We start from the raw sequence: 57671 nt of genomic DNA on the forward strand, positions 1-57671 counted from the left end.
GCCGATGGTATTGCCGTAACAGGTGGGAGAGTAGGTCGGTGCCTTTTTTTACACGGAAGCCCTTGCTGGAAACAGTCAAGGGCTTCTTTCGTTTAAGTACTTCCGTATTTCCATGTACAGGCTATTGCATATCCTCCGCCTAGTGGTTATCGCAGCACAGGACCGTCGGTGAGCCTGCTCCATCGGAAGCTGTTCCGCAACCGCCGCTAGCCTGCAACATTATTATTGGACAATCGTTTGCATTCCATAATCTCTTTTTTACTTCGATTTACTATTGTATTATTGTTAAGTTAATTTAATGCATTATAAATCATACGCATGAAGATATCTTTTTGGAGCACAAAAGCACAAGTCAGTTTACTGATGGGATTGGCTTCTCCTTTTATTTTTCAACCCACTCGAGTTGACGCTAAAGTAAGTACGATCAAATATTATAGTACAATAGGTCGCGATCAAGGCAACCGTATTATCACGATTCAGAAAATTAATCCGACAACAGTCGAGATAGTATACGATAATGGTCAACGTCTGACTTTAGATTTCTACGGTAATCATATTTTTAGGATGTTCCAGGATGTTCATGGCGGTATTATCCGTGATCCCGAAGCAAAACCCGAAGCAAAAATATTGGTAGAGCAACCTCGGAAAACGGTCACTGGGCTTGAGGTAAAGGATGAAGGTAATAAGGTCAGCATCTCCACTAACGATATTCTTTTTTCAATGGATAAACAGACTTCTCAGTTTAGTATCCTCAATCGGAAAAGCAATAAAATTGTCGTTGAAAGCTTAAAGCCAATTGTTTTCGAAGAGAAACAAGTAAGCGTTGAATTGAAGGAAAATGCGGATGAATACTTTTTTGGTGGCGGCGTTCAAAACGGGCGTTTTTCACATAAGGGAAAAGTGATTGCAATCGAAAATCAGAACAGCTGGACCGATGGTGGTGTTGCCTCTCCAAGCCCTTATTACTGGTCAACCAAAGGGTATGGTTTTATGTGGCATACCTTTAAGAAGGGAAGTTATACCTTTGGAGCCAAAACCCCTGGGACAGTAAAATTGGCGCATGATACAGATTATCTAGATGTCTTTTTTATGATTAATGACGGGATAGTACCTTTGCTCAACGATTTCTATCAATTGACGGGCAACCCAATTCTTCTACCGAAATTTGGTTTGTATGAGGGGCATCTTAATGCCTATAACCGCGATTTTTGGAAAGAAGATGAAAAGGGAATTCTATTTGAAGACGGCAAACGCTATAAAGAAAGTCAAAAGGACAATGGCGGAATCAAAGAATCGCTGAACGGTGAGAAAAACAATTATCAGTTTTCGGCCCGCGCTGTAATAGACCGGTATAAAGCACATGATATGCCTTTGGGCTGGATTCTTCCAAATGATGGCTATGGTGCTGGCTATGGCCAAACGGAATCTTTAGATGGAAATATCCAAAATTTGAAAGAGTTTGGTGATTATGCACGTAAGAATGGAGTAGAAATCGGTTTATGGACACAGTCTGATCTCCATCCGAAAGATAGTATAAGTGCATTACTGCAACGTGATATTGTAAAAGAGGTTCGGGATGCGGGTGTACGAGTCCTAAAAACGGATGTGGCCTGGGTTGGTCCAGGATACTCCTTTGGTCTCAATGGGGTCGCCGATGTGGGACATACTATACCTTACTATGGTAACAACGCTCGTCCATTTATTATTTCATTGGATGGTTGGGCAGGCACACAGCGCTATGCCGGTATCTGGTCGGGCGACCAGACTGGAGGCGTATGGGAGTATATTCGATTCCATATACCAACATATATTGGCTCGGGACTTTCAGGTCAGCCCAATATTACCTCCGATATGGACGGGATCTTTGGTGGTAAAAATTTTAAGGTCAATATTCGTGATTTTCAATGGAAGACCTGGACACCAATGGAACTCAATATGGATGGCTGGGGATCGAACGAGAAATACCCACATGCTTTGGGGGAGCCAGCTACTTCTATCAATCGTCTGTATCTGAAATTGAAATCTCAGTTGGTTCCCTATAGCTATAGTGTTGCGAAACAAGCAGTAGATGGACTGCCCATCATTCGTGCTATGTTTTTAGAGCAAGCAAATAGTTATACGCTTGGAAAAGCAACGCAATACCAGTACCTCTATGGTCCAAATTTCCTTGTAGCACCGATTTACCAAGAAACACATGTGGATGAGAAGGGAAATGATATGCGCAATGGTATCTACCTGCCGGATGGTGAATGGATTGATTATTTTACGGGTGAAAAATACAAGGGAGGGCGTATTATCAATAACTTTAATGTGCCTATTTGGAAGCTGCCCGTTTTCGTGAAAAATGGAGCCATTATTCCGGTGACCAATCCAAATAATAATGTGCTGGAAATCAAAAAAGATCAACGTATTTATGAAGTATATCCTTATGGGAACTCCAGTTTCCTGGAATATGATGATGATGGAGAGACAGAGGCTTATCGTTATGGTAAGGGCGCAAATACATCCATAACTTCACAGTTAAACAACAATAAAGTTGTTTTTGCGATTGCTCCAACGCAAGGCGAATTTGACGGCTTTGAGAAAATGAAGTCTACGGAAATTCGTTTCAACGTTAGCAAAGCACCGAAGAAATTGACGGTAAAGGTCAATGGGAAAAATAGCAAACTTAAAGAAGTGAATAGCATAGATGCGTTTAATACTTCTGAAAATGTATATTTCTACGACGCACAACCAAACCTGAATCAGTTTGCAACCAAGGGATCTGAATTTGAAAAAGTACCTTTGGTGAAAAATCCGATGTTGCTGGTACGACTAGCCAAACAGGATGTCTCATCGACCGCAATAGAAGTACAATTGGAGGGTTTCGAATTTGCTCCTGTTGACAACTATCTGGCTCAGACTGGTGCTTTGACTTCGCCCAAAGCTATTATCACAGATCAACATACACAAGCATATACCTTAACGCCAACCTGGGAAAAGGTTGCAAATGCTGATTATTATGAAATTGAATTCAATAATCTGATCTATTCGACCATCAAAGACAGTCAATTGCTATTCGAAGGATTGGCCGCGGAAACGGATTACCAGTTTAAAATTAGAGCTGTCAATAAATCTGGTGTTTCAGATTGGAGTACATTTGCCGCAAAGACAAAGGCAAACCCGTTGGAATTTGCCATTGAAGGAATCAAAGCAGAGACTTCTGTGGATAACCAAGGCGGAAATGGTATCAATAAATTGTTCAATTATGATGAGGGGGATATGTGGCATACAAAATGGGGACAGACTGCGGTTCCGTTTGATATGACCTTAGATCTAAAATCCGTTAATCAATTGGATAAGTTTGAGTATCTTCCAAGAACCGATGGCGGAAATGGCATCATTTTAAAAGGAAAAGTATTCTATAGCAACGATAAGGACACCTGGACGGAAGCTGGTAGTTTTGACTGGAAACGTGATGGCGAAATGAAACGTTTTGATTTTGGAACCCATCCGGTGGCTCGATTTATCAAAATTTCAGTTTCTGAAGCTGTTGGAGGTTTCGGTTCAGGAAGAGAATTATATGTGTTTAAAGTACCAGGATCGTCAAGCTACTTACCGGGCGATATTAATAATGACCGATTGATCGATCATAATGACTTGACTTCCTATATTAACTATACGGGATTGCGACTGGGAGATGGAGATTTCGAAGGTTATGTCAGCAATGGCGATGTCAATAAAAATAATCTGATTGACGCTTATGATATTTCCAATGTTGCTGTTGTCATAGAAGGTGGTGCAAAACCAAATAAAGAAGAAAAGGTCAGTGGTAAATTAAAATTGATTCCCTCAAAAACGACCTTAAAATCGGGAGATATTGTGGAGATCAGTGTTAGTGGAGAGAATCTTAAAGCTGTCAATGCACTTAGTTTTGCTCTTCCTTACAATCAGGGTGATTTTGAATATGTCGGTATTGAGTCCGTACATTTAAAAGAGATGAACAATTATAGCAACGATCGTCTTCACACCAATGGAAGTAAGGCTCTGTATGCTACTTTTGTTAATCTGGGCAACAAGGAGACTTTGAATGGATCTGAAGTTTTATTTAAGATCAAATTGAAATCAAAACGTAATGTCAACTTCAATCTGAAAGCAATAGATGGTATTTTGGTTGATAAAAAGCTGAATTCCGTTACTTTCTAAAATATAAATAGCCTTAACAAAAAGAGGAGCCACATAGGCTCCCTTTTTTTGTTAATTGATGTCTAAATAGTGCATCTAATTAGTCCAATATCATACTGAGATCCATCAGCAGGATTTCAGTATCTGCAGAGGTCACTTTCAGGTTAATTTCAGCGACATCCCATATTCCAAAGCCATCTCTGCTTTCTAATTCTTGTCCTTCGACAGTAACACTACCTTTTATTACAAAAACATATACACCATTTCCTGCCTTTTTGATTTGGTATTTTGTTTGGACGTCCTTGTCAAAATGCCCCATGGAAAACCAGGCATCCTGATGGATCCATACACCCTCGTCTTCTGGATTTGGAGAAAGAATTTGTTGGAATTTATTCTGTCTTTGTGTTATATCCAATGTAATTTGATCGTATCGGGGGCTCACATTCCGTTGATTAGGGTACACCCAAATTTGAAGAAACTTGACTACCTGATCGGTGTTTTTATTATATTCACTGTGTATGATACCCGTTCCGGCGCTCATGACCTGAATATCTCCCTTCCGGATAATAGCTTTGTTACCCATGCTGTCTTCATGTTGCAAATCACCTTCCAAAGGGATACTGATGATTTCCATATTGTCGTGAGGGTGTTTGCCAAAACCTCTTCCTTCAGCCACCATATCATCATTTAGTACACGTAACACGCCAAAGTGCATACGTTCGGGGTTGTGATAATTGGCGAAGCTAAACGTATGATTGCTATCTAACCAGCCATGATTTGCATGACCGCGTGTAGCCGCTTTGTGGAGGACACTATGGTTTTCCAATTTGTCTGAATTATAGTTTACAGCTTCAGCATCCAGCGTTTCAAGCGGCTCTATCTCGTCAATATCATTCTTCAAGATATCAGCTGAAGACACTGTTGATGCAAATATCCCGGAACCCAAAAGTCCCTTTTTTATAAAGTTCTGTCTGTTCATGATTCTATTATTTAGTATCCAAAATTAGCCTATTAGCCGCCGATTTCTATTGATCTAGTTCAATAAAGAAAGAGTTTTAACGGTTTTCGGTTGTTTTTCTAGGACGCTATTGCTATGGCCCGTGCTTTATTAAACGGAGAGTAAGTCTGGAAAAAGACTATAGACTTCATTTTTTAGAAGCCCACTTCCACCGCCATAATGTTTGATCAGACCAATCGGATAAGTGAGCCGCGTAAGGTGATCTGTTATTATACGCTCTTCCTGAGGAGAGAGTCCTGAACTCAATAACAAAACATCTACAGGGACGTCAATAAGCTGTTTTTTACAGGCATCCAAATCGTATTGTATCGTTGCATTCCAGTTGGGCGTGTTTTCAATGATTCTCTTGAGCGTGAGGAGAATTTCTTCATTTTTACCAAATATGAGAAAGGTTAATGTTTTCATGATGTTCTTGTTTAAGGATTTGTCCTGATGAGCGTATTGACAATGGCATTACCCTTTAAAATTTTTGAAATGGGACATTCTTCGGCAATTTGTTGCAGGCGTTCTCGGGTATCCTCTGCTAAGATTTGTCCAAAAGCTATCTCGCGATCAAAATATGTAACCACCTGTCCTTTTTCAATTTTGAGGTACATATTTGAACTGACTGAAATTTCTGGAATATCAAGCCCTTTTTTATCGATGTACATACGTAAAGTAGCTAAGGTACAAGATACAAGCGATGAGATGAGAAGGGTGTAGGGGTCAGGACCAAGATCTTTGCCACCAAGTTTTTCAGGTTCATCCGTAATAAATTCTCCATTTCTCCATTGTATTGTGGTCTTATATTTCTGTTCAGTAATATGGCCAAGGATAGGGTTTTCCAATATATATTTCATACGGATTATTCTTTTGTTTCTAATACAACAAAAATAAGCCTGAATTGATTCATTTCCATTGATGTAGTTCAATAAATATAGTCATATTGTCTCCTGATATTTTTTTATTGGCTGATAAGATTGATGGATTTCCGCTGATGAATACACCTTATCGTTACAGAAAAAATAAAGGTTGGAGTAAGTTGAATCACATAAATTTTCTTACTTTTAACAATCAAATTCGCTCAATTTTTTAAAGGATTTTAATTTAATATTTCGGTTATGATGAAGAGATTTTTACTTGTCGGACTTTTTGCTGGTATAACCCATTTTATGGCTTTCTCGCAATCTCATGAACTACGTGTGGGTGTCACCTCCGGTGTGTCCAATTTTACGGGATCGGGAACGGAAGCAAAGAGTACGTTGAATGGATCTACACAACAGGACTATTATACCAATAATCCTTATGGAAAAAAATATGGAATCAATATTGGAGGCGCTTTAAACTACCGTTATGTTTTTGCCAACAACCTAATATTAGGTTTAGAGGGTGCATATGAACGATTGCAGACAAAGATTGATTTGGAAGGCAATGAGTTTATGAATGGAAGCCGTGGTCAGACCCGTCTAAATCAACAATTTATCAATTTTAATCCTTTTGTTGGCTATCGTGTCTTTTTTGAACCGATGACAATGGATATTCAGTTGGGTATGGATATTGCCAAAACGCTGAGTATCAAAGAAAATGGTAGCATTGAAGATAAACAGGGGAATAAAACAAGTTTTGATCGTGATAGAGGCAAGGTTATCGATTTGGATCTACGCCCTCGTTTACAGTTTAATGTAAATTATGACCGTTATACCGTGTTTGCCGGTTATTCATGGGGATTGAAGGATTATAACAACGGGATGCTTGGTGCTGATCCCGGTGTGTCACGATTAAATGTATTCCGCTTAGGCCTGCAGTATCAGCTATTAACTCCGATCTTCAAAAATGACTAAAGGCAGGTTAGAAGCATTCAGTGATGGCGTTTTGGCCATCATTATAACGATTATGGTACTTGAATTAAAAGTACCTGAAGGATTTACTTTTGCGAGCCTTAAACCATTATATCCTAAAATTATCTCCTATATCGTTAGTTTTGTTTACGTTGGACTGTACTGGAATAATCACCATCATCTCTTTCAAATTGTTCGAAAAGTAAATGGAAAAGTTCTTTGGAGCAATTTGAATTTATTGTTTTGGCTATCATTAATGCCGGTTACAACAAATTGGATTGGTGAGTCACATTTTGAAAGGGATCCTATTATCGCTTATGGCTTTGTCCTGATCATGTGTTCCATATCATATAATATCGTTGAATATTTTGTGATTCAAATCGAAGGGGAAGAATCTGCACTGAAAAAAGCGGTTAAATCGAAGGTTAAGGAAAATATTTCTACAGCGCTGTATTTTTTGGGGATAGGACTGTCTTTTATTAATCCCTATATCAGTTTGCTCATGTATGGAACAGTCGCTATTATGTGGCTTATACCTGACCGCCGTATTGAGGAAGAAATGCGGAATCAATAGTTTTGCTGTTCCAGGGCTTTCAGGATGAACTGAACGCGATCGTTTACCGTTGTTTTTGGAACCTCAATGGTTTCATAACCGAGTTGTGTATAGGTCTCTTTCATTATCTTGAAAGTGTTTTCGGCCTCCCGCCACGTTTGTTTCCGCTCGTTGTCATTCGCATAGATCTCTGCCCAAGGTGGTAAGATAAATACTTTTTTATGATAACGTCGACCTTTTGCTTCGTGAAGCAGTTCTTCTTCGATTGAAAGACCTTCCATCGCAATATATGACAATGCATCTGGAATTCCGCGGTCAAAAAAAATGTAGTTTTGGTGATCTTGCCTCACCTGCATCACATAGCTGGCTGATGAAGCAGCCAACATGAGTTTGGCATAGTGAATTTTATTTTTCCAGGGCAAACCATCGGCATCAGCTTCCAATTGTTCTCGGATGATGCGCCGGGCATCCTCTTCCACAATGCTGAATCCCTGCTTATTTAATTCATTTAATAAGGTAGTTTTACCGACTCCAGGTCCTCCTGTCAGAACGATAAAATAATGTGTTTGATCCATAATGATTAAAATGAAATGCTTCCCGAAATGGAGAAAATTGGGGTAATGACTGATTGTTGGCTACGATTTTAAAAATTAGCTGTATTGTTTTGCGATTTTCTTTTCGGGTTCGACGTAGAATGTATATAAGAAAAATAAAAATGTGTATTCTAGTGGTTTCATCAAAATATAAGTCACATTTGATGCGCTGCTGGAATTAATTTTGACGGAGATATTAAAACCATATTTATCATAGCAATATCTGACATAGCGATGTAGTGCTGGTGATAAATCGCTTAATATTTCTTCGAATGCGTTGGCCACCTGAAGCTGTCTATTGACAATGATCGTGTTGCCATGTCTTGTGCCTAGCCGTAGGGGTTTAACAAGAGCGGGATCTCCTTTTGCCGCAACTGTACAGAGGTAATGGCCCTGATGATCGAGGATAGGAGGGTGCATTTTTTGTGAAAAAGCCCAAGTAGTTGTTTCTGTGAAAACTTTCACCATTGAATCCCGATCCTGCCCCAATAGGATGAGGATGATCGTTAGTAGGAGAGAGACCGGAACAAGTAAAATCAGAGCCCATGCAGGATAATTCAGCTTTGAGGAAAGCAGGTTATTGATTTTATTGAGCGTGCTGTTGGCATAGCTTCTGCTCATAGCGTAACCCCGCTCTTCAACGATGATTTTACGGATTAGCCCAATGCCCATAATCAAGCAGCATATTGGCGTGAAAATAAAGAATAAAGTTCCTTCGTTGCCAACATACATATCCAATGTGGACGTATCGTGGTGACTGACCTGAACGAGCACAAACAGACTGATAATATTACCTATCATTAACATAATCAGCATCAGAACAAGAGGAATAGGAGGAATTTTTCGTCCCTTGAGCCAAATCGCTATTGCTGAAATATTAAATGCAATAAAATAAAATGATAGCGATACAAGGTGTTTTCCGCCGAAGGGAATATAACAATCACCATCTACGGGATCTACGGCTTGATTATATTGACTCGAGTGGAATAATAGCCCTACCCCGCTTATCATTAATGAAATCAGGTAGCCGATGATAATGGCATACTCAGCAATTGTTATTTTCCGTTGTTGTTTTTTGACAGCCGAACGAAGCAGATATACAATCCCGAACAGCGTAAGAATAATAAGGAGAAAAATGAAGATCATAATGGGGTGAGCAGTTATAATTCTAAGATGAATATCGTCAAATCATTTGTTTAATTCAGACGCAAGGCGATCAATTGTTTTTGAAATATATCCGTATAACAGATTGAAATCAATATTATTGACGTGTTTAATGGGTCGGAATTCAAGATTTCTTCAACAGTGTAGATGCTATTAAAGGTAGCTATAGTGCCAATGTCCAGCAAAGACCAGCATCTAATTTTTACCGAATAATCTGCTCCAAAAATTCTTTTTTTTGCTGCTTTGAGAGCTGTCTGTGGTTTCAAAATGTTTAGGGTCTGCATGGATTGTCTCTGTTTTGACATTTGGTAAAATCTCATTTTCTGGAAGTCCATTGCGTTGTTCTATTTCCTGGATCTGTTTTAATGCTGTTGTCTGATATAAAAGTGGTCCTTCTTTGTCGCAGTTAAAAAGGTTGGAGTAACTTTTTGATTCATTCAGATCAAAAGGTTGTGGTTCTACAACTTCTGTAGCTTCCAAGAGACCAAGGTTACGATCTTTGGCATATTGCAGTGCATTGAGGAAAATAGAAATACGGTTATCAGAAAATAGCGTATCTAATTCAGCCTTGATCGTCGGGTCACTTTGGTAATCTATCAACAATTGCGCGACTTTTTCTGCGGGGATAAAGACACCGGAACAATAATTTTCTACAAGCCTATTTTCGATATTATTGGTTAGAAATTCTTGTTGAACAAATTGTTCCCACTGTTTGTAATAGCTGGATAAATGGTCATTTTTGGAGAAGGACAGGGCTCCACCTCGAACATAGAAGTATTTTTCGAAAAAACCTTGGACAACAGCAATGAAAAAACCATGGGTTTTGTCAAAATAATCATTTTTGTCGGTTTCCCGGCCCGCATTTAAGGTGTCTTGGTATTTGGTTTTATAGAAGTCTTCTAGTTGGTGAATCGCAGAAACTTCCTCAATCTTTTCGGGATTTTTGAGCAAGTCAAAATACCAAGTTTCTATCTGCTGTTCTGAGATGGGGTGGTAACTAATATCATAGCCCATAATGACTGTTTTTAATCTCTTATGTTGTAATTGCTAATATATTAAAAATTAACATTTTGTGCAATATAAATCGCTCCGATATCGTGCTTTTTTGCCTAAAAGGAAGGGTTGATAACAATTTTATAAAGCAGGAGGGCGGGGGGCAACATGTTTGCCTATTTCATGATAATTAATTACTTTGGTCACAAACAGAATTTATATATGAAGCACTTACTATTTATTATTTTTATGTCGATGAGCTTATTTTTTACAGCTTGTCAATCCCCAAGTCCAGAGACTTTTTTCGGAAAAGTTGTTTTAAACACAAATCTTGTAGCAGATTTTGCCCCTGAACGCTATGGCAAACAGCTTGAGCAGGAGACCATAGAATTTGCGGATATGCCCTCCAGCAAGAAAGTAGGCGATGAAGCTCAAAAATCTGTCGGGATCAAAATTCAGGTTGTCGAAAAGGCCTTAAAGGATATTAAGGAACTGAATGTTTCCGATGCCGATGCAAAAGCACTGAAAGAGCAGTCTATTGCATTATTCGAAAAAGTGTTGCCTGTCTATAAAAATGAATATACCGCTTATGCAAAGTTATGTGACGGTAAAGGTTCGGCTGAAGAAAAGCAGGCATTACTCCAAAAGATCGAAAAAAACGATATGCCTTCCATTAACGAGGTGTTTGACAACGTATATGCTTTAGGAAAAGCTTATGCTGAAAAACATAACCTGAATGTTAACTGGGGAAATTAAGCAGATGAAGGAAACAAGCTTATACAGAAATAAAAAGAAAACAAGTCAGCTACTGTCAATTTCCGGAGGCCTATGTTTGTTGCTTCTGATCGTTTTATTGTACAGTATCGGTTTATTTGATGGCGTATTTAAAGCCAAACCGACAGTTTTCTCTGCAGGAGCATTGCTAGTGCTTTTAATTTTATTGTTTTCCAGCCTACTGAGCCTTCGGGATAAAACAGCGCAAATTGTTTTGAACGACCGCTATTTTCTTGGAAAGACAACACCAGTATCGAAAGCTTTTGGCCAAGGCGACTGGCAGGATGTCAAAAGCATCGACTTACAAAAAGTCGGTGGTGATACGATGGTCATTGTTACATTGGGTAATCCCCCTAAATATAAAAAGCAGCTTTCGTCGCTATTGTGGAAAATGGCTTATCAAGAATCCACTCAAGAACTGTGTATCATGTATTCGTCCTCAACTATTGATTTGGAGCCCTCGGAGCTATACCAACTTTTTGTATCCTATTGGAAAGGAGCAAAAGTAATCGATCAATAGCAAACAATTAGGCCATTGTAGACTTTATAGCATCGATCTTCTGTTGGATGATCTCTTTTTCCAATGTTGTTTTAGCCAGGATTTTTGCTTTGTTAAAGTTTGCGATGGCTTTGTTTTTGTCCAGTTCCTTATAGAGTTCTCCCAGCAGCACAAAATAAAAATGATTGTCTTCTAGTTGTAAGGTTTTTACTTCGACTAATGCAGCTTTAACACCTTTTACTTTATACAGTGCAAATATTCTATTCAATGCAGCTGCCGGGGAATAATTGACAACTAATAAACGGTCATACCATTGCAGTATTTCGGCCCATTTTTCTGGACTGTCTTCCTTTATACAATGGCATTGCGCAATCTTAGCCTCCAGATGGTAGGATGTGAGTTCGCCGCCCGATGCAGCGTTCTTGAGAAAATGAAGCCCTTGATGTATGAGTTCTTGATTCCAGCGTTCCTCATCCTGTTGCTCATACAAAATGAAATCACCTTCATTGGTCAGCCTTGCCTCGAAACGGGAGGAATGAAAACAAATCAGCGCAATAAGCGCATTGGTCTTAGGTGTATTTGTTTTCTCATAAGTCGAAAGCATTAGCGCAAGGCGTAAAGCTTCAATACAGAGCTCCTTTCTTAAAATTTGATTTTGGGTTTTAGAATAATACCCTTCATTAAATAAGAGGTAAATAATATGGAGTACGTTATCGAGGCGTTTAATAATTTCTGCTTCGGAGGGCAGTTCGAGTTCGATTTTTTCTGAACGTAGTTTTTCCTTTGCTCTGAATAGGCGCTTATTGATGGTTTCTTTGTTGGAAAGAAATGCTTCGGCAATTTCGTCTATACCAAAACCACAGAGGATTCTAAGGGCAAGACCTATTTGAGCCTCACTTGCAATTGCTGGCGTGCAGATTGCAAACAGCATTTTTAATTGGCTGTCTTTGATATTTTCCTGAGAGAAATTAAAGTCGTCGAAGGTTTCCGCTTCCAGCTCGCTCTGTCGCACTGCAGGGATGATTTTATCTTTAAATATTTTATTTCTTCGAAACTGGGCCAACGTCTTTTGTTTTGCAACCGTGTACAGCCAAGCCGTAGGATTTGCAGGAACGCCTTTGGTCTGCCAAGATTCTGTGGCCAATAAGAAAGTTTCGCTGACGATATCTTCAGCGATTTCGATGTATTGAAGACCAAAACTTTTACTGATGACAGCGACTATTTTGGTAAATTCTTGCTGGAAAAGCTCTTTTAGAAAATCCGGATCCATAAGTCTAAAATAGGGGCGGCTGTGCGCGTGTACAGCTGCCCCGTATATGATTAGTTGAGCAGTGCACGTATCTCTACACTACCATTAAATTCGAGTACAGGACAGCCATGGGCCAAGGTTGTGGCTTCGTCAAGATCGTCTGCTGCGACGACAATAAAACCGCCGAGTCTTTCCCTAATCTCCACAAAAGGTCCATCCGTAACGATACCGCCTGGCTTTAATACCTTTCCGGCTGGCTCAAGACGGGAGCCATGATCCTTCAGTTTACCTTGCGCATCGATGTCACTGATCCAGTCGTACCATCTTTTGTTTACAGCTTTTGCTTCTTCTTGTGTCAGTTGACTTGGTTCATTGGCCCCCTGACGAAATAATAAGATGAAATCTTTCATTTTTATGGTTTAATTTATCGTATAAATATCGACCTCCTGTTTATGAGGTTGGCTGTACTTTGTGCTGCCCAACTTTGTAGCTTCCTGCTTGTGTGCGGAAGGAAATATTGATCCTGTTATAGGAATTGATTGCTGTAATGGCCAAGGTCAGGTCGATAAGTTCTTCTTCCGAAAATACAGTAGTTGCTTTCGTATAAACCTCGTCCGAAACATCACCATGCGTAATTTTGGTCACGGCTTCGGCCCATTCCAGCCCAGCACGTTCACGTTCGCTATACAGAGGTGCTTCCCGCCAGGCATCCAATAAGAACAATCGTTGTGGTTGATCTCCAGTCGCCAGTAGATCTTTTGAATGCATGTCAAGACAATATGCACAGCCATTGATTTGTGATACACGGAAATAAATAAGATGCAAAAGCTCTTGTTCTATCGAACACTTGCTCAGATATGTACCTATTCCATACATTGATTTCATGGCGTTTTGCCCTTTTGCGAAAAAATTGATGCGTTGTTTCATTTTTTTATTGTTTTTAGTGTAACTGATTTACACCACAACAATGCTTGAAGTTAAAGAAATTGGACAGCTTGATCTGTAAATTTTAGACTTAAATTATAAGTAACTGTATTACAGTTTTTTAATTTGATTATTTCTCTAATAAAATTCTAATAATTTTCTAAAAGATCTCTAACGGATCATGGAGGTAGGAATGCGCACCTTTGCAGGCAAAGGAGGACAAAGAGATGAGTGTTTTTGAATTTGCCATACGATTATTTGCAGCCTTGCTTTTAGGAGCTGCTGTGGGAGTAGAGCGCCAATGGCGCCAGAAAAATGCGGGGCTTCGGACAAATACCTTAGTTTCGTTGGGAGCAGCAGCTTTTGTGCTGCTTTCCATAGAAATTGGCGGTGATGCTACCGGACGGATTGCTTCTTATGTGGTCAGCGGAATTGGTTTTCTTGGCGCTGGTGTGATTATGAAGGACGGTTTGAATGTGCATGGTCTAAACACGGCGGCGACGATTTGGTGTTCGGCTGCAGTAGGGGCGCTCTGTGGTCTAGGTTTGCATGCCCAAGCATTTGTGGTTGCGTTGGCTATTATTCTTACACACCTGATCTTTCGCCCAATCGGGCAAAAAATGGCCTTCTTGACTTTTAATAAATCTGCAGCATCACAAACCGAATATCTACTGACCATAGGCTGTGGGATAGACATCGAAAATCATATTCGTGTTTTACTGATGCAGATGCTGAGCAGTAACGAAAAACTGTTGTTGTCCTCGCTTTCGAGTGACGATACCCTCGCTACAAACGGCGTTGTCATTAGGGCCATCGTTAGAGCCATCGGTCAGCAAGATAGTCTTATCGAACGGATGGCTAGTCGATTGACCATCGAGGAAAGAGTAACAAAAATAAGCTGGGAAATTATAGGTACAGAGTCGGACCTGTAATAAGAATCGGATCTATAATAAGAACGGGATATACGGAAATTAACATGAAAGGGGCTATAGGGTTATGATTAAAATGAACAATAAAACAACAAAGAATCCATTGCACAATATGATCAGTTCCAATGGAATGAATGTGGGGACCGTGACCAAGTTGCAGGGGGTGGCCAGTCAGGATGAAAAACTTGCCTGCGCGATGTTAGAAACGAGCAGAGAGGGGATTACAGATGAAATGGCTAAGGAACGTCAACAGAAATTTGGATTAAATGAGGTGAAACATCAAAAGGCCCCAAAGTGGTATGTGCAGCTATTGAAATCTTTTGCCAACCCCTTTATATATATTCTGTTATTGATTGCCACTGTTTCCTTTATCATCGATGTAGGGCTTCCAGAGGTTGGCGAACGAGATTATAAAACAGTTGTTGTGGTGTCCATTATGATTTTGGTCAGTGCGCTGCTTCGTTTTGTACAGGAGTATCGAAGTAATGCCGCGGCAGAAAAATTAAAAAGTATGGTCAAAACTACGGCAACAGTATTGCGGAAATTTAAAGGGAAAAGAGAGATTCCTATTGTCGAACTGGTGCCGGGAGATATTGTATACCTTTCTGCTGGGGATATGATACCTGCAGATTGCCGTATTGTTCAGAGTAAGGATCTTTTTGTGAGTGAAAGTATGCTGACTGGAGAGGCGCTTCCGGTAGAGAAGAATTATTTGCCTATCCGGAATGCGGCGGAAAAATCACCTATTGAACTTTGTAATATTTGTTTTATGGGGACCAATGTTGTTAGTGGATCGGCGATAGCCGTGATTGTAACGACAGGAAGTTACACCTATTTTGGGAGTATCAGCAAATCGATTACCGGCGAACGTCCCGAAACAAGTTTTGATAAGGGTATAAATAAGGTGAGTTTCTTATTGATCCGTTTTATGCTGGTCATGGTTCCGCTGATCTTCTTGATCAATGGGTTGATGAAAGGGAACTGGACAGAAGCGCTACTGTTTGCCATTGCTGTCGCTGTAGGTTTAACTCCCGAAATGCTGCCCATGATTGTCACCGCTAACCTAGCAAAGGGTGCTGTCAATATGAGCAAGCGTAAAGTCATTGTCAAGCGGTTAAATTCTATCCAGAATATAGGTGCCATGGATATTCTGTGCACCGACAAAACAGGGACGTTGACATTGGACAAGATCGTCATGGAAAAACATCTTAATGTGTATGGGGTCGAAGATGATGAGGTGCTCAAATGGGCCTATCTTAATAGTTTTCATCAGACTGGTCTCAAGAATTTGATGGATAAGGCTGTGTTGGAACATGCCGAATTGCACGATTACTTGAAAGTGGAGGATCAATATCTGAAAATTGACGAGATTCCATTTGATTTTCAGCGGCGACGGATGTCTGTGGTCCTCAAACAGCATAATGGCAAACATCTACTGATCTGTAAAGGGGCTGTAGAGGAAATGCTTGAGCTTTGTACACACGCTTTTGATCCGGGAGATGACCGTAGCCTGCATGTCGAAAATGACCGTACTGTACCGATGGACGATACGATGCGTAAAATTGTATTGAAAACCTCGAAAAAGATGAATGAGGAGGGATTACGTGTTTTATTGGTTGCCATCCGCGAATTTGAAGGTGCTCACCCCTTGACCTATGCTGTTGCAGATGAAGCGAAATTGACGTTGACGGGATTTATCGGCTTTTTGGATCCGGCCAAACCCTCTTCACAGCCGGCCATTGAATCCTTACAAAAATTGGGAATCGGGATCAAAGTGTTGACAGGAGATAATGAGATTATCACACGCAAAATTTGTATGGATGTCGGCATTCCGGTTGATCGGATTGTCAATGGAAATGAATTAGATAGCATTCCGGACACCGAGTTAAATCAATATGTTGATGAGGTATCGGTATTTGCAAAGTTGAGCCCTCTTCAAAAAGTTCGTGTTGTAAAAGCATTGCGGGATAAAGGACATACGGTTGGCTTTATGGGCGATGGTATCAATGATGCGGCGGCACTTAAGGAGGCTGATGTGGGTATCAGTGTAGATACGGCTGTTGACATTACCAAAGAAAGTGCAGATATCATTCTGCTGGAAAAAGATCTTATGGTGCTGCGCAAAGGGGTTATTTATGGACGTCGAACTTTTGGAAATATCATTAAATATATCAAGATGACGGCAAGCAGCAATTTCGGCAATATGTTCAGTATGCTTGGGGCCAGTGCTTTTCTTCCCTTTCTACCGATGCTGCCGGTGCATCTGCTTATTCAAAATCTACTCTACGATATATCGCAGGTATCTATTCCTTGGGACAGCATGGATGAGGAATTTATCGTCGAGCCAAAGAAATGGGATGCTGGTAGTGTCTCTAAGTTTATGTTATTTATTGGCCCTATAAGTTCATTGTTAGATTTCGCCACTTTTGCGGTATTGTTTTTCGTGTTCAAGGCCAATACGGTATCGGATCAAACACTCTTTCAGACTGGTTGGTTTGTAGAGGGATTGCTTTCACAAACATTAATTATTCATATGATAAGGACCAAGAAAATACCCTTTATTCAAAGTTGGGCTGCTGCACCGGTTGTTGCCTTGACGAGTTTAATTATGATTATTGGTGTCGTTTTGCCGTTTACGCCATTTGCCGCTGCCTTAAAAATGGAAGCACTGCCTCTGACTTATTTTCCATGGCTTATCGGCATTTTGGTCTGCTATTGTTTACTTACACAGTGGGTCAAAAATTGGTTTATCCAAAAATTTCATACCTGGTTATAGTTTTAAATTATTGGAGTAAAATGCTGAAATTCATCAACAATAATGTTAATTTTAGACAAATTACTCCAATGAAACTTATAACATATACCCTTGCTATCGCTGGATTGGGTCTGATGGCTTCCTGTGGATCGGGAACTCATAACAGACAATCTGCTGCTGATACTGCTGTGAATGAAAAATTTAAATCGTATGAAGACCGTTTTATTCAGCAGCTTTGGAAAGAAAATCCGGAATGGGCTACCCAAGTAGGGTTCCATCAGTATGATTCCTTGTTGACAATTCCGGATGCCAATACGCGAAAACTACGTATGGAGTTTTCAAAGCGACATTTGGACAGCCTCAAAAGTTTTGATCTGAGCACCTTGAATCTTTCTCAGCAAACAGATTATCATCTGATTCAAAACTATCTTGAATCCAATGTGTGGTCTATTGAGAAAGAGCGCGCGTATGAGTGGAATCCTTCTTCGTACAATGTTGGGGGGACGATCGCTTTTATGCTTGCTGAGAATTATGCACCATTATCGACCCGACTTAAAGCTATTTATCAACGTTTGACGAAGATTCCAGCCTATTATGAGGCCGCGAAAGGACAGCTTAAAAATCCGGCCTTGGTATTGACCGATTTGGCAATTCAACAGAATTTGGGCGGTTTATCTGTTTTTGAAAGCGATTTACGGGATTCACTGAAAAAATCCGATCTGCCGGCTTCAGAAAAGGAGGCCATCCAGAAGGCTTCGCAACAAGCTATTGCGGCGATCAACGGATATGTTCAATTTTTAAAAGTGACACCTAATCCTTCTCCGCGAAGTTTTAGATTAGGAAAAGAACTTTACGACAAGAAATTTGATTTCGATATCCAATCGGGTTCAACGGCCGAACAGATTTATCAGGCTGCTCTAGCAAGAAAAAGCTATTTACATGGTGAGATGTATAAAATCAGCAAAGAGCTGTGGCCTAAATATTTTGGAAAATCATCCTTGCCGTCAGATAGTTTGCTTGTCATTCGAAAGATGATCGACACCCTGTCTGTCAAACATGTTAAAGCAGAAGAGTTTCAATCCGCTATCGAAGCACAGATACCGAAGCTGGTTGCGTTTGTCAAACAAAAGGATTTATTGTACATCGATGATAGCAAGCCGCTTGTGGTGCGCAAAGAGCCTGCTTATATGGCTGGTGTTGCGGGAGCTTCAATCAGTGCACCTGGTCCATACGATAAAGGTGGGAATACCTATTACAATGTGGGCAGTCTAACAGGCTGGACCAAAGAGGCAACAGAGAGTTACCTTCGGGAGTATAACCATTACATTTTACAGATACTGAATATACACGAAGCTATTCCGGGGCATTACACCCAATTGGTGTATGCGAACCAATCGCCGAGTCTCATCAAGAGTATTTTAGGTAATGGTGCAATGATTGAGGGCTGGGCTGTCTATACCGAACAAATGATGCTCGAAAATGGTTACGGTGACAATGCTCCTGAAATGTGGTTGATGTGGTACAAATGGCATCTGCGTACCGTTTGTAATGCTATACTCGATTATAGCGTCCATGTGAAAAATATGAGTGAAAAAGACGCCATGCATTTGTTGGTTGATGAGGCGTTTCAACAACAGGCCGAAGCAGCCGGTAAATGGAAACGTGTGTCTGTGAGCAGTGTGCAGCTGACGTCTTACTTTACGGGATATAAAGAAATTTATGACCTTAGGGAAGCTGTTAAACAAAAAGAAGGGAAACAGTTTAATTTGAAGGCGTTCAATGAAAAATTCCTAAGTTTTGGTAATTCACCCGTGAAGTATATTCGGGAAATGATGTTAAAATAATTATAAGGAATTCGAGCAATGATAAAGCCACTCAGAGGAGTGGCTTTATTGTTTATCACAGTTTATTGCTCAATGGCGACATCAGCAGTTACCTTGGCAAATTTGTTTCGATAATCTATTGGTGTAAGGCCTGTAATTTTTCGAAAAATATCCCGAAAGGCTTTTGTGTCGGTATAGCCTACATCAAACATCACCTCGGAAACGTTTTTTCGTGATGCTTCGAAGAATTTTTTTGCAGCTTCGATGCGTACGCGTTGCAGGTATTCGACAGGCGTGTTGTTGGTTGCTTCTTTGAATCTCCGTTCAAATGTTCGCCGCCCAATATTGACATGATTGGCCAGTTCTTCGACTGTAATTTTCTCCTCGTACTTCTTCTCGATATAGTCTTGAGCTTGTTGGATATCCAGATCAGCATGATTACGTTGGCCTCTGAATATGGCGAATTGCGATTGATTATCCCGGCTGATATCCAGCGCAAAATATTTGGCTATTAGTACGGCTGTTTCCCTGTCGGAATACTTTTCCACTAAATAGAGTATCAGATTCCATAAGCTGCTCGCGCCACCACTGCTGTAGATATTTTCATGTTCAGTGATCACAGCGCCATCCTCAATTTCAATGTGAGGGTATTTTTCCTTGAACTCTTCGATATGTGCCCAGTGTGTCGAACATTTTTTTCCATCTAAAAGACCTGTCTCAGCGAGCAGGAAAGCACCCACACATAGACTGGCAAGACTAGCCCCTTTGTGGTACAGTTTTGTAAAATAAGGGATCGCTTCGGCATTATCACGTATTCCTTTTTCTATGTTGCCAAAAATAGGCGGTATAATAAGCAGATCTGTTTTCTGAACGTCCTGTAATAGCCGGTTTGTCTTGATGGTATACTCCCCGCTATTGGCCGGAACGTAAGTCGTTAAACCTACATATTCGACTTCAAAAATAGGCTGTTTTCCAAAGGCCGTTAGAAATTCATTGGCCGTATGAAAGGTTCTGAATGCAGGGGTAATACCTTCGATAGTGCCGTATTCGGGAACAAAAACAGAGATTTGCATATCATTTTTGGTTTATGACATAAAGGTACAAATAGTTTTTGTCGTAATCTACCCCTAAAGTTGTCGTCTTTGCAACAGCCGAAATGTTGTGATCCTTTGCATCTTTGTTATATCAATATAAACAATAGAAAAACGATGAAAAAGAACAAAATTGCTTTTTGGATAGCAACGGTATTTATAGTTCTCTGGGAAGGACTGATGCCACTTGGAACACTGTTATTTGCGCCGCAATATATCAATGCGGGCACAAAACCATTGGGATATCCCGACTATTTTGCCTATGCTTTAATTATCTGTAAGCTGTTGGGCGTTATTGCAATTGCAGTACCGCAGGTTCCGACCAAATTAAAAGAATGGGCCTATGCTGGATTGACATTCAATTTAATATTTGCTTTTATTAGTCACGCATGTGTTGACAAAAATGCAGCATTTATGGTGATGCCCATTTTAGTATTGGGGATACTTGCTGTTTCTTATTTCTATCAGGCCAAGATTACTCGTTTAAGCAACAAGGAGACAGTTGGTACAGGAGTATATCATCAGACTTCAGTAGTGTAGCAAGTTTACCGGATTGTATTGGACTGAAAGAATGTACTGAGAGCGAGTAAAACAAAAAATAAGCAATAGTTATTCACTTATAAACAATATAGATATGAAAACGAATCAGGTTTCTTTACATCGAATTATTCAGGCGAGTCCTGAAAAGGTGTTCCGTGCTTTCGCAGATCCGATAGCACATGCCAGCTGGCTGCCTCCTTATGGTTTTGTCTGTACCGTACAGCAAATGGATTTTAAAGTAGGCGGAAGTTTCAAAATGACCTTCATTAATTTTAGTACCGGTCATAGCCATTCTTTTGGTGGTGAGTACCTTGAGATTGAACAAGATACTTTTATCAAGTACGTGGATCGATTTGATGATCCCAATTTACCGGGTGAAATGACTACCACTGTCTCCTTGCGTAAAGTGATGTGTGGTACAGAACTTAAGATTGAACAGACTGGAATTCCTGAGGTTATTCCTGCCGAGATGTGCTACCTTGGATGGCAAGAGTCGTTGGAAAAAATGAGAAAACTTGTAGAGCCTGAAATACCGGATGCATAGCCAATTGATATGATGTTAGTTCAGCCAATGGAACGCTTGCAAAGCGGAATTTTCATTACATTCTCAGGAAATTGTAGAGCGGCACTTACGTTTTATCAGACCTGTTTTGGGGGAACGTTACATTTTGATATGTTCGACCAACCCTTGCATGGCTGTGCTGAAATGCCTGTAGTGAGTGCCACTCTTATTTCCGGACGTGTCGCAATTTACGGCTCTGATTTGGTGCACAACGAGGGACGGAGAGTGGGAAACTACGTCGCTGTGTTTTTGCCCTGTCAGGATATTTCCGAACGTGGGGAATTGATTGAAAGACTTACATCCCAACAAAAAAGAAGAATAGATTTTGATAAGCAGCAGAAATTTATTGAAATAACTGATTTGTTCAATGTGCGCTGGGTTCTGGGAATTTAGGTTCGGCTTTCCTATACATTTGTTTTTTTTGATAAAAAAAAGCAAATTGGACTTAAAATCAGTGCTATGATCTTTGTAGAAAATGAGTTTGCCCCTTTAAAGAAAGTTATTCTTACGGTTTCTGAATTTGGCTTTCCGGAAATGATGAAGGTTGAAGATCTTCGGTTTTTATCTTCCACTGCGCTGGAGGGAGACGATGCCAATGCAGGAAAAGATTTTGGAGAAGTGTATCCCGAATTGCAAAAGGCATGGGAACAAGAGCGCAATAATTTTGCTTTGCTGTTGGAGAAATATGGCGTTGAAGTGTTGCGGCCGCGTAACCTAACAACACTTGAAAAAGTGTCCGGAGGAGAACACGGTTATTCTAATTTCTTTGTCCGTGACCCATTTTTTACCATCGGAAATGCCGTTATTGAGGGGTCAATCCGTTTTATGCAGCGCCGCAATGAAATATGGCCCATTCGCGATCTGTTGGAACGTGAAGTTTATCAAAGTGACTGCCTTTATGTGACAGCGCCAAGACCCGCCATGACGGAGCAGGAGGAGTTGGGATTATGGCATGGCCCTTTTCTAGAAGGAGGCGACATCCTGGTGCATGGTAAACATATTTTTGTAGGCAACTCTGGGCTTTCCTCAAACAGCCTTGGGATTAAGTGGCTCGCTAAACTATTACAGCCTTATGGTTATCAGGTTGAAGAAGTGAAACTTCATCCCAATATACTTCATTTGGACTGTGCACTAGGACTGATCCGCGAAGGATTGATGATCGTTTGTGAGGAAGCGCTACCCTATGGGATACCCCAAAAACTGAAAACATGGGACAAAATTGTGGTCAATTTGGAGGAGGCGAGCTTGCTAGCAACGAATGGTCTACCTATTAATCCGACAGTCTATGTGACAGATCCTGTTTTTGGCTATATTGGAGATAAGCTCTCCGCTTGTGGTGTCTATGTTGAATACGTTGATTTCCAGATCAGCCGTAGCTTTGGCGGATCCTTTCGATGTAGTACACAGCCATTATTGCGAAGTTTTTAGTAGATCTTTTAATGCTATCTAACCCGCTTGGAGACTCATCTTTTTAGGGTATTTGTCCAAAAGCAAAAATAGTTTTTTACCTGTAGATGTGTCCATTGGAAGACTTTCATTTTCGTTTGTTTTTAACTTTTACTATCTTGATGTAACATATCCTTGTTTTGGTATACTAACATATTATTAACAGTTAAAATAAATTATGAATTTATCCATAGAGACCCTTAGTAAGACTTATTCTAATGGAGTAAAAGCTTTAGATGGCGTAAACTTAGAAATTAAGCCTGGGATGTTTGGTTTACTGGGACCAAATGGTGCTGGCAAGTCTTCTTTAATGCGGACAATTGCGACACTTCAGAAGCCCGACAGTGGCCGTATTACTTTTGGTGATATTGATGTACTCAAAAATCAGCTCGATTTGCGGAAAGTTTTGGGTTATTTGCCACAGGAATTTGGTGTTTATCCCAATCTCTCTGCATCAGATCTGCTGCAATATTTTGCAAAGCTTAAAGGAATTAAATCGAAAGCCGATCGGGATGCCATTATCAACCGTGTTCTTGAGGTTACCAATCTTTGGGACGTACGCAGTAAAAGCGTAAGTGGTTACTCGGGCGGGATGAAGCAACGTTTTGGTATTGCGCAATTGTTGCTGAATGATCCCAAGTTAATCATTGTAGATGAACCGACTGCAGGGCTTGACCCCGCGGAAAGACATCGCTTTTTGAACGTTCTACGAGAAATAGGTACAGATCATACCGTCATTTTTTCTACGCATATTGTGGATGATGTGCGTGAACTGTGTCATGAGTTGGCCATTTTGAATGGGGGAAAGATTCTTTTGAGAGGCACTCCTAAAGAATCCATCGATCAATTGGATGGTAAAATCTGGGTACGTATCATCAGTCGGGATCAACTGGATGAGTATACACAAAAATATAACGTTATTTCAACCAATTACAATCAGGACAACACACTCAATATTCGGGTGTACAGCGATGTGCGTCCCGATGAATCATTTGTGAACGCTCAAGGCCAATTGGAGGATGTCTATTTTGTAGCGCTAAAAAATGATCAACGCCATGTTTAAAGCCATCTTTCATTTTGAGTTTGCGCGTTGGTTTAAGAGTTCTGCCGTCTACATCTATATGGCACTCTTCTTTGCGCTTTCGCTGTTTATTATGTTGTCTTCGCTCGGCATCTTTGACGGTATAACAGCAACGACCTCATCCAACACCATTATGAACTCTCCATGGGCGATTAATGGTATGGTTAATGGCATGTCGACTATTATCTATTTTTTGATACCGTCCATCGTTGGAGCCTGCGTCTACCGGGATTTTCAATACCAGGTGCATACGATACTTTTCAGTTACCCTTTCTCAAAAACGGACTATCTACTCGGTAAATTCTTTGGATCAGTAGCTGTTGTATTGGTTATTGTATTTGCTTCAACCTTGGGTATTATCGTCGCACAATTCGTGCCGGGTATCAATCAATCCTTATTGGGACCAATTCATGTTTGGGCATATTTACAGACCTATCTTGTACAGGTTATCCCAAATCTCATTATTTTTAGTGCAATTATCTTTGTGCTGGTAACATTGACACGAAACGTATACGTTGGTTTTGTCGCGGTGTTGATCCTTATTATTCTTCAGGTGCTGGTTCAGAATCTGGCGAACAATATGGACAATCGTTTTGTGGGGGCATTGATAGATCCTTTTGGGGATAGTGCCATCTCATACTATACCCAATACTGGTCTCCAGATGAGAAGAATGTCAATAATCTTCCCTTTACCGGAGCTGTTATTTATAACCGGTTAATATGGCTCGCTGTCGCAGCCTTATTCATTGGCGGATTTTATATGTTGTTTTCTTTTTCACAACATTCGATTTCCTTTAAATCATCGAAAAAAGGAGCCCGTTTAACCAAAAATAACTTTGATAGTATCTTCAAAATCAATCTGCCTAAAGTAAACTATGATTTTTCGACCTTTCATTATTTGAAAACGACATGGACAATGGCACGGTACGACTATCGCTATATCGTCAAAAATCCGGTGTTTTTAATATTGACTTTGGTAGGAGTATTGTTCATTATCTTGATGGCAAGCACCATTGGCTCGATATTCGGAACGTCGACTTATCCGGTGACCTGGAAAATGCTGATGATCCCGGGGACTACGTTTAAGTTTTTCCTGCTGATCCTGACGTTTCTTTTTACGGGACTTCTTGTCCACCGCGGCAGCATTACGCGGATGGGAGGATTGTTGGATACAACAGCGACGCCCAACTGGGCTTTTATGGGGTCGAAGATTATCGCAATTCTTTTGATGCAATTGACTTTGCTGGCCGTTGTGATTGCGACCTGCATGGGGTTTCAGGTGTACCATCACTATTATAATTTTGAAATTGGACAATATGTGATGCATCTGATGGTGTATGGTATGTTGTCAAATTTGGTATGGCTATTTATTTCACTTTTTGTACATACGCTTTTCAAAAATTACCTGGCTGGATTTTTTGTGTTATTGACCCTCTTTATTGGATTACCCTTTTTATCCATGGTCGGTGTAGAACAGGAGATCTATCAGTTTAATCAGGGACCGGATCTGGATTACTCGGATATGGATGGATTCGGCTATGTTCTTCCGTTTTTAACGTATCGGGTTTATTGGCTGCTTTTTGCGGTGTTTTTTGCTGTCATCGCCCTGCTGTTATGGCGAAGAGGTGGTTTTTCGGGAGTTAGGGAGCGTTGGGGTATTTTTAAGGCGAATTTGGGACCGGTAACAACGGCGCTGCTCATTTTTGCCTTTGCGGGCTTTATTGGCATCGGTGCTGCAATATATTACGAAAACCACATTAAAAATCCATATTATACCAGTTTAGATCATGAAAAACAAGCTGTAGAATGGGAAAAGAAATATAAGAAGTATCAGTACAGGCCGCAGCCCCGTGTCGTGGATATTAAGTTTAATCTGGATATTTTTCCCGATACGCGAAGTTTTAAAGCGCATGCGGACTATGTATTGAAAAACAAGACCAATATGCCTATTGATTCTATTTTTGTCAATTACAATAATTACGATTATATATTTTCTTTAAGTGTACCAAATAAATTGATTTCTGCCGACGATAAATATAATTTCAATATTTATAAACTCGAGAAGCCTATGGCTCCGGGCGATTCTATTGTGTTGAAATTTAGTACTGTTAGTCCGGCCAATACCTGGATAAATGAAAAGTCGCCTGTGAAGGGCAATGGTACGTTTATCAACAATATGCTTTTCCCGAATATAGGCTATCTTGACCGTGGCGAGTTGGTAGACAATGATGTCCGCAAAAAGTATGGACTTCCGTATCGCGATAGAATGGCTGCGCAGACTGACAAAAGGGCCCTGCAGAATAACTATATATCCAACGATGCCGATTGGATCCGTTTTGAAGCTACAGTAAGTACGGTCAAGAATCAGTTGGCTATTGCTCCGGGCTATCTCACAAAACAATGGGAGAAAGATGGTCGTAAGTACTATCAATATAAAATGGATTCGGAAATCCTGAACTTTTTTGCATTTAATTCGGCCGAATATGAAGTCAAAAAAGATAAGTGGAACGGGGTTAATTTGGAGATTTATTACCATAAGGGGCATACCTATAACCTCGATCGGATGATGGCTTCCAGTAAGGCTTCTTTGGCTTACTATACGAAAGAATACAGTGCTTACCCGCATCGACAATTGCGTATTATTGAATTTCCGCGCACAGCGGGAACTTTCGCGCAGTCCTTTGCAAATACAATTCCTTTTTCTGAAGCGATCGGTTTTATTGCTGATGTCAATGAGAAGAAAGAAGATGCGGTCGATTATCCCTACGCGGTAACAGCCCATGAGATTGCACATCAGTGGTGGGCACATCAAGTGGTAGGAGCCAATGTGCAAGGGGCTACATTGATGTCCGAAAGTATGTCTGAATATTCATCGCTCAAGGTTTTGGAAAAAAGATATGGTAAAGGGCAGATGCGTAAGTTTCTCAAAGATGCGCTCGATGGCTATTTGCAAGGACGAAGTGCCGAAAAACTAGGTGAAAAGCCGTTGATGTATAATGAAAATCAAATGTACATTCATTACCAAAAGGGATCCTTGGTGCTTTATGCCTTGAGCGATTATCTGGGCGAGGATCTTTTTAACAGGACAGCCCAATCTTATTTACAACGTACAGCGTTTCAAAACCCACCGTATACAACTTCATCAGAGTTTGTGGATAGTTTTAGACAGGCGACTCCTGACTCATTACGTTACCTGATTAAAGATATGTTTGAAACGATCACCCTGTATAACAATAAAATAGAAAAAGTAAGTTCAAAGAAACTTAAGGATGGTAAATACCTGGTTGATATCCAATTTGAAGTGTCCAAGTACCGCGTAGATGGCAATGGGAAAAAGAGCTACAATGACGGAGGTGGACAGCCGCTGTCCTTTAAGAAATCAGATCGTGTGACTCTGAAATCATTGCCATTGGCAGACTATATTGAGGTAGGTGTTTTCTCGGATAAGAAAAGCAAAGACGGTAATAAACGTCAGGAGCTTTATCTAAAAAAGCATAAAATCGATCGAATCAACAATACGATAACGCTGATTGTTGATCAAAAACCCGAACAGGTAGGTATAGATCCTTACAATAAACTGATCGATATTGAATCGGACGATAATCGAAAGGAAATATAAGGAGAGCCCGGCATAAAAAATCCCCATCATGCGATGGGGATTTTTTTATGGCTTTGTGCTGCCTTCGTTTTTTACGCTGTTCATTTAAAGCGATAAGCACATGTTATTTTAAGAAGGCTCGGTTGACACCTTATTTATCTTCGTATTAATGCTGGATTTCTCTTTTTATTTATTTTGGTTTATTCGGGCAATTTTGGCATCGCTATACGCTGTTGTGTACTGCTACTGATAGCCCCTAGAAATTTAAGCACAGCATTAATTTCTTCATTTGTGAGGTTCAGCTTTTTCAGCTTCGCCGAATGAATGGGTTTGGTTTTAGGATCTATCGTAACGCTACGCTGTATCGGTTCAGGATTACCGAGATTATAAAGTTGTACGACGTCCAGTAATGTTGGAAAATTACCATGGTGCATCCAAGGTCCTGTAAGGGTGATTTCCCGTAAAGAGGGCGTTCGAAATGCACCTATATCTTCCTGCTTGCCACTGATATGGTAATGTCCAAAGTCCTGCTGCCTGGTACCATATAATGTTTGGCCATCATTATGGAACTGATTATCTGAAAATAACGGTGTATTGTGGCAGTTGATGCAGCGTGCTTTAGTCCGAAAAAGATGAAGCCCCCAGACCTCGTCATCCGTCATGGCATCTTTATTTCCTTTAATAAAGCGGTCAAATTTGCTGTTGTAGCTACGAATGCCGCGCTCAAAAGTTGCAATAGCCTGTTGAATGCGCGAGATACTGATCGTACTGTCTCCAAAGGCTGATTTGAACAAAGGCCTGTAACCGGCTATTGCCTGAATATGACGTACAGCTACTTCGGGAGCGGTGTTCATCTCAACGCTATCGGTCAATGGGAATAATACCTGGGCTTCCAAGGAGGGAGATCGTCCATCCCAAAAGAAAGTATGGTAGTATCCAACATTATACAAGGTCATTGCATTTCGCTTTCCTACCCGTCGATTGTGCCCATTTGCTAAGCTTTTGCCGTCGCCCCAGCCCAGTTGCGGATCGTGGCAGCTTGCGCAGGCCAGCTGTTTGGTAGCAGAAAGTCTGGGATCGAAAAACAATAATTTTCCCAGCGCTGACTTTTCCTTGGAAAAGGGATTGTCCAAAGGGTATTCTACATCGGGCAGTGATCCGATATCCACAAAATTTGTTTTTACATCATCATCTAGGTGGGGAGTCGGCCATTGCCTGCTGTCGCCGGAAGCATACAATCTGCGCCATAGCGCAATATCAGGAATATCCTGATCCTGCACAAAAGCCAGCAAGATCAAGACGACTCCCAATAAACCAAATACAAGTACTCTTCGTATCATTCGTTGTTTATAGTTCTAACGCTTTGGTACTCAATTTGTATTTACGGGTTACCTTATTTGCTCCTCCGATCGCAGACTCGTTAAAATTCACTTCCAAGTCGATTACACCTTCATTTAGGTCATAGGTTCCCGAACCACTGATACCAATTTCAAAGAACTCCATATCTTTTCGTTCTTCAGCGGATTCGGTTTTCTTATAGATTTTTACCTGTTGTTCTTTTACAGTCACTTTACCGATTTTATCATTATTCTCATTTGGTAAAAATTGCAATACCTGATCGACATTTATACCAGCCGTTTTGATGTTTGTTGAGCCGATTTTATCGCTGTAAAGCGTGACCATCTGGAATAGGTTTACCCCGCTATCTGTCACATAAGGATTGGTAAAGCCCATATAAGTTGTGTCTGTTAATGACACGGTAGGATAGTGTGCTCGGATACGTTTGCCCCAGGTTTGAGTGGCATCATCGAAGCGGTAGATATAGAGTTCAAAATAAGCATCTGTACTGGTAAATGCAGCTACGGCATTATATGGCTTAGCAACAGACTCGGGCTCAGGAGTCACGGTACTGTCCTTGCTACAGGACATGGTAAAAAATAAGATGCTGAAAATAGTGACTAGCTTGGATAACTTAAGGATTGCTTTTAAACTGTTCATGTGTTGTTTTATTAATTTGTGTTTTATTGAGTGATTAATAGCCAGGATTCTGTCTCATCAGTGAATTGGAGAGTACAGACTGTTGTGGAATAGGCAGTACCATATGATCATTTGGATAAGTGACATTACAGTTTGCACCAGTACAGTCATTGCGCATAACGGATTGACCTCTACGCATCAGATCCAGGTATAAGAAGCCTTCAAGACAGAGCTCACGACGACGTTCGTCAAGGATCTCCTTGATCAGTAGGTCTTTTGTGTTGAAAAGATAAGCGCCGAGCTGCGGATTACCGCGTAGTCTGATGACATTTAGGTCTGAAATAGCTTCATTAGCATAGCCAAGTTCAGCTGCCGCTTCGGCATGAATCAAATATATTTCGGAAAGACGGATCAACTTGACGCTTGTTACTGCAGTTTGTATAGTTGGATATTTAAATATTCCACCCTGAGCACGCACATCATTTTGCCCATACAAATGGATTAGATCCTGACTTGGTCCAAACTGATAGTAGGAGTTGCCTGAATCATTGACATAATAACTACCGATTGAGTTACTGGAATAATTGCTCGGCACAGCCAATTCGAATATAGATTCTTTGGTGTTGGCCTGTTTCCAACTGTCGATATACTCAGCATTGGTATATAGCGAATAGTTCGCTTTGAGCAGTTCGGCACATAGTTGGTAAGCTTTTTCCCAATCGTTGCGATTTAATGCTAACCGGGCTTGGAGTGCTTTACTTGCCTGTAAGCTCATATATATTTTGGCATTGCCTTCAAATATAGCTTTGCTATTGGCAAATAAAGAATCAGCGAGGGACAGATCAGCCTGTATAAATTGATATACATCTGCCACTGTGGAGCGTGCAATCTGTGCCTCATTGGGTACAATTGTCGTTTTGGCCAATATGATGCCCGGATGTGAAGCATTTTCGGTGTAACGATAAGGCTGCGCATATAACTGCACAAGATCGAAATGAACCAATGCCCGCAGACCATAGGCCTGGGCCATTACGTTATTGCGTTCGAGTTCACTGACATTCTGCATCGCTGGGACACGCTTTATGATATTATTGATTGCATTGAGTAGCGTATACTGATAACTGTATAGACTGTTCATCGAACCATTTTCGGCATCTGTCTCAAAGGAATAAACATCCGAAAGTGTCGTTTTGCTCGCTACGGTAAACGTTAAGTTTCCGCCAAGCAGGTCTGGGTAAACCATACGCAAGCCATTGTAGTAAGTTGACTGAAATAGGTCTTCGTAAACTCCCGCCAAAGCCGATTTAGCACCCTGCATATCTGAAAAAAGCAGGTCGACCGATACTTTGTTTTCCGGTTCTTTATCTAAAAATTTTGAACAGCCCGTTGTGCCCAAAGTGACAAGAAAAGCAATACTTAGCGTCTTTATGTTCATAGCTCAAATTATTAAAGGATTAAAGTGTGGTGCGTAGGCCAATCGAAAAATTACGTGTCTCGGGATAGACAAACCTATACTCGCGGATACCGTTTCTGCCAGCGGGGCTTTTGTCTTTGAACCAGTAAAGTACATTTGTAACATTGAAGCTCAAAGCTGTCTGCCCTATGCCGATGCGCTTGGTCAATCGATCTGCCAGGCGATAGCTTAAGGATACGTTGCTCAGCTTGAGATAAGTCATGCTGTACAAATAGCGGGAGGAATTGTTGAGTGGTGAGCTTGAATTAAGTTTGGGGATTGCAGTGATATCGCCCGCATTCTGCCAACGATCCAGTAGGTTGACCGACATATTGGAGTTTGCCAGATTATTGCCATCCCGTAAGTAGGTTGTCGATGCAAACTTGTTGCCACCAAGGTTATACTGTATATTGAAGGTGAACTGAAAACCCTTCCAGCCCAGATTGTTGATGATACTTCCTTGAAAATCAGGCATCGAATTGCCTAGTAATTGGTAAGCGTTTTGACCCATTGCCCGTATTTCAGTCCGATTTAACAGCTCTCCATCTGGGGTATAGAATTGTTCCACTCCGGTGCTTGGATCTACACCGCCCCATTTGATACCCCAGAGCGAAGTTGAACTGTATCCCACACGCTGACCTATACCTACATTATCGGAGGAGTTTGCTGCATATTGTTCAATGAGTGGATTATTAAAGGAGGTCACCTTATTTCTATTCCAACCACCGATAAGGGTACTGTTCCAGGTTATCTTAGACTGTTTAAGCCATTGATAGGCAATGCTTAAATCGAGCCCTTGATTGTACATATTGCCCGAATTGACTGGCATTTTGCCATATCCTGTTTCTAATGGCACACTGATGTCTGTAATGAGATTGCGGATATTATTCCGGTAAAGGTCTAATACAAGACGCAATCTATTGAAGGCATTCAAGTCAAAACCGAAGTTGAATTTGATATTCGTTTCCCAACCTAGATCTGGATTTTCGGCAGCAGAAGAAGAGGGAGTTGCACTCATTTGCCCACCATAGGTCACGTTGTTTAAATCATAAAGCCCTCTGGAAGCATATGATCCGATCCGCGAATTCCCTGTGGTTCCGAAGCTGGCTCGAAGACGTAAGAAATCAATTGCTGCAACGGGTTGCATGAATTTTTCGTTGCTGATATTCCAGCCTAATCCAAGCGCTCCATTGAGTGCGACCTGTTTGTCGCCACCAAACATGGACGACTGATCTGCACGGCCACTCAGAGAAGCATAAAATCGCTTGTCATAGTCGTAATTCATTTGTACATAGTTGGATACTGTCGCATCCGAGATTTTAGAGGAAGACGACTGTGTCGAACTTGCGAGGCCGAGTGAGATGACCCTATCGTAAGTAAAGCCGGTACCTTGGCCCACTAATAATTTGCTGTATTGATCTTTTAGTTCTATCCCCGCAATACCAACAAAACGATGCCCGTTTTGCCATTTTGGGCTATAGGTTAACTGTAACATGGAGGTCCAGCTGTACGTCGTGCGATCGTTGATTCGGAGGCGCCCATCTTTAGCTGTGGAAGCACCGGCTATGCCTGAAAGAAAAGTTTCCTGCTTGGATTGCAGCATATTCCCGCCGATAGCTCCGCGCAGGCTTAAAAAGGGTAACAGTGCATATTGCAGTTCAATCCGTGCAGTCCCTGTAAAAGCCAAGGCTTTATCTGTATTTTCAGCCAGCGCTGCGACAGGATTCACGAGCCCTAAGAAGGTACTGTAAGTTCCGTCTTCCTTGTAGGGATTTATATTGGGAGGCATGTAAGCAGCATTTGCAAATTGGTCGAGCCCCTCACGCTGCATCAGTGTCGGCGATATAGTCGTGGTCATTTGCAGTTTATCACTAAACTGATTGTAATAACGCATGGAGCTTGTGTATTGCTTCAGTCCATTTCCCGGACTGGCATTTTGTTGATTTCGGTAGCCCATAGAGAGGTAATACGTATCGTTACCTTTTCCGCCCGAAAGTGATAGATTTACATTATCATAGCGTGCATTGCGTGAAGTCAGTCCAAACCAATCTGTATCAATGGTATTGCTACCCGCCAGACGCGTTGCTTCACTCTCGGTTTTGCCCGTATTGATATGGAACTCCCGTAGTAGCTCATAGTATTGCGGCCCGGAGAGCAATTTCATCCGATTGATAAATGTGGATACACCGGTATTGTATGACGCTGTCAACTGCGGTTTGCCGCTCCGCCCAGACTTGGTGGTGATTAAAATCACACCGTTTGCTGCATTAGCACCATAGATTGCGGTTGCGGCAGCATCCTTAAGTACCGAAATGGATTCAATATCTAACGGATTGATTCCTGCAATTGGGTTCAGCAATGTTTCGCCATTAAAAAGCGAACTGGCGTCGCCAATCTCCTGTTCTTGGACAACGACACCATCCACCACGTACAAAGGCTGCGATGAGGTTGATCGTCCAGTATTGCTTGTCAGGTTTGTCAATGTTCCCTGTCCTCGGATATGGAGCTTAACGGATGTGCCCAAGGAAGTGCTGGGTTCGACATATAATCCCGGTACCAATCCTTCCAACATCTTATCGACACTCTCTATAGGGCGATCGGCCTGTAAATCCTTTGCGCTGACGGTATAGACACTTCCGATCATCTCTTCGCGCAGTTTAGGCGCTTCGTAAGTACTGCTGACGAATACTTCTTCAAGCTGTTGATCTAAAGGTGACAGATTGATCTGCTGTACAGCGGTATCCACCTTGAAGTCGTAATTCTGATAACCTAAGTAACGTACGCCTATTCCCTCGCCGCGATTTTCGGCTGCTGTCAGTATGCGATATCGCCCTAAACTATCGGTGAAATAGGTTTTGTTTTCTTTGCGTAGCATAATAGTCGCACCGGCCATAGGTAAGCCTGTTTTGGCATCTTTCACTACACCTCTTAATTGTATGGGTTTTGGCGCCTTGCTGACGGCTATCAGATTTGAATGTTTAATCCGCTGAAAGCGCAACTGAAGCGTTGAAGCAAGTCTCGACAAATACGTATCGATATTCTCTTTTGCTGTCGGAAGTGGAACGCGTCGCTGCAGTCCGATGGATGCATCGTAGGAAAAATGTACAGCATGTTGCTGCGTCAGTAATTGAAAAGCAGTTTCCAAACTCCCTTGGTTGGAAGCATTTTGAGCTGAAACAGCGCCAGCGAATAATAGAAAAAAAGTATTCAATAAACAGGTTCGTCTTACTGTTTTTTTAATAAAGCACATAGGTATCTGTTGCTATTTTTTTTGATGACAATTCTTTTGAAAAACAAATCGCGGCGAGTGCGGTCTCAACAGGCAGCTTCTCAAAATGCCCGCTATACCGCCATCGTGCATTTGGTTTGCTGAGAGAGATGTGGATACCATAATATTGCTCCATTTTTCGCGCGACTTCAGCAAAAGAAGCATTTTGAAAATGCAAAATACCTTCTGCAAAATTATTGATCTCTGTTGGCGTAAATTTATCGAGATGGATCTCCTGATTTGTGACATACCCCTGTTGTCCTGGACTGAGTAGGGCTTGTTTGTTGTTTAAGTGGTTGGTCAATTTAATTTTTCCAGAAAACAAACTGACTCTGGTATTTTTAGTGTCAGCTTGTTCTACCAAAAACTGTGTTCCTAATACTGTTACCAAGGTATTGCCTGTTTTTACAGCAAATGTGCGATCAGGCTTTTTTGCAATGTTAAAGCGTGCATCGCCATCTAGCAGGACATACATTGTATCCTTACGGAAATGTTTGGGGTATTTTAGTTTACTACCACCCATCAACGTAATCTGGCTGCCATCAGTTAGATTGACTTTAACCATTTTGCCATTTTGGGCGACGACACTGAGCCATTGTTCAGCGGAAACTGTATTTACAGCTAAAGTACGCTGAGGTGAGTCTTTGTAGAAAAACTGACGGAATGTAAATGCTCCTATGAGCAGGATTGATGCTGCGGCGATCCAGCGCCATCTCGTTGTCAGTCTTCGAGTTTTTGTAGGCACTTTGCTTTCGAGTGTCGCAAATAGTTTGTCTTTTTCAACTTGATATTCCGTTTCGGTGATATGCATTTTTAGGGTATCGAGCATCTTTCGCGCGTCTGCAACAAGATCCAATTTATCCGGATTTTCTGCGATCCATGTATCCCAAAAATGAATTTCCTGTTTATTTGCGGTTCCATTATGATAAGACACAAAACTCTCGTCACTGAGCAAATCAACGCTGTCGTTATAAATTTTTTTCATGTATATATGAAGGTAGAGGGAGCAATTCCGTTTTTTTACCGGATTATTTTTATTTTTTTTCTTTTAAAATCTTAACAGATTCATATACAATGTTATAGATTGTGCGCTGACTATTGCCTGTTTTGGAAGCGATCTGTTCATAGGACATATTTTGAAAAAACCTAAGGTCAATCACCTGTCTTTGTTTAGGTGTGAGGGATTCCAATGCTTTTGATAGACGCGCAGTGGTTTCGTTTACGGTTTCCTGTTGTATGAGTAAAGCTTCATGTGAAGGTGTATTATCATTGGGCTGATAATTTCCTGAATTTAATTTTTCATTCAATACGCGATGGTCATTCAGGACACGGCGTAGCCATGTCATTAAATAAGACTTGATATTATCAACATCGGGCAGACGGTCACGTTTTTCCCATAGTTCTAAAAAAAGATGTTGTATACCGTCTTTTACGGCTTCGCGCGAATACCCCAACATAACGCCATAAGCGAAAAGCTCTCGATATACTAAGTCATATAAGGATTCAAAAGCTTCAGAAGAACCTTTTAATGTAGCTGTCCAATGTTGTTTCATGGTAAGAATGGCGCAAATCTACATTTTTATTTAGAATAATTACAAATAAGATTCTCGTTTGTATTTTTTTTGAATAAATATTTCTAGAAAAATGAAGGAATAGATTGGCATCTGCTATATGATTTGGCCTGTTTATTTCGTCAGATTTTTTGTACTGTTCTTAAATTTTTGGCATATAGATGGCTATTTTTTTGCTTTAGCAATCATAAGGTGTGGTTACTTTTTTGTTCTGTGCTCCCACCTGGGCTCGAACCAGGGACCAAAAGATTATGAGCCTTTTCTTCGGTACCTTATTACTAATTGGAAGAGCTTGGATGCTGCTTTGATAACGTAGTTAGTCGAATATTTTTTACTTATCAAAATTTGGCTCAGTTACACTATCTTTACAAAATTTGTGATAAAAATTGTCTCCTCCGATTTTAGGTTTACATTCTGAACTTTGTAGATGGAAAATAATTAATGGAATTAACAGTAGTTTAATATTGGGTTTACCTTGTGTAGGTTAATTTTGGAAGATGAAAGTTCGGTTTTCTGAAGTAAAATAGATCTAATGATTTGCTAAATCGAAATGAGCATTCTCGAAGAATTAATAAATAAAAAACATCAGGCGCTGAAAAAAATAGTTGTTTGCTATGGCCAAGAACTGTATAGGTTAGCTTTTCGTATCGTGAAAAATCAGTTTGCGCCCTTTATACATATGAAAAATAATAGACTATATATGAAAAAATTACTGCTGTCTTTGATGCTCTGTTATGCTACAATTGCTGGAGCGCAGACCGATCGTGTAAACGTCTTCTTGGGATCTTCCGGCGACCACGGCCAGCTTTCACCAGCGGCTTCTTCTCCTTTCCATCAATTGAGCATTGTGCCTTATACTAATCCGGGAACGCATACGGGCTATGAGCATCTTGCCAAGGAAATTAAAGGCTTTACACACAATCGCCTTGAGGGAGTAGGTTGTATGGGCAGTGGTGGACTGATTCTTATTAGACCATTTATAAAAAATGATATAAAGCCGCTGAATAAAATTGACGAGCATGCCCAACCTGGGTATTATGCTTTAAAAACCGCAGAGGGTATTCAAGTTGAAGTGGCTGTGAATAATGATTTTGGTCGTGAACAATATACTTTTCCCGTGGGTAGAAAAGGTTTTTTTATTGATTTGGGGCATGCTTTCAATGGCGCTTTTGTTGACAATGAATTTACACAGGAGGGTAATCTGCTATTCGGTAAAGTACGTGCAAAAACGACCTGCCATGTGGGAACATATACCATTTATTATGCGCTGGAAATTCCTACAGCGAGCGGATGGCGAAAGGAGGGGAACAAAATCTGGGTAGACCTGAAGGAGGAAAGCCTTATAGCAGATGTCAATATTGCATTTTCGGCTGTGGATCAACAGGACGCAAGAAAGACACTTGCAGAATATGATAAGCTAGATTTTTCAACGGTAAAAAAACGTGCAGCTGATCGTTGGAAAACTGCCCTGTCGGTACTGCAGGTAAAGGGCGATTCGGATAAGGTAGATTTATTCTATTCCTTGCTCTACCGCAGTTTACAATCTCCTTTTGTTATCAGCGATGAGCAGGGAAATTTTAGGGGAACAGACGGGAAAATACATCGTTCCAAAGAAACACGTTATCATGGATGGGCAATTTGGGACAATTATAAAACACAACTACCGCTTTTGGAGCTGATAGATACTGAAATGTATGAGGGCGTTGTCTCCTCGATTGCAGACCTGTACCGTTATGGGAAATTTGACTTTGCAGGAGCTCATGAACCAGCAAATTCGGTCCGGACAGAACATGCCGCTGTCGTTCTTTTGGATGCGGTCAAGAAAGGATATCGGGTCGATATTGATGGAATAAAAGATTCGTTAATACACGATACCCTGCGCTATGATTTTAAGAAACCGGACAAGTACCTTGAAGCATGTTATGATATGTGGGCAATGTCCAAGCTTTTTCCGCAGAACAGCAAAACCTATCTGGAGCGAGCAAAATCATATCAGGCAATTTGGAATAAAGATTTTAAAGACCTGACCAAACGGGATGTCGACCGTATGTCGGCACGGGATATGTATCAGGGAACAATTAGGCAATATCGTTGGAATGTACCTTTTGATGTTATGGGATTAAGAAAGCTAGCAGGTGGTGAAGAAAATTTCACACAGCAACTGGATGAGTTTTATGACGGTTATTATTTCAATAGGGCGAATGAACCGGATATGCAATCGCTGACCTTATATAATGCGAGTAAAACCCCTTGGCGCTATCAGGAGTGGATACATCGAATTGCATTGGACACCATCATACAATATTACTTTAATGACAACAGCCGTGGAATCGGAGCACATATCGACCGGATCTATAAAAATGAGCCTAAAGCCTTTGTAAGAACCATGGACGACGATGCTGGTGCTATGTCGAGCTGGTGGGTGCTTTCTGCGATCGGATTGCAACAACCTTTGGTCGGGGAACCTATTTTTTATATCAGCGTGCCATTTTTTGATCAAATCAGATTGGAAAATAAAGAGAATCCACTGACCATTGAGGTGCCGAATCGAAGCGACAAAACGCGTTATATCAAATCGATTAAGTTGAATGGAAGGGATTTGAAGAGGTTATGGATCACACATGAAGAGCTTAGAAAGGGAGGGACGCTGCAGATTGAATCGTCGGAAATACCAACCGATTATGGAAGGGATGATCCTTGGATAAGTCACATGGACAACAATTAAACATGATCTGATCAGAGATTGTAGACTAAATTGGCGTTTTTTACTACTTGGAGATTTAAAAGTACTGGCCAAAGAGATTGGAAAATCGATGACCAGTTAATTCGCTCCTGAATGGAATGGCTTTATACTAAAATAATTCAGTTACAAAATTTGCGATAAAAACTACGAAACTCAATAGTTGTTAATATCAAAGTACGATTGATCAGAGAGTCAGAGTTATTTGGCTACTTTTATTTGAGGTATTGAATCTGCGATTGGAGAGATCAAGACTGTATTTTCAAGGTGTAAATTTCTATATACTTTTGGGGTCAGACCTTTATGGTTTTTAAAAAATTTGTTTAAATGGCTTTCATCGGTAAAACCAAATTCATATACGATCTGCGATAGTGAAACGGTCGGAACAGTTAATCGAGTTTGAATTAAGTTTATGCGGTATTCGTTGACATAATTTCGATAACTTATACCAAACTTTTTTTTGAAATAATCACTGAAATAACTATTCGCAATAGAGAAGTGAGCGGCGATGTTTTTAATCTGAATAATTGACGGTTGGTAGATATGTTGATGTATGAAGGAAATGAGCTCTTCTTTACCGGGCTGACCATTGTCAATTCTTATATGAAGTTTAGCAGCAGCTTCGCTAATTAAGACTAAGATAGATCGTATCTGATAAAATATGAGCGCTGAACGAGAGATATCCTTCGAAAATTTGTACAATACTATATTCTCAATAATATTTCGAAGTATAGCATTGGAAGGTTCATCTATTTTTAATTTCACTTCCTTTAATAACTTATTCTTCATTATTCGGACAGGTTCATATAAATTGAAATTATCTACTGTATGCTGTGAGTGTTCTGACAGATATGCGTCTGTGAACTTTATAAATGTGAAGTGAGTACTTTTGTTTATCTCAAAATAATGTTCGTCTTCTGGACTTATTATAAACAGATCTCCTTCCCCATATTGAAACCTATTATTGTTCAGTAAATGAATGCCACTACCTTTGTGGATATAAACCAGTTCATAATAAGTATGGCTATGAAGGGGTAAATGAAAAGTCTTTTCTTCATAATCATGAATAACGAGTTGATCAAACTGTATTTTCTTCATTTTAAAAAGTGCTTACGATAAAAATACAAAAAATACCTTTAAATATACCTGGGCGTGGCGCCGGTAATATGCAATCTTTGTAATAGAAGATTTATCATTTTGTATCAATTACTTTATTTCACATTTATGCAAGATAACATTGATTTTTTGCCTTTTATTACGGGCTCTTTTGCCAAACCAGCTTCTGAGAATCCAACTGTAATGATGATTGAAGCAGCTTATAGATATCACAGTATCAACGCTCGTTATCTGAATTGCGAGGTTGAGCCTATGCATCTGGCAGATGCTATCAAAGGAGCAAAAGCCATGGGATGGATTGGTTTCAATTGTTCTATTCCACACAAAATAGCGGTCGTTCCATATCTTGATGAATTAGGAGGCTCTGCACGATTGATAGGTGCGGTTAATACTGTAGTTAGAAGGGGGGACCTTTGGATAGGTGAGAATACAGATGGAAAAGGATTTTTAAAAGCGCTAGAAATTATTGAAAATCCTAAGGACAAGTGTATTACAATATTTGGTGCTGGAGGAGCTGCTCGCGCAATTGCAGTTGAATTGGCGTTAGCGGGAGCCCATACAATTATTATTGTAAATAGGGACAAATCTAAAGGTGAAGAACTTGCCGATCTGATAAATAGTAATACTAAAACTAACGCGTTATTTAGTTGTTGGGAAGGAAGGTATAAGATAAAATTATCAACGAATATTTTGATCAATGCAACTAGTGTAGGGCTGTTTCCCAATGTGGATCAAAAACTCGATATTGAATTTGATCTTATCGGAAAGGAGATGATTATCGCAGATGTTATACCCAATCCCCCAGATACTCATTTTATAAGAACCGCTCGAGAAAAGGGATGTAGCGTTTTAAATGGTCTTAGTATGCTCGTTAATCAAGGCAGAATAGCAATTAAATATTGGATGGATATGGACGTCGAGCCTTCTGTTATGCATTCAGCGTTGGCCAATGTTTTAAAAATACACTAATGATCAAATTTAAACGTGTAGATCATATACTCATAAGTGTTCCTTTAGGCGGGCTAGCTTCAGCGCAAAGGTTTTATGCTGAGATATTGCGTTTGAATCAAATCCTTGGTAATCATCCCAGGGGGGCTATTTGGTTTGAAATCGGAGATATCCAGCTTCATATTCGTGAAGAAAAGTACCATCAAACAAATTCTGATATACATCCTGCGTTTGAAGTTTTCGACTTATCCCATGCTAAATTATTTTTGAAGAATCAGAATATAATCGTAAAATACTCGTCCAAGATAGATGGTCGAGAACGATGTTTTTTTCGAGATCCATTCGGAAATAGGTTTGAATTGATCGAATATCTAAGGTGCTAATATAGTGTAAACTTTACAGAAAAGGTATTATTTCCACGTCGTAGGTACCATCTGATTTCTTGTGGTGTTCATAAACTTTTGCGCTGACGGTTGCTATAGTTTTTTCTTTAGCAGGTGAAAAATCCCGTTAGATATCTTTTTACGTGAAGTTCAATAAAAAACTATGCAAAACAGGCCGAAATGGTGTGATTCTCCTAGACCTTTACATCGTCGGAAAATGATGCGTAGAAACGAAAAAAGTCGCTTTTCTATATAGAAAAGCGACTTTTTTGTTCTGTGCTCCCACCTGGGCTCGAACCAGGGACCAAAAGATTATGAGTCTTCTACTCTAACCGACTGAGCTATAGGAGCAGGTCTTTTGTTTTGTCAATTTAAACAGCTGTTGTGCCGTTTTGACGATGCAATTATCGATATTTGTATCGATATTTCAAAATAATTCGATGGAAAAAATTAAAAATATTGTTCTTGATTATGGGAATGTGATCTTTATGATCGACTTTGTAAAATTGAAAGATGCTTTTACTCAGTTAGGTATAGAAAATGTTGATGCCGTATTTGGACATCATGGTCAAAGTGCACTTTTTGATAATTTTGATAAAGGAAAAATTGATTCGACGCAATTTCGTGAGGGGATAAGAGAATTAACCCAAAATCCAGCACTGACGGACGCACAGATTGATACGGCCTGGAACAGTTTACTGATCGGTGTACCACAGGGAAATCATGAGATTTTAGTCCAGTTGAAAGATCGATACCGTACCTTTTTGTTAAGTAACAACAATGCAATTCATTATGCCTATTGTATGAATGATATTCATGAGAAATATGGTGTTGCCGACAATGAAGGTTTTTTTGAAAAGACCTATTACTCTCATTTGGTAGGGATGCGCAAACCTGATGCGGAGATTTTTGAATTAGTCATGCAAGAGCAACAATTGGATCCGGCGGAGACTTTATTTATTGATGATAGTCCTCAACATCTGGCGACAGCAAAACAATTGGGTTGGCATACGGCATTGTGTACGAAGGAGAAACCGCTAAGAATTTTGTTGGAAGAATTCGAATTGTTATAAAAAATAATTTTGTTTTCCTTTTTAAAAATAAATAGCTTACCTTTGTCCCACTTTAAATTTAAAAGCGGCGAAAGGAGGTATATATAACGCATGATTATCGTAAATGTAAAAGAAGGAGAATCTTTAGATAGAGCATTGAAACGTTTCAAAAAGAAATTCGAAAAAACTGGAGTTTTAAGAGAGTTGCGTTCACGTCAAGCTTACGAAAAGAGATCTGTAACTCGTCGCATTCAAGTGAAAAAAGCGATTTACAAACAATCTTTGAATCAAGATGTAGCTAACTAATTGATTCGCTGAGAATTTTAAAATATAAAGGGAAAAGCAATGCTTTTCCCTTTTTTTTGTGCTTTTAAGTTTGTAATTTAAGCTATATAGCAAGGGAAAATATGTTGGAAAAGGAGTTTATTCGGTTTTTGCAGATTGAAAAAAGGTATTCAGAACATACGGTTATTGCCTATAAGCATGAGCTGGAGATGTTCCAGTCTTTTTTGGATCGTGAGGGACTGACTGTGCAGGATATCGTATACCGTGATTTACGTCATTATTTCGCGCAAATGGTAGAGTCCGGAAAAAATGCAAGTTCAGTCAACCGGAGTATGTCTTCAATGCGAACTTATTTTAAATTTTTGCAAAGAGAAGAGTGTATCGCGAAAAATCCCATGACGCTCATTAAAGCGTTAAAAACTGCTAAAAAACTACCTGTAGTCGTTGAAAAGGAAAAGCTGGTGCGTTTATTGGATCAAATGGAACAGGAGCAGGATGGATTTGAATCCTGTCGCGATTATATGGTTATGGAATTGTTGTTCGGTACCGGGATTCGTTTGGCCGAATTGTTGAAAATTAAGGAGCAGGATATCGATTTTTTTAATAAAAATATTCTTATATTAGGTAAAAGGAACAAAGAACGCTTGGTTCCGATCAATAATCTTTTATTGAAAGAATTGAAAAACTATTTGCAACAAAAGGCGACGCAATTTGTTGATACTAATAACAGCTTACTAATCGTTACGAAAGAAGGAAAGCCGGCATATGCCAAGCTGATCTATGATATTGTACATCGGCAATTGACGCTGATTTCTACTCAAGGTAAGAGAAGTCCTCATATTTTGAGACATACTTTCGCAACGGCCCTGTTGGACAATGGGGCGGATTTAAATGCAATTAAAGAGCTGCTGGGGCATGCAGGGCTTGCGGCAACACAAGTGTACACGCATAACTCAGCAGAACGATTGAAGTCAATTTATAAACAAGCTCATCCAAAAGCTTAAAAAAAGGAGGAAAAATGAACATTACTGTGCAATCCATTCGATTTACTGCTGATCAAAAGCTAATCGAGTTTATCAAAAAGAAAACAGGAAAATTGGAGCAGTTTTTGGATTCCATTATTGGGGGCGAATGCTACCTGCGATTGGAAAATGTCGATGATGAGGCAAATAAAATTTCAGAAATTAAATTGAATATCCCGGGAAGCCAGCTTTTTGCGAAAGGGCAAGCGAAAAGCTTTGAGGAGGCGACAGATATTGCTGTAGAATCCTTGCGTAGACAGATTAACAAACATAAAACAAAGACGAAAAATACAGTTATCAATGGGCGTAATGAAGTTCTTGCCGTAGAGGAAGAAGAAGAGGAAGAAGAATACGATTAATAACTATTAAAATATAGAAATACATACAGGAGGTCAGTTGCTACTGACCTCCTTTTTTTTACCCGTCTATTGCAATTGGCTAGTAAGAACCTTGCGTGGATTTTCAGGTCTGTTGATCCATGCGAAATTAGGAAGGATTTATTTTGCATGAGTTGTTGGTAGGCTTATTTATATTAAATCAAAATAATCTTCTGTTTTACTTGGATTGATTATAAATAATATTTATTTTTGATCGATTTAAATGATAAGGGAAATAGAAATGTCAGAATTGGTTTGTCCGTTAGCAAATGTTGAGGAAGTTTTTTCAACCACAGCGGGTACAGTCTATCAATGTAGCCGCAAAAATTGTTTCTGGTTGGAATATAATAATGAAACAACCTCTTTCTCGGTATCGGATTTTTTGAAGTTTAAGAAACGTATCGATGCGATTGATGTTGAGCACATGCTTCACGATACAACACGTTCATCGGATTTTGAAATCATCATGCCTTTCCGTACGGAAAGATGTTTCATCTTAGCTGTAGAGGAAGTACTTCAGTTGCGCGAATTGTTAGATGGCGCTAAATTTATGATGGAATTGAATAGCGTCGTTAGAACTTGTTTGCAGGTTTCGCCATTTGCAGTTTTTGCATAAGGCTATACATATAAACGAATTGAAAAAAGCGGTGTACGTCTGTGATGTACACCGCTTTTTGTTTGGAAAGACCTTATTTAATTTTAATTTAAATAAGTGTCAATGAGGCCGTCCTCTGGTTTTATTGACATTCAATGATTTTTAGGCCTTTAAGCCACTTATTGTTTTAATTTATCGCTTATTGAAAGTATCAATATTACGTATTTGTAATTGTATTGATTCTAAACAAGTTGCGGTTTCCATGTCTAATTTAGACTGAATTTGTATTGCATATTCTTGATACAGATTTTGAAGATCTACTGTATCTTTGTAGTGTAATCAGGTGATAATGTGTTTCACCTGTTGATATTTTAGAAATTAAACTTAAGGTAAATATGAAAGATTTATTGAAATTAAAATCTTCTTTGAAAGAAGAGATCGAAAATATATTGAATGCACAAATTAAAGTTGAAGCTCATTCTTCAGCCTTATATTTGGCAATGTCTTCATGGTGTGATGATCAAGGTTTGGAAAATGCTTCAGAATTTTTTGCGAAGCAATCCAACGAAGAGCGTGAGCACATGTTGAAGCTTTTCAATTATATCAACAACCGCGGTGGTCGTGCAATTTCTCCGGAAGTTACAGGTATCCCTCAAGATTTTGAATCGTTCCGTGGCGTTTTTGAACAAACATTGGAACAAGAGATGTTTGTTACTGAACAGTTCAACAACATCGCCGATAAATGTGCTAAAGCGAAGGATTATGTTACTTTTAATTTTGTACAATGGTTCTTGGAAGAGCAAGTAGAAGAGGAGTTTGTTGCAAGACGTATCCTTGAGTTGTTCGATGTGATTGGTGAAGACGGTACTGGTCGTTGGGAAATTGACAAACACCTCGTTAAGGTTGCCTTTGCGGGTGAATAATAAATTGTAAAAAATAGTGTAAAAAACGAGCTGTTGAGAAAACAGCTCGTTTTTTTATATACAAAATCACAACTTTTTACGTTAATAGCTTAAGAATTCTTATATTGAATTGTATTATTGCAAAGTCTATTTGATGGAACTAAGGGGCGGGAATATTATCCGGTTAGTACTTTTTTTAGCTATAACGAACTTGTTTTTTTTACCCAAAAGCGCTTTAGGGCAGGTGTCAAAAAAAGAAGTTTATGGAATTGTTGTAGATACTGCAGGAAGGCCCTTAAATGGCGTCAGTGTTCATCTGACGAGTTCTCGCGATACCTTGTTCTCATCCACTTCCGCAACAGGTTATTTTCATTTTAGTCGTGTACTCGGTAATGATATTCGTATTAGCTGTAGCCAGCTGGGCTTAAGTATATTGGAGCGTAGTTATCCGTTATATAATAGCACGACAGCTAAATTGGATGTCGGAAAATTGACCATGTTTCCCCATGTATCTCTTTTAAAAGAAGTTGTTGTACTGAAATATAAACCCATTGTATATAAGCAGGATACTGTTCAATTTAACCTAGATGCCTTTCAATTTGATCGTCGGGCACTCTTAGAAGAGGCTCTTAAAGCATTGCCCAATATACAGGTGTCCCGTGATGGTTCTGTCTATGCCTTCGGTAAGCCCATATCCTCTGTTAAGGTGGATGGAAAAAAATTTTTTGGTGGTGATGTGCTTACCGCTACACGTAACCTTCCTGCAGATTTTGTGAAAAGTGTACAGGTTATTGATTTTTATGGTGATGAGGCGACGGCAAAAGGAATTAAAAGCGCTGAATCTGAGAAAGTCCTGAATATCGTGCTCAAAGATGATAAGAAGAAAATTACTTTTGGTCAAGCCACGCTTGGCGGTGGTTCGGTAGATCGTTATTTGGGAAGTGCTGGACTGAATCGTTTCAATGACGGTAAAGAGTACTCTGTTATCGCATCGGTGAATAATACGAATACCAATCTCTTTTCTTTCGGCTCTCCCAATGGAGGGGAGCGGGAACGGGAAATGGGCGAGCTCGCCGACTTTGCGGATCCAACGGATGGGGTCAATAAAATCGGATCTGTCGGGGGAAGTTTCTCTAGTCCACTTTCTAAAACGGTAACAGCAAGCGGTAAATATTCCTTTACGCAGCGCAATAATTATATCCAGGGAAATTCCTTATTACAATCGATATATGGATACGGCAAAGCAGCGAATAATTTAATTAGTAATTATGAAGACTACAAGATAAAATCAATCGATCGTATACATAAAATGGACTGGGATTTTGATATGAAGCTGTCGCCCAAAGATCAGCTTAAAATATCGCCTAAACTATCTTGGACCAATTCGACCAGCAATACGTTAAAAGATAGAAGGATCCAAAATAATCGGTTGAGTAGTACGGGAAACTATGGCGCGGCCAATAGTACAGAAAGTCCTGCAGCAGCTTTAGATCTTTTTTACGTGCGAAGTTTTACTAAACCGGGGCGGAAAGTGCTTTATACATTGCATACGGATTTTAATTCCCTGGATAAAGATGAGGAAGTGCGCGATTTTAATAGAGCGATTGACAGCAGCACGAACGTGCCAAAAATAACGGAGACTTATCTGAATCAAATGGTCCGTTCCAGCAATGAGAATAAAAATATCCAAAGTCGGTTGTCGTTGGTGGAGCCTGTTGATTTAGGTGGTACCTTGGAGATCAATTACGATTTCGACTATACCAAGATTGACGCTCGCCGCTCCACTTTTGATAATAACAATAATTTTGACAACGGCCCCATACTGGTAGACTCCCTTAGTTTGAAGTACGACTATTCCTTTGCTAGCAATAAAGTCGGCATGATTTATCGGCAAGATTTAAGCGAGAAAGTGAAAGTGAACTTCGGTTTTGCTGTTCAGCCTTCCGAATTAACGGGAAGTTCAACGGACAAACTGATAAAAACCTCCTATTCAAATGTTAACCTCGTGCCTTCTGCTGGATTGAAATGGAAGTTTACCAAAGAAGAGGATCTTTCCATGGACTATTATGGACGTAATAACCAGCCTAGCTTCTATCAGATACAGCCTGTGGTGGATAATACCAACACACAAAATATTGTGATCGGAAATAAGGATTTGAAATCCGAATTTGCACATAGTATTGTTTCAAAGTATCGGAAGTCCATTACACGAAGGGGGCAATATTTAGAAGCGAGTCTGGCTTTTAACTTGGTAAACGACAAGATTGTAGCAAACCGGACAATTGAACCCAATTCAACGATACAGAAAACGACCTATCGCAATACAGAAGGTTATTATGATATTAAGAGCTATTATCTGTTTACAGCTTCTTTATTGTCGGATAATTTGCAGATGAGCTTGAATGGTAATGCAGATTATTACAACAATATTTCCTATGTCAATGATAAAAAGAGCTTTGGTGGACACTTTTTGTTTACACAGGCTCTTCAATTCCGCTATACCTGGAGTGATATCTTTGAAGCCGAATTAAATGGAAACTATTCTTTAAACAGGGCGACATTTGACTGGCCTGTACAAGATAATATCACGGCACATTCAGGGATTGTTGGGTTGGGATCTAAAGCGTATTTAGGGAAACATTTTACCATGGGACTTGAGCTTTCTCAAAAATTTAATGCGGGTTATTCGAGCTCATGGAACAATATTAATCCGACGATAATCAATGCCTATATGGAATATACTTTTGGAAGGAATAACTTGGGGATGTTGAGATTTCAGGGATTCGATCTGATGAATCAGAATACTGGTATTTCACGTGCCGTGGTGGGAAATGATATTTTAGATGTTCGGAACAATCGTTTGGCTCGTTATTTTATGCTTTCGCTCAATATAAGGTTACAGAAATACCCGAAAAAATCATGATGAAAGCCGTCATTATTACTGAACCGGGGGGACCGGAAGTTTTGGAAGTCCGTGATGTGGAGATGCCGCAGATCGGTGAACTTGAAGTTTTGGTGGAAGTAAAGGCTGCAGGAGTGAATAGACCTGATGTCTTTCAGCGTAAAGGTAACTATCCGGCACCAGCCGGTGTAGATGGGCGAATACCGGGATTGGAAATAGCAGGGATTGTAGTCGCTAAAGGTAAGGATGTGGTCGATTGGGCTATTGGTGATCGTGTATGTGCGCTTGTTGCCGGTGGTGGCTATGCTTCCTATGCGAAAGTCTATCAGGGACATTGTTTACCTATTCCCGACCATTTGGGTTTTGCGGAGGCAGCCTCGCTGCCCGAGACCGTTTTTACAGTCTGGGACAATGTCTTTCGAAGGGGTAAGTTGCAGGCCGACGATCATTTTTTAGTGCACGGTGGTGCTGGAGGGATTGGCAGTACGGCCATTCAGTTAGCGACCTTGTTTGGTGCGGTAGTATATACGACAGTCAGCTCATCTGAAAAGGCTAGCTTTTGTAAATCATTGGGAGCCAGTAAAACAATAAATTATAAAACGGAGGATTTTCTGGAGGCGCTGAAGCCTTTGGGAGTTGATGTTATTTTAGATAGTATTGGCGGATCATATTTTGAGAAAAATATCAATCTATTGAACCCTGATGGTCGATTGGTTTACATTAATGCGATGGAAAGCGCAAGAGTCGAGTTAAACTTGCTCAAATTAATGCAGAAACGGATTGTTCTAACGGGAAGTACGCTGCGGGCGAGAGACCGTGAATTTAAGCAAGTGCTACGGGATGATATCTGGTCTCAAGTATGGCCGAAGCTCAGCGTTGGCGATTTCAAACCTACCTTATACCGCGTGCTTCCTTTTGCGGAGGCTGCTGAAGCCCATCGATTGATGGAAGATTCAAGCTTATTGGGTAAAATTGTCTTAAGTTTTTGATCGCTGAAAGCTGAGCGGTGTAGTGCCAGTTACATTTTTGAAGTATTTATGGAAGCTCGAAAAGTTTTGAAAACCTGATTCAAAGCAGATCTGCTTCACCGTCTGTTTGTTTTCTATTAATAAATTGCAGGCTGTCTTCACACGCATTTCGATCAGAAACTGAAAGAGTGTTTTTCCGATTTGTGATTTGAAATAGCGGCAGAAAGAATTGGGCGTCATTCCCGTTAGGGAAGCAAGTTCCTGCAGCCGTATCTGGTCGCGATAATTTTCACCGATATATTGCATGGCAATCTGCATTCGGTTGGCGTCCTGATCTTGCAGCTGGATGGTAAAAGTGGGGCTCGTTAACAGATCATGTTGTTCTTCGGCCGAAATAAATTGTAAGATTTCTAATAAATGAATAATACGTGTGGTACCTGTTGCTGCCAAGATAGCGTCAATTAATTGCACAGTTTTTAGTCGGCTGCTCTCCAATAATGAAATCCCTCTTTTGGATACACGTATAAGGTCTTTGATGGATTTATTTTCAGGTAAATTAATGAAATCATTTCCCCAAAAGTTTTCCTTAAAATGAATTACACGAATATCTGCGCTTTCTGCTTCTTCCTCTTGAAGATAAATCTCGTCAAATAACCAATAGTGAGGCAGGTTTGAACCAACAAGGGTCATATCGCCTGATTCAAAGCGGCGGACACTATCGCCAATAAATTGGGTGCCTGAGCCTTTGGCAAAATATATTAATTCCAGTTCTTCATGGTAATGCCAAAGATTATGGTATTGGGGCGTATTGTCTCTTCTCACGTTGAACGAATGCTCAAGATTGCTATTTAAATGAAGCAGTTGTGCTTTCATAATTATGAAATATATGCAGTAAAGTTACATAATTCAGTTTAGCTATGGTAATATAGCTTAATAATTTGATAATATACTTGAATATTGTCTAGCATTTTTAAGCTTATTTTACATTAAATAACTACTTATAACCATTTGAAAAATATGACGAATAAAAAGAGTTACGCATTTGCCTTGATTTTGGTGACATCCTTGTTCTTTTTTTGGGGATTTATTCATAACCTTGATCCAATCTTAATTCCGCATTTGAGGAATGCGTTTAGTTTATCCCATTTTCAGGCTTCCTTAGTCGATTCGGCTGTATTTATCGCTTATTTTGTGATGGCGATTCCTGCTGGAATTATCATGAAAAAATATGGCTATAAAGCCGGTATTTTGATCGGATTGATCTTTTTTGCCATTGGCTGTTTTCTTTTTGTACCTGCGGCCAATACGATAAGTTATGTTTTCTTTTTGGGGGCTTTGTTCGTTGTAGCCTGTGGTCTTACCATTCTGGAAACTGCTGCAAATCCGTATGTAGCGATTTTGGGAGATCCAGCTTCGTCGGCACAGCGACTTAATTTTGCGCAGTCCTTTAATGGGTTAGCAGCCTTTGTTGCTCCGATTTTTGGGGGAAAATTTATTTTATCCCATGAACCCAAATCACAGGAAGAACTGGCGCAAATGGCTGAGCAGGCAAAGATGGCGTATATTCAGTCGGAAACAGCTGCTGTGAAATTGCCTTATGTGGTACTAGGGATATTGATCTTATTGATTGCTGCGTTGTTTTTCTTTACCAGATTGCCTGATATCAAAGATGCTGAGGAAGAAGGTAGAGCCGGTTTTTTCCACGCGTTGCGTCATAAAAATGTGCGTTGGGCAGTGGTGGCTCAATTTTTCTATGTCGGAGCGCAAGTTTGTATTTTAAGTTTCCTCGTATTATATGCAACAGAAGCTGCCGGCATATCGGGTAAGGATGGTGCCGATTATGCTGGGTTCGCTGGATTGGCTTTTATGTTGGGCCGGTTTATCGGTACATTTTTTATGCGTTTTGTATCAGCATCCAAGCTTCTGATCATCTATTCCGCTATAGCGATCGTTCTATCCCTATTTGTCATCTTCGGATCAGGTATTCAGACCCTATATGCGCTGATTGGCATTGCGTTTTTTATGTCCATTATGTTTCCAACAATATTTGCGTTTGGTGTACAAGGTATCGGTGCCGATACGAAATCTGCTTCTAGTTTGATCGTCATGTCTATTGTTGGCGGCGCTTTATTGCCTCCAATATTAGGTTTTATCTCCGATAAAACGGGACATTTCCAATATGGCTATTTTGTACCATTGGTTTGTTTTATTGTTGTCTTGTTGTTTGCTTTCCAAAATAGAAATGTCAGTATTGCGGAAACGGAAAATCTTAAATCACATTAATTAGTTAGTAATGAAAAGATATGTCATGGCCTTGGATCTTGTGGACGATCCACAATTGATCAAGGAATATGAGGATTACCACCGCGAAGTGTGGCCGGAAATAAAACGCTCGATTCTGGATGCAGGTATTCTGCAGATGGAGATCTATCGTTTTGAAAATAGATTGTTTATGAACATGGAGGTGGGTGAAGATTTTTCATTTGAGAAAAAATCAGCTATGGATGCTGCTAATGAAAAAGTTCAGGAATGGGAACAGCTGATGTGGAAATATCAGGCGGCTATTCCGGGGGCAAAGCCAGGAGAGAAATGGGTAATGATGACAAAAATATTTGAATTAGTATAATTATGGCTATACAGCGCTATTTACAGATCCATCCAATGGATAATGTCCTTGTTGCATTACAGGACTTGGCTGAGGGAACAACGATTGTTTTTGAAGGTAAGGAATTTACATTAAAGCAAGCTGTTGCTGCCAAACATAAATTCACGATCCAGCCAATGGAACAAGATACAGAGATATTGATGTATGGTGTTCTGGTAGGGAAATTGAATACTCCCTTAGCTGAAGGGGAACTTATTACCACCGAAAACTTGCGCCATGCATCGGAAGATTTTAGAATGGGCAACCGTAAGACAGCTTGGACAAAACCTGATGTTGCTGCATTTAAAGATAAAACGTTCAATGGATTTCATCGTTCAAATGGGACTGTTGGAACGGCCAATTACTGGTTGGTTATTCCATTAGTTTTTTGTGAAAACAGAAATGTATTGACCTTGAAGGCTGCATTTGAGGAAAAGCTGGGCTATAAAGTAAAAGCGAATAATTACATCTCTGAAGTAGAAGATCTCATCGGCTTATATAAGTCCGGTGCTGATGTAAATACGATCCTTAGTCAGGATCTACTTGCTAATTCGACTTCTAGTGAGCAGGAACGCCTATTCAAAAATGTCGATGGAATCAAGTTTTTGAATCATGAGATGGGATGCGGTGGAACGCGTATGGATTCGGATGCTTTATGCGGTCTTTTGGCTGGCTATATTACCCATCCGAATGTTGCGGGGGCAACCGTATTGAGTTTAGGATGTCAGCATGCGCAGGCTTCTATTCTGAAGGCGGAAATTGAAAAGCGAAGCCCGGGTTTTGATCGCCCGCTATATATTTTCGAGCAGCAGAAAGAAGGAACTGAAAAGGAACTTATGCAAAAGGCTATTAAGGCAACTTTTGCGGGGATGATGCAAGCTGATAAAAATGAGCGTAAACCAGCCACATTGGACAAATTGTGTATTGGACTGGAATGTGGTGGCTCGGACGGATTCTCGGGTATCTCTGCCAATCCTGCGCTCGGTTTTGTGTCGGATATTTTGGTGACTTTAGGCGGATCGGTGATTCTGGCGGAGTTCCCTGAGTTATGTGGCGTGGAACAGGAGTTGAGTGATCGTTGTATCGATGAGCCAACTGCGGAACGTTTTATGTCGCTGATGCGTACTTATAATGCAAAAGCCGAAGCTGATGGCTCGGGTTTCTATATGAATCCTTCTCCGGGAAATATTCGTGATGGCTTAATTACTGACGCGATTAAGTCTGCAGGGGCAGCCAAAAAAGGAGGAACCTCACCTGTTGCAGCGGTGATTGATTATCCTGAATTGGCCAACGGTCCGGGGTTAAACTTACTATGTACTCCTGGCAATGATGTGGAAAGTACCACTGCAGAGGTGGCCGCAGGTGCCAATATCGTCTTGTTTACGACGGGCCTAGGTACACCTACAGGTAACCCGATTACACCGGTTGTGAAACTTTCAACAAATACCAAAACTTTTGAGAAAATGCCCGATATCCTGGATCTGAACTGTGGTACCATTATCGAAGGTACAGAGACTATTGAGGAGGCTGCACACCGTATTTTGGATTATGTGATAGAAGTTGCTTCCGGTGAAGTGAAACCAAAAGCGGTGTTGTTGGGGCAAGACGATTTCATTCCATGGCGCAGAGGTGTTTCATTGTAGTTGAGTATAATGAATTTATTGAAAATCCATGACAACTAATTATTTACATATGAAACTTAAACATGTAATCTGTGGTTTGGCCTTGCTGATGGGATCTGTATCCGCGAGCTATAGCCAGCAACATTATCAACCGAGTCCCGAAAATCTAAAAAATAGGGAATGGTTTGAACAATCTCGGTTTGGTGTTTTTATCCATTGGGGGGTATATAGTGTGCTGGGAGATGGTGAATGGGTCATGAACAATCAAAATATCAGTTTGGATGAATATGCATTGCTGCCTAAATTTTTCAATCCAATTTCCTTCAATGCGAAAGAATGGGCGAAGTTATTTAAACAGGCTGGAGCAAAGTATATTACCTTTACCACAAGACATCATGATGGGTTTTCGATGTGGGATAGCCAGATTTCGGATTATAACGTGGTGAAGAAATCGCCCTTCAAACGCGATATTGTGAAAGAGTTGGTGGAAGCTTGCCATGCTGAAGGGATAAAAGTGATGTTCTACTATTCACTTTTAGATTGGCACCGGGATGATTATTTACCCGTTGGTAAAACGGGCGGCGGCATTGCGGGCCGCGATTCAACAAAAGGGGATTGGAATCATTATGTCCAGTTTATGAAAAGCCAATTAACGGAGCTGTTGAGCAATTATGGCAACATCGATGGGATTTGGTTTGATGGTCATTGGGACAAGCCCAATGAAGATTGGCATTTCAAAGAAATCTATGAATTGATTCATAAGTTACAGCCGCAATGTTTGGTCGGTAACAATCACCATTTGGCACCATTTGAAGGTGAAGATTTTCAAATGTTCGAACGTGATTTACCTGGGGAGAATACCACTGGGTTCGGCACGAAAGCGCATGATGTTGGGAAATTGCCGAAGGAAGTATGTGGAACAATTGCAGGATCGTGGGGATTTGAGCTGAAAGATCGGACACGAAAATCTTTTCAGGAAGTGTTGAAATACCTGGTCAAGGCAGCTGGTCATGGTTCCAATTTATTGCTCAATGTAGGTCCGATGCCGAACGGTGAGATTCAGGACTATCAACAGGAGCGTTTGAAAGAACTTGGAAAATGGCTATCGGTGTATGGTGAAACAATCTATGGAACAGAGGGGGGAGCGGTGTCGCCAACAGACGATTATGCGTTGACAAAAAAAGGAAATCAGGTGTATCTACATGTGTTTAAAACGGATAAAAAGGAATTGTTGATCAATAATCTGCCTTATCAGGTGAAAAAAGTAAGCACATTTATCGGAAAGAAAGAGATTAAGTTTAGTCATAAGAACAATAGTCTACGCGTGGATTTGCCAACATCGACAGATGAAGCAGATTTGGTATTGACATTAACAATTAAATAACAATGGGAAAATTAGAACAAAAAGTAGCTGTAATTACCGGTGGTGGTAGTGGGATAGGCCGTGCGATCAGTCTGCAATTTGCTGCAGAAGGAGCAAAAGTTCATATTCTGGATTTGAATGAAGACGGTGGTAATGCGGTGGTTGATGAGATCTTGGCTTTGGGTGGCCAGGCTTTGTTTAATCGTTGTAATGTAACTGACCAGCAAGAAATTACTGGTATAGCACAAAATATCGGAAAAATTGATATTTTAGTAAATAATGCAGGTATTGCTCATGTTGGTAATTTGGAAAATTGTCAATCAGAAGATTTTGAGCGTGTTTTTAATGTGAATGTTAAGGGCGCTTATAATGCATTGCATGCTATCGTGCCGATGATGAAAGCGCAGGGTTCTGGAGCAATCCTTAATCTAGCATCCATCGCTGCATGGGTTGGTATCACGGATCGTTTTGCTTATTCGATGAGCAAAGGTGCTATTTACGCGATGTCAATGTCTGTTGCAAGGGATTACATGGCATACGGTATTCGTTGCAATAGCATTTCGCCTGCACGTGTACATACGCCATTTGTGGATGGATTTATCGCAAAAAACTATCCTGGAAAAGAGGAAGAAATGTTTGAAAAATTATCAGCAAGCCAGCCAATAGGCCGCATGGCACAACCGGAGGAAATTGCCAAATTAGCACTTTTCCTGTGTAGTGACGACGCGGGCTTTATCACTGGAAATGACTATCCAATTGATGGTGGTTTTATTAAATTGAACAATTAAAAAGCTAAAAATAAAATATCTATTATCTCAATACTATAAAAATGAAATTAATACGTTTTGGAGCTCAAGGAAAAGAGAAAATCGGTGTTCAGATCGATGGCGTAAATTACGATGTAAGCGCATTAGGTGGTGATTACAATGAGCAATTCTTTGCTGAGGATGGTTTAGCTCGTTTAGAAGAATTTGTGAAGGCAAATGAAGGTAAGTTGATTGAAGTTCCTCAAGGCGAGCGTATCGGAGCACCTTTTGCCCGTCCATCCAAAATTGTTTGTATTGGATTGAACTATTTAGACCATGCAAAGGAGACCAATGCACCTATTCCTGCTGAACCGATTATCTTTATGAAATCGACCACTTCGTTGGTAGGTCCATACGATAATGTGATGATTCCTAAAGATTCGCTAAAAACAGATTGGGAAGTGGAGTTCTGTATCGTGATCGGTAAAAAAGCCTCTTATGTAGAAGAGCATGAGGCCTTGGATTATGTGGTTGGATATGTGTTGCACAATGATGTTTCCGAACGTGAGTATCAGTTGGAACGTGGCGGTACCTGGGATAAAGGAAAAGGATGTGATACTTTCGCACCAATGGGACCCTTCATGGCGACAAAAGAGGAAATCAAAGACATCAACAATGTGCGTTTATGGTTAAAGGTAAACGGAAAAACCTATCAGGATGGCAATACCAAGGATTTGATCTTTTCGGTAGCACATGTGGTATCGTATGTGTCTAAATTTATGACCTTGTTGCCTGGCGACGTTATTTCAACAGGTACACCTGCAGGTGTTGGGTTAGGATTTAATCCACCGATTTACTTGAAGCCTGGCGATGTTATCGAGTTAGGAGCAGATGGTCTTGGGGAGTCCCGTCAGACTGTTGTAGCGTATTCAAAAAATTAATTGCTCATCAGGTTTTCATTTCATTATGCGTATAGATACCCATCAGCATTTCTGGAAATTCGACCCAATTAGAGATAGTTGGATTACCGAAGAAATGCAGGTCATAAGACGTGATTTCAGTCCTTTAGATATTCAGTTTGTGCTTGAACGAAATGGATTCGGAGGGAGTGTTGCTGTTCAGGCAGATCAATCCAAAGAAGAGACTGCTTATTTGGTTCAGCTGGCTAATGATTATCCTTTTATTAAAGGCGTTGTGGGCTGGATTGATCTTCAAGCAGCAGATATTCGACAACAGTTGGATGGCTATCAATCAGACACGGTCATCAAAGGATTTCGTCACATTGTTGAAGGAGAAGCGGATCCTGATTTTCTTATCCGCCCTGCCGTACTAAATGGACTGAAGGCATTGGCAGATTATGGTTATACTTATGATCTGCTCATCCGTCCACGTCATTATGCAGCAACGCTAGACTGTGTGCAGCAAAATCCAAATCTACAATTTGTGTTGGATCATATTGCCAAACCGCCAATCAAGTCGAAGGCATTTGATGAGTGGGCCACGTTTATCGATGCGCTAGCTGCTCTTCCAAATGTCGTATGTAAAGTTTCTGGACTTGCCACAGAGGCCGATTGGGAAGGATGGAAGCTTGATGATTTTAAACAATATCTGGAGCATATCTTTGCACGTTTTGGAAAGGAGCGCATTATGTACGGGTCAGATTGGCCTGTATGTCTATTGGCTGCATCTTACGAAGAAAGTATTGCCATAGTTGAAGATAAACTAGGGCAATTTACAGCTGCAGAGAAGAACGCATTTTGGGCAGAGAACGCTATACGTGTATATAATCTTTAAAAGGAAAAACTTCAGCATGTTATGAAAGGGAAAAATAACATGCTGAAGTTTTTTATTGGCCATGAAGCCGGATAAATGGGCTGAATAACGCCAATATAAAATTAATCAATAACCAGAGAACGAGTTCATTGTTGCGAATGTTAATCACAATCAATGAAACAAACCATTCAATAAAAGTATTATGGATCTTCATTTAAGAGATAAAGTTGTTATTGTTACCGGCGGAGCAAAAGGAATCGGGCGGGCCGTAGTTCATGCGTTAGCTAAAGAACAGGCTATTCCGGTCATTGTTGGCCGTAAACAGGCGGATAATGAAAAAGTCAAGGAAGAAATCAAGCAATTTGGTGTGGATGCACTCTGTATTGAGGCG

51 protein-coding genes and 1 tRNA gene (1 of these 52 running past the window's edge) are annotated in these 57671 nt (G+C 40.3%); 33 read left to right on the forward strand and 19 right to left on the reverse strand.

Annotated elements, in window-relative coordinates; genetic code table 11:
• Positions 1-318 precede the first annotated feature (318 nt).
• Positions 319-4185, forward strand: coding sequence for a TIM-barrel domain-containing protein (locus L1283_RS00005; protein ID WP_429625589.1), 3867 nt, complete (start codon positions 319-321; stop codon positions 4183-4185).
• 79 nt (positions 4186-4264) lie between these two features.
• Here the strand turns inward: L1283_RS00005 and L1283_RS00010 are convergent, their stop codons facing one another.
• The 3 genes from L1283_RS00010 to L1283_RS00020 all read right to left on the reverse strand — a co-directional run bounded on the left by L1283_RS00010 (position 4265) and on the right by L1283_RS00020 (position 6021).
• Complete coding sequence (locus L1283_RS00010) at positions 4265-5143, reverse strand: pirin family protein (protein WP_248932470.1); 879 nt, start codon at positions 5141-5143, stop codon at positions 4265-4267.
• A gap of 129 nt (positions 5144-5272) precedes the next feature.
• Complete coding sequence (locus L1283_RS00015) at positions 5273-5587, reverse strand: hypothetical protein (protein ID WP_313262484.1); 315 nt, start codon at positions 5585-5587, stop codon at positions 5273-5275.
• An 11-nt stretch (positions 5588-5598) separates the two neighbouring features.
• The gene (locus L1283_RS00020; RefSeq protein ID WP_075993955.1) at positions 5599-6021 is read right to left on the reverse strand and encodes an OsmC family protein; all 423 of its coding nucleotides are present in this window, start codon (positions 6019-6021) and stop codon (positions 5599-5601) included.
• 261 nt (positions 6022-6282) lie between these two features.
• Here L1283_RS00020 and L1283_RS00025 point away from each other — a divergent pair, with 261 nt between their 5' ends.
• Both L1283_RS00025 and L1283_RS00030 read left to right on the forward strand, forming a co-directional pair.
• Positions 6283-7002, forward strand: coding sequence for an outer membrane beta-barrel protein (locus L1283_RS00025; protein WP_313262482.1), 720 nt, complete (start codon positions 6283-6285; stop codon positions 7000-7002).
• Entirely contained in the window at positions 6995-7573 is a 579-nt protein-coding gene (locus tag L1283_RS00030) for a TMEM175 family protein (RefSeq protein WP_075993953.1), read from the forward strand. Before L1283_RS00025 ends, L1283_RS00030 begins: the two co-directional genes overlap by 8 nt.
• Here the strand turns inward: L1283_RS00030 and L1283_RS00035 are convergent.
• From L1283_RS00035 to L1283_RS00045, 3 genes are all read right to left on the reverse strand, one after another.
• Positions 7567-8127 (reverse strand): AAA family ATPase, encoded by a 561-nt coding sequence (locus tag L1283_RS00035; RefSeq protein ID WP_075993952.1) that lies wholly within the window; start codon positions 8125-8127, stop codon positions 7567-7569. The genes L1283_RS00030 and L1283_RS00035 overlap by 7 nt on opposite strands.
• 75 nt (positions 8128-8202) lie before the next feature.
• Positions 8203-9291 (reverse strand): DUF6688 domain-containing protein, encoded by a 1089-nt coding sequence (locus L1283_RS00040; RefSeq protein ID WP_313262478.1) that lies wholly within the window; start codon positions 9289-9291, stop codon positions 8203-8205.
• A gap of 213 nt (positions 9292-9504) precedes the next feature.
• Positions 9505-10323, reverse strand: a complete 819-nt coding sequence (locus L1283_RS00045) for a hypothetical protein (protein ID WP_088162740.1) — start codon at positions 10321-10323, stop codon at positions 9505-9507.
• A 201-nt stretch (positions 10324-10524) separates the two neighbouring features.
• Here L1283_RS00045 and L1283_RS00050 point away from each other — a divergent pair, with 201 nt between their 5' ends.
• Positions 10525-11058 (forward strand): hypothetical protein, encoded by a 534-nt coding sequence (locus tag L1283_RS00050; protein WP_157698571.1) that lies wholly within the window; start codon positions 10525-10527, stop codon positions 11056-11058.
• Positions 11039-11596 carry a hypothetical protein gene (locus L1283_RS00055; protein ID WP_088162738.1) on the forward strand — a complete coding sequence of 186 codons (558 nt, stop codon included), beginning with the start codon at positions 11039-11041 and terminating at the stop codon, positions 11594-11596. The genes L1283_RS00050 and L1283_RS00055 overlap by 20 nt, the downstream gene beginning before the upstream one ends.
• A 7-nt stretch (positions 11597-11603) precedes the next feature.
• Here L1283_RS00055 and L1283_RS00060 read toward each other — a convergent pair whose 3' ends face one another.
• Genes L1283_RS00060 through L1283_RS00070 form a run of 3 tightly spaced genes read right to left on the reverse strand, consistent with a single transcriptional unit; the run spans position 11604 to position 13751 of the window.
• Entirely contained in the window at positions 11604-12845 is a 1242-nt protein-coding gene (locus L1283_RS00060) for an RNA polymerase sigma factor (protein ID WP_088162737.1), read from the reverse strand.
• A 50-nt stretch (positions 12846-12895) separates the two neighbouring features.
• Positions 12896-13234 carry a YciI family protein gene (locus L1283_RS00065; protein WP_088162736.1) on the reverse strand — a complete coding sequence of 113 codons (339 nt, stop codon included), beginning with the start codon at positions 13232-13234 and terminating at the stop codon, positions 12896-12898.
• 40 nt (positions 13235-13274) lie between these two features.
• On the reverse strand, positions 13275-13751 hold the full coding sequence (locus L1283_RS00070; protein ID WP_088162735.1) for a carboxymuconolactone decarboxylase family protein: 477 nt from the start codon (positions 13749-13751) through the stop codon (positions 13275-13277).
• A gap of 224 nt (positions 13752-13975) precedes the next feature.
• On the opposite strand from L1283_RS00070, the gene L1283_RS00075 reads away from it, so the two are divergent.
• The 3 genes from L1283_RS00075 to L1283_RS00085 all read left to right on the forward strand — a co-directional run bounded on the left by L1283_RS00075 (position 13976) and on the right by L1283_RS00085 (position 19276).
• Positions 13976-14680, forward strand: coding sequence for an MgtC/SapB family protein (locus tag L1283_RS00075; protein WP_088162734.1), 705 nt, complete (start codon positions 13976-13978; stop codon positions 14678-14680).
• Between the two features lie 73 nt (positions 14681-14753).
• Positions 14754-17453: a magnesium-translocating P-type ATPase gene (gene mgtA, locus L1283_RS00080; RefSeq protein WP_198385979.1), complete on the forward strand. Its 2700-nt coding sequence runs from the start codon at positions 14754-14756 to the stop codon at positions 17451-17453.
• Positions 17454-17521: 68 nt separating this feature from the next.
• On the forward strand, positions 17522-19276 hold the full coding sequence (locus L1283_RS00085) for a DUF885 domain-containing protein (protein ID WP_075994945.1): 1755 nt from the start codon (positions 17522-17524) through the stop codon (positions 19274-19276).
• Positions 19277-19338: 62 nt separating this feature from the next.
• Here the strand turns inward: L1283_RS00085 and L1283_RS00090 are convergent, their stop codons facing one another.
• Positions 19339-20328 (reverse strand): GlxA family transcriptional regulator, encoded by a 990-nt coding sequence (locus L1283_RS00090; protein WP_088162733.1) that lies wholly within the window; start codon positions 20326-20328, stop codon positions 19339-19341.
• A 135-nt stretch (positions 20329-20463) separates the two neighbouring features.
• Between L1283_RS00090 and L1283_RS00095 the strand changes: the two genes are divergently transcribed.
• From L1283_RS00095 to L1283_RS00120, 6 genes are all read left to right on the forward strand, one after another.
• Positions 20464-20886 (forward strand): DoxX family protein, encoded by a 423-nt coding sequence (locus L1283_RS00095; RefSeq protein ID WP_075993942.1) that lies wholly within the window; start codon positions 20464-20466, stop codon positions 20884-20886.
• A gap of 94 nt (positions 20887-20980) precedes the next feature.
• Positions 20981-21430 (forward strand): SRPBCC family protein, encoded by a 450-nt coding sequence (locus tag L1283_RS00100; RefSeq protein ID WP_088162732.1) that lies wholly within the window; start codon positions 20981-20983, stop codon positions 21428-21430.
• A gap of 9 nt (positions 21431-21439) precedes the next feature.
• Complete coding sequence (locus L1283_RS00105; protein WP_198385978.1) at positions 21440-21841, forward strand: VOC family protein; 402 nt, start codon at positions 21440-21442, stop codon at positions 21839-21841.
• A gap of 66 nt (positions 21842-21907) precedes the next feature.
• Entirely contained in the window at positions 21908-22876 is a 969-nt protein-coding gene (locus tag L1283_RS00110; RefSeq protein WP_088162730.1) for a dimethylarginine dimethylaminohydrolase family protein, read from the forward strand.
• 196 nt (positions 22877-23072) lie between these two features.
• Positions 23073-23957 (forward strand): ABC transporter ATP-binding protein, encoded by an 885-nt coding sequence (locus L1283_RS00115; RefSeq protein ID WP_088162729.1) that lies wholly within the window; start codon positions 23073-23075, stop codon positions 23955-23957.
• Positions 23938-27594, forward strand: coding sequence for a M1 family aminopeptidase (locus L1283_RS00120; protein WP_429625592.1), 3657 nt, complete (start codon positions 23938-23940; stop codon positions 27592-27594). Before L1283_RS00115 ends, L1283_RS00120 begins: the two co-directional genes overlap by 20 nt.
• 179 nt (positions 27595-27773) lie before the next feature.
• Here the strand turns inward: L1283_RS00120 and L1283_RS00125 are convergent, their stop codons facing one another.
• From L1283_RS00125 to L1283_RS00150, 6 genes are read right to left on the reverse strand one after another with little or no spacing between them, the layout of a single operon-like run.
• Complete coding sequence (locus L1283_RS00125) at positions 27774-28913, reverse strand: cytochrome-c peroxidase (protein ID WP_088162727.1); 1140 nt, start codon at positions 28911-28913, stop codon at positions 27774-27776.
• Between the two features lie 7 nt (positions 28914-28920).
• Entirely contained in the window at positions 28921-29571 is a 651-nt protein-coding gene (locus L1283_RS00130; protein WP_145330124.1) for a hypothetical protein, read from the reverse strand.
• A 34-nt stretch (positions 29572-29605) separates the two neighbouring features.
• Positions 29606-30985: a RagB/SusD family nutrient uptake outer membrane protein gene (locus L1283_RS00135; protein WP_429625594.1), complete on the reverse strand. Its 1380-nt coding sequence runs from the start codon at positions 30983-30985 to the stop codon at positions 29606-29608.
• 19 nt (positions 30986-31004) lie between these two features.
• The gene (locus L1283_RS00140) at positions 31005-34214 is read right to left on the reverse strand and encodes a SusC/RagA family TonB-linked outer membrane protein (RefSeq protein ID WP_157698570.1); all 3210 of its coding nucleotides are present in this window, start codon (positions 34212-34214) and stop codon (positions 31005-31007) included.
• Positions 34215-34239: 25 nt separating this feature from the next.
• Entirely contained in the window at positions 34240-35256 is a 1017-nt protein-coding gene (locus L1283_RS00145) for a FecR family protein (RefSeq protein ID WP_088162723.1), read from the reverse strand.
• 49 nt (positions 35257-35305) lie between these two features.
• On the reverse strand, positions 35306-35824 hold the full coding sequence (locus tag L1283_RS00150; RefSeq protein WP_088162722.1) for an RNA polymerase sigma factor: 519 nt from the start codon (positions 35822-35824) through the stop codon (positions 35306-35308).
• A 718-nt stretch (positions 35825-36542) separates the two neighbouring features.
• Between L1283_RS00150 and L1283_RS00155 the strand changes: the two genes are divergently transcribed.
• Positions 36543-38567, forward strand: coding sequence for a glycoside hydrolase domain-containing protein (locus L1283_RS00155; RefSeq protein WP_198385977.1), 2025 nt, complete (start codon positions 36543-36545; stop codon positions 38565-38567).
• 216 nt (positions 38568-38783) lie between these two features.
• On the opposite strand, the gene L1283_RS00160 is transcribed toward L1283_RS00155, so the two are convergent.
• Positions 38784-39680 carry a helix-turn-helix domain-containing protein gene (locus L1283_RS00160; protein ID WP_088162720.1) on the reverse strand — a complete coding sequence of 299 codons (897 nt, stop codon included), beginning with the start codon at positions 39678-39680 and terminating at the stop codon, positions 38784-38786.
• Positions 39681-39806: 126 nt separating this feature from the next.
• Between L1283_RS00160 and aroE the strand changes: the two genes are divergently transcribed.
• Positions 39807-40667: a shikimate dehydrogenase gene (aroE, locus tag L1283_RS00165; RefSeq protein WP_088162719.1), complete on the forward strand. Its 861-nt coding sequence runs from the start codon at positions 39807-39809 to the stop codon at positions 40665-40667.
• Entirely contained in the window at positions 40667-41029 is a 363-nt protein-coding gene (locus L1283_RS00170; RefSeq protein WP_088162718.1) for a phage portal protein, read from the forward strand. The genes aroE and L1283_RS00170 overlap by 1 nt, the downstream gene beginning before the upstream one ends.
• A 277-nt stretch (positions 41030-41306) precedes the next feature.
• Here the strand turns inward: L1283_RS00170 and L1283_RS00175 are convergent.
• A tRNA-Ile gene (locus L1283_RS00175) sits at positions 41307-41380 on the reverse strand.
• 89 nt (positions 41381-41469) lie between these two features.
• Here L1283_RS00175 and L1283_RS00180 point away from each other — a divergent pair.
• From L1283_RS00180 to L1283_RS00215, 8 genes are all read left to right on the forward strand, one after another.
• Positions 41470-42102, forward strand: coding sequence for an HAD family hydrolase (locus tag L1283_RS00180; protein ID WP_175441966.1), 633 nt, complete (start codon positions 41470-41472; stop codon positions 42100-42102).
• Between the two features lie 90 nt (positions 42103-42192).
• Complete coding sequence (rpsU, locus tag L1283_RS00185; protein WP_046672133.1) at positions 42193-42387, forward strand: 30S ribosomal protein S21; 195 nt, start codon at positions 42193-42195, stop codon at positions 42385-42387.
• A 101-nt stretch (positions 42388-42488) separates the two neighbouring features.
• Complete coding sequence (locus L1283_RS00190; RefSeq protein ID WP_120336217.1) at positions 42489-43370, forward strand: tyrosine-type recombinase/integrase; 882 nt, start codon at positions 42489-42491, stop codon at positions 43368-43370.
• Positions 43371-43384: 14 nt separating this feature from the next.
• The gene (gene hpf, locus L1283_RS00195) at positions 43385-43747 is read left to right on the forward strand and encodes a ribosome hibernation-promoting factor, HPF/YfiA family (RefSeq protein WP_088162635.1); all 363 of its coding nucleotides are present in this window, start codon (positions 43385-43387) and stop codon (positions 43745-43747) included.
• A gap of 259 nt (positions 43748-44006) precedes the next feature.
• Positions 44007-44381, forward strand: coding sequence for a DUF6686 family protein (locus L1283_RS00200; RefSeq protein WP_120336218.1), 375 nt, complete (start codon positions 44007-44009; stop codon positions 44379-44381).
• Between the two features lie 374 nt (positions 44382-44755).
• Entirely contained in the window at positions 44756-45283 is a 528-nt protein-coding gene (locus L1283_RS00205; RefSeq protein ID WP_075993930.1) for a ferritin, read from the forward strand.
• Positions 45284-45506: 223 nt separating this feature from the next.
• On the forward strand, positions 45507-48185 hold the full coding sequence (locus L1283_RS00210; RefSeq protein ID WP_313262547.1) for a TonB-dependent receptor: 2679 nt from the start codon (positions 45507-45509) through the stop codon (positions 48183-48185).
• The gene (locus L1283_RS00215; protein ID WP_313262546.1) at positions 48182-49153 is read left to right on the forward strand and encodes an NAD(P)H-quinone oxidoreductase; all 972 of its coding nucleotides are present in this window, start codon (positions 48182-48184) and stop codon (positions 49151-49153) included. The genes L1283_RS00210 and L1283_RS00215 overlap by 4 nt, the downstream gene beginning before the upstream one ends.
• Here L1283_RS00215 and L1283_RS00220 read toward each other — a convergent pair.
• A complete protein-coding gene (locus L1283_RS00220; protein ID WP_429625596.1) occupies positions 49142-50005 on the reverse strand; it encodes an AraC family transcriptional regulator in 864 nt (287 codons plus the stop codon). The genes L1283_RS00215 and L1283_RS00220 overlap by 12 nt on opposite strands.
• A gap of 144 nt (positions 50006-50149) precedes the next feature.
• Between L1283_RS00220 and fucP the strand changes: the two genes are divergently transcribed.
• The 8 genes from fucP to L1283_RS00260 all read left to right on the forward strand — a co-directional run.
• Positions 50150-51415 carry an L-fucose:H+ symporter permease gene (fucP, locus tag L1283_RS00225; RefSeq protein WP_201669475.1) on the forward strand — a complete coding sequence of 422 codons (1266 nt, stop codon included), beginning with the start codon at positions 50150-50152 and terminating at the stop codon, positions 51413-51415.
• Between the two features lie 10 nt (positions 51416-51425).
• Positions 51426-51758, forward strand: coding sequence for an L-rhamnose mutarotase (locus tag L1283_RS00230; protein ID WP_046672141.1), 333 nt, complete (start codon positions 51426-51428; stop codon positions 51756-51758).
• A 2-nt stretch (positions 51759-51760) separates the two neighbouring features.
• The gene (locus L1283_RS00235; protein ID WP_145329693.1) at positions 51761-53419 is read left to right on the forward strand and encodes a UxaA family hydrolase; all 1659 of its coding nucleotides are present in this window, start codon (positions 51761-51763) and stop codon (positions 53417-53419) included.
• Between the two features lie 49 nt (positions 53420-53468).
• Positions 53469-54782, forward strand: coding sequence for an alpha-L-fucosidase (locus L1283_RS00240; RefSeq protein ID WP_286883108.1), 1314 nt, complete (start codon positions 53469-53471; stop codon positions 54780-54782).
• Positions 54783-54784: 2 nt separating this feature from the next.
• On the forward strand, positions 54785-55549 hold the full coding sequence (locus tag L1283_RS00245; protein ID WP_145329695.1) for an SDR family NAD(P)-dependent oxidoreductase: 765 nt from the start codon (positions 54785-54787) through the stop codon (positions 55547-55549).
• A gap of 41 nt (positions 55550-55590) precedes the next feature.
• On the forward strand, positions 55591-56448 hold the full coding sequence (locus L1283_RS00250; RefSeq protein ID WP_145329697.1) for a fumarylacetoacetate hydrolase family protein: 858 nt from the start codon (positions 55591-55593) through the stop codon (positions 56446-56448).
• A 25-nt stretch (positions 56449-56473) separates the two neighbouring features.
• A complete protein-coding gene (locus L1283_RS00255) occupies positions 56474-57301 on the forward strand; it encodes an amidohydrolase family protein (protein WP_145329698.1) in 828 nt (275 codons plus the stop codon).
• A gap of 181 nt (positions 57302-57482) precedes the next feature.
• Positions 57483-57671: the 5' end (the start) of an SDR family oxidoreductase gene (locus L1283_RS00260; protein ID WP_120336224.1), read on the forward strand. It continues 603 nt past the right edge of the window; 189 of the gene's 792 nt are visible here — the first part of the coding sequence; its start codon is at positions 57483-57485; the stop codon falls past the right edge of the window.

The organism is Sphingobacterium sp. HSC-15S19, assembly GCF_050433745.1.
Taxonomy (GTDB): domain Bacteria; phylum Bacteroidota; class Bacteroidia; order Sphingobacteriales; family Sphingobacteriaceae; genus Sphingobacterium; species Sphingobacterium siyangense.

What these genes read in the sequence shown, in the direction of transcription:
- L1283_RS00005 (WP_429625589.1), top strand. Translation starts at nt 319, where the DNA reads ATGAAGATATCTTTTTGGAGCACAAAAGCACAAGTCAGTTTACTGATG.
- L1283_RS00010 (WP_248932470.1), bottom strand. Translation starts at nt 5,143, where the DNA reads ATGAACAGACAGAACTTTATAAAAAAGGGACTTTTGGGTTCCGGGATA.
- L1283_RS00015 (WP_313262484.1), bottom strand. Translation starts at nt 5,587, where the DNA reads ATGAAAACATTAACCTTTCTCATATTTGGTAAAAATGAAGAAATTCTC.
- L1283_RS00020 (WP_075993955.1), bottom strand. Translation starts at nt 6,021, where the DNA reads ATGAAATATATATTGGAAAACCCTATCCTTGGCCATATTACTGAACAG.
- L1283_RS00025 (WP_313262482.1), top strand. Translation starts at nt 6,283, where the DNA reads ATGATGAAGAGATTTTTACTTGTCGGACTTTTTGCTGGTATAACCCAT.
- L1283_RS00030 (WP_075993953.1), top strand. Translation starts at nt 6,995, where the DNA reads ATGACTAAAGGCAGGTTAGAAGCATTCAGTGATGGCGTTTTGGCCATC.
- L1283_RS00035 (WP_075993952.1), bottom strand. Translation starts at nt 8,127, where the DNA reads ATGGATCAAACACATTATTTTATCGTTCTGACAGGAGGACCTGGAGTC.
- L1283_RS00040 (WP_313262478.1), bottom strand. Translation starts at nt 9,291, where the DNA reads ATGATCTTCATTTTTCTCCTTATTATTCTTACGCTGTTCGGGATTGTA.
- L1283_RS00045 (WP_088162740.1), bottom strand. Translation starts at nt 10,323, where the DNA reads ATGGGCTATGATATTAGTTACCACCCCATCTCAGAACAGCAGATAGAA.
- L1283_RS00050 (WP_157698571.1), top strand. Translation starts at nt 10,525, where the DNA reads ATGAAGCACTTACTATTTATTATTTTTATGTCGATGAGCTTATTTTTT.
- L1283_RS00055 (WP_088162738.1), top strand. Translation starts at nt 11,039, where the DNA reads ATGTTAACTGGGGAAATTAAGCAGATGAAGGAAACAAGCTTATACAGA.
- L1283_RS00060 (WP_088162737.1), bottom strand. Translation starts at nt 12,845, where the DNA reads ATGGATCCGGATTTTCTAAAAGAGCTTTTCCAGCAAGAATTTACCAAA.
- L1283_RS00065 (WP_088162736.1), bottom strand. Translation starts at nt 13,234, where the DNA reads ATGAAAGATTTCATCTTATTATTTCGTCAGGGGGCCAATGAACCAAGT.
- L1283_RS00070 (WP_088162735.1), bottom strand. Translation starts at nt 13,751, where the DNA reads ATGAAACAACGCATCAATTTTTTCGCAAAAGGGCAAAACGCCATGAAA.
- L1283_RS00075 (WP_088162734.1), top strand. Translation starts at nt 13,976, where the DNA reads ATGAGTGTTTTTGAATTTGCCATACGATTATTTGCAGCCTTGCTTTTA.
- mgtA (WP_198385979.1), top strand. Translation starts at nt 14,754, where the DNA reads ATGAACAATAAAACAACAAAGAATCCATTGCACAATATGATCAGTTCC.
- L1283_RS00085 (WP_075994945.1), top strand. Translation starts at nt 17,522, where the DNA reads ATGAAACTTATAACATATACCCTTGCTATCGCTGGATTGGGTCTGATG.
- L1283_RS00090 (WP_088162733.1), bottom strand. Translation starts at nt 20,328, where the DNA reads ATGCAAATCTCTGTTTTTGTTCCCGAATACGGCACTATCGAAGGTATT.
- L1283_RS00095 (WP_075993942.1), top strand. Translation starts at nt 20,464, where the DNA reads ATGAAAAAGAACAAAATTGCTTTTTGGATAGCAACGGTATTTATAGTT.
- L1283_RS00100 (WP_088162732.1), top strand. Translation starts at nt 20,981, where the DNA reads ATGAAAACGAATCAGGTTTCTTTACATCGAATTATTCAGGCGAGTCCT.
- L1283_RS00105 (WP_198385978.1), top strand. Translation starts at nt 21,440, where the DNA reads ATGATGTTAGTTCAGCCAATGGAACGCTTGCAAAGCGGAATTTTCATT.
- L1283_RS00110 (WP_088162730.1), top strand. Translation starts at nt 21,908, where the DNA reads ATGATCTTTGTAGAAAATGAGTTTGCCCCTTTAAAGAAAGTTATTCTT.
- L1283_RS00115 (WP_088162729.1), top strand. Translation starts at nt 23,073, where the DNA reads ATGAATTTATCCATAGAGACCCTTAGTAAGACTTATTCTAATGGAGTA.
- L1283_RS00120 (WP_429625592.1), top strand. Translation starts at nt 23,938, where the DNA reads ATGATCAACGCCATGTTTAAAGCCATCTTTCATTTTGAGTTTGCGCGT.
- L1283_RS00125 (WP_088162727.1), bottom strand. Translation starts at nt 28,913, where the DNA reads ATGATACGAAGAGTACTTGTATTTGGTTTATTGGGAGTCGTCTTGATC.
- L1283_RS00130 (WP_145330124.1), bottom strand. Translation starts at nt 29,571, where the DNA reads ATGAACAGTTTAAAAGCAATCCTTAAGTTATCCAAGCTAGTCACTATT.
- L1283_RS00135 (WP_429625594.1), bottom strand. Translation starts at nt 30,985, where the DNA reads ATGAACATAAAGACGCTAAGTATTGCTTTTCTTGTCACTTTGGGCACA.
- L1283_RS00145 (WP_088162723.1), bottom strand. Translation starts at nt 35,256, where the DNA reads ATGAAAAAAATTTATAACGACAGCGTTGATTTGCTCAGTGACGAGAGT.
- L1283_RS00150 (WP_088162722.1), bottom strand. Translation starts at nt 35,824, where the DNA reads ATGAAACAACATTGGACAGCTACATTAAAAGGTTCTTCTGAAGCTTTT.
- L1283_RS00155 (WP_198385977.1), top strand. Translation starts at nt 36,543, where the DNA reads ATGAAAAAATTACTGCTGTCTTTGATGCTCTGTTATGCTACAATTGCT.
- L1283_RS00160 (WP_088162720.1), bottom strand. Translation starts at nt 39,680, where the DNA reads ATGAAGAAAATACAGTTTGATCAACTCGTTATTCATGATTATGAAGAA.
- aroE (WP_088162719.1), top strand. Translation starts at nt 39,807, where the DNA reads ATGCAAGATAACATTGATTTTTTGCCTTTTATTACGGGCTCTTTTGCC.
- L1283_RS00170 (WP_088162718.1), top strand. Translation starts at nt 40,667, where the DNA reads ATGATCAAATTTAAACGTGTAGATCATATACTCATAAGTGTTCCTTTA.
- L1283_RS00180 (WP_175441966.1), top strand. Translation starts at nt 41,470, where the DNA reads ATGGAAAAAATTAAAAATATTGTTCTTGATTATGGGAATGTGATCTTT.
- rpsU (WP_046672133.1), top strand. Translation starts at nt 42,193, where the DNA reads ATGATTATCGTAAATGTAAAAGAAGGAGAATCTTTAGATAGAGCATTG.
- L1283_RS00190 (WP_120336217.1), top strand. Translation starts at nt 42,489, where the DNA reads ATGTTGGAAAAGGAGTTTATTCGGTTTTTGCAGATTGAAAAAAGGTAT.
- hpf (WP_088162635.1), top strand. Translation starts at nt 43,385, where the DNA reads ATGAACATTACTGTGCAATCCATTCGATTTACTGCTGATCAAAAGCTA.
- L1283_RS00200 (WP_120336218.1), top strand. Translation starts at nt 44,007, where the DNA reads ATGTCAGAATTGGTTTGTCCGTTAGCAAATGTTGAGGAAGTTTTTTCA.
- L1283_RS00205 (WP_075993930.1), top strand. Translation starts at nt 44,756, where the DNA reads ATGAAAGATTTATTGAAATTAAAATCTTCTTTGAAAGAAGAGATCGAA.
- L1283_RS00215 (WP_313262546.1), top strand. Translation starts at nt 48,182, where the DNA reads ATGATGAAAGCCGTCATTATTACTGAACCGGGGGGACCGGAAGTTTTG.
- L1283_RS00220 (WP_429625596.1), bottom strand. Translation starts at nt 50,005, where the DNA reads ATGAAAGCACAACTGCTTCATTTAAATAGCAATCTTGAGCATTCGTTC.
- fucP (WP_201669475.1), top strand. Translation starts at nt 50,150, where the DNA reads ATGACGAATAAAAAGAGTTACGCATTTGCCTTGATTTTGGTGACATCC.
- L1283_RS00230 (WP_046672141.1), top strand. Translation starts at nt 51,426, where the DNA reads ATGAAAAGATATGTCATGGCCTTGGATCTTGTGGACGATCCACAATTG.
- L1283_RS00235 (WP_145329693.1), top strand. Translation starts at nt 51,761, where the DNA reads ATGGCTATACAGCGCTATTTACAGATCCATCCAATGGATAATGTCCTT.
- L1283_RS00240 (WP_286883108.1), top strand. Translation starts at nt 53,469, where the DNA reads ATGAAACTTAAACATGTAATCTGTGGTTTGGCCTTGCTGATGGGATCT.
- L1283_RS00245 (WP_145329695.1), top strand. Translation starts at nt 54,785, where the DNA reads ATGGGAAAATTAGAACAAAAAGTAGCTGTAATTACCGGTGGTGGTAGT.
- L1283_RS00250 (WP_145329697.1), top strand. Translation starts at nt 55,591, where the DNA reads ATGAAATTAATACGTTTTGGAGCTCAAGGAAAAGAGAAAATCGGTGTT.
- L1283_RS00255 (WP_145329698.1), top strand. Translation starts at nt 56,474, where the DNA reads ATGCGTATAGATACCCATCAGCATTTCTGGAAATTCGACCCAATTAGA.